The sequence below is a fragment of the Flavitalea sp. genome (genome assembly GCF_035489435.1).
Lineage (GTDB): Bacteria > Bacteroidota > Bacteroidia > Chitinophagales > Chitinophagaceae > DATHKG01.
The window spans coordinates 1-56,099 of record NZ_DATHKG010000057.1 but is presented as its reverse complement, the minus strand read 5'-3'; the positions used below and the strand labels follow the sequence as shown (position 1 = coordinate 56,099).

Annotated in this window: 51 protein-coding genes, 1 tRNA gene and 1 pseudogene; 23 read left to right on the top strand and 30 right to left on the bottom strand. The window is 41.0% G+C overall.

Annotated elements, in window-relative coordinates:
• Both VK664_RS09090 and VK664_RS09085 read left to right on the top strand, forming a co-directional pair.
• Positions 1-576: glycosyltransferase family 4 protein (locus VK664_RS09090; RefSeq protein ID WP_461398328.1), on the top strand; the 576-nt coding region annotated here is incomplete at its 5' end.
• Entirely contained in the window at positions 569-1,774 is a 1,206-nt protein-coding gene (locus VK664_RS09085) for a glycosyltransferase family 4 protein (protein WP_461398327.1), read from the top strand. The genes VK664_RS09090 and VK664_RS09085, both read left to right, overlap by 8 nt.
• A gap of 497 nt (positions 1,775-2,271) precedes the next feature.
• Here the strand turns inward: VK664_RS09085 and VK664_RS09080 are convergent, their stop codons facing one another.
• Complete coding sequence (locus tag VK664_RS09080; protein ID WP_461398326.1) at positions 2,272-3,324, bottom strand: glycosyltransferase family 2 protein; 1,053 nt, start codon at positions 3,322-3,324, stop codon at positions 2,272-2,274.
• Between the two features lie 105 nt (positions 3,325-3,429).
• Between VK664_RS09080 and VK664_RS09075 the strand changes: the two genes are divergently transcribed.
• A complete protein-coding gene (locus tag VK664_RS09075; RefSeq protein WP_461398325.1) occupies positions 3,430-4,191 on the top strand; it encodes an FkbM family methyltransferase in 762 nt (253 codons plus the stop codon).
• 128 nt (positions 4,192-4,319) lie between these two features.
• Here the strand turns inward: VK664_RS09075 and VK664_RS09070 are convergent, their stop codons facing one another.
• A complete protein-coding gene (locus VK664_RS09070; protein WP_461398324.1) occupies positions 4,320-4,973 on the bottom strand; it encodes a CmcI family methyltransferase in 654 nt (217 codons plus the stop codon).
• 87 nt (positions 4,974-5,060) lie between these two features.
• Here VK664_RS09070 and VK664_RS09065 point away from each other — a divergent pair, with 87 nt between their 5' ends.
• Both VK664_RS09065 and VK664_RS09060 read left to right on the top strand, forming a co-directional pair.
• Positions 5,061-5,891 carry a methyltransferase domain-containing protein gene (locus tag VK664_RS09065; RefSeq protein WP_461398323.1) on the top strand — a complete coding sequence of 277 codons (831 nt, stop codon included), beginning with the start codon at positions 5,061-5,063 and terminating at the stop codon, positions 5,889-5,891.
• Positions 5,888-6,751: a glycosyltransferase gene (locus tag VK664_RS09060; protein ID WP_461398322.1), complete on the top strand. Its 864-nt coding sequence runs from the start codon at positions 5,888-5,890 to the stop codon at positions 6,749-6,751. Before VK664_RS09065 ends, VK664_RS09060 begins: the two co-directional genes overlap by 4 nt.
• Before the next feature lie 151 nt (positions 6,752-6,902).
• On the opposite strand, the gene VK664_RS09055 is transcribed toward VK664_RS09060, so the two are convergent.
• Both VK664_RS09055 and VK664_RS09050 read right to left on the bottom strand, forming a co-directional pair.
• Positions 6,903-7,700, bottom strand: coding sequence for a LamG domain-containing protein (locus VK664_RS09055; RefSeq protein ID WP_461398321.1), 798 nt, complete (start codon positions 7,698-7,700; stop codon positions 6,903-6,905).
• 198 nt (positions 7,701-7,898) lie between these two features.
• The gene (locus tag VK664_RS09050; protein ID WP_461398320.1) at positions 7,899-8,636 is read right to left on the bottom strand and encodes a menaquinone biosynthetic enzyme MqnA/MqnD family protein; all 738 of its coding nucleotides are present in this window, start codon (positions 8,634-8,636) and stop codon (positions 7,899-7,901) included.
• Positions 8,637-8,693: 57 nt separating this feature from the next.
• Between VK664_RS09050 and purB the strand changes: the two genes are divergently transcribed.
• Positions 8,694-10,037, top strand: a complete 1,344-nt coding sequence (gene purB / locus VK664_RS09045; protein WP_461398319.1) for an adenylosuccinate lyase — start codon at positions 8,694-8,696, stop codon at positions 10,035-10,037.
• 108 nt (positions 10,038-10,145) lie between these two features.
• On the opposite strand, the gene VK664_RS09040 is transcribed toward purB, so the two are convergent.
• Both VK664_RS09040 and VK664_RS09035 read right to left on the bottom strand, forming a co-directional pair.
• Positions 10,146-11,165, bottom strand: coding sequence for a GNAT family N-acetyltransferase (locus tag VK664_RS09040; protein ID WP_461398318.1), 1,020 nt, complete (start codon positions 11,163-11,165; stop codon positions 10,146-10,148).
• A gap of 80 nt (positions 11,166-11,245) precedes the next feature.
• On the bottom strand, positions 11,246-12,847 hold the full coding sequence (locus tag VK664_RS09035) for a peptide chain release factor 3 (protein WP_461398317.1): 1,602 nt from the start codon (positions 12,845-12,847) through the stop codon (positions 11,246-11,248).
• Positions 12,848-13,074: 227 nt separating this feature from the next.
• Here VK664_RS09035 and VK664_RS09030 point away from each other — a divergent pair, with 227 nt between their 5' ends.
• A complete protein-coding gene (locus VK664_RS09030) occupies positions 13,075-14,046 on the top strand; it encodes a YitT family protein (RefSeq protein WP_461398316.1) in 972 nt (323 codons plus the stop codon).
• 44 nt (positions 14,047-14,090) lie between these two features.
• Here the strand turns inward: VK664_RS09030 and VK664_RS09025 are convergent, their stop codons facing one another.
• Positions 14,091-14,960 (bottom strand): aldose 1-epimerase family protein, encoded by an 870-nt coding sequence (locus VK664_RS09025; protein WP_461398315.1) that lies wholly within the window; start codon positions 14,958-14,960, stop codon positions 14,091-14,093.
• A 103-nt stretch (positions 14,961-15,063) separates the two neighbouring features.
• On the opposite strand from VK664_RS09025, the gene VK664_RS09020 reads away from it, so the two are divergent.
• From VK664_RS09020 to VK664_RS09010, 3 genes are all read left to right on the top strand, one after another.
• Positions 15,064-16,314 carry an ABC transporter permease gene (locus VK664_RS09020; protein WP_461398314.1) on the top strand — a complete coding sequence of 417 codons (1,251 nt, stop codon included), beginning with the start codon at positions 15,064-15,066 and terminating at the stop codon, positions 16,312-16,314.
• Between the two features lie 219 nt (positions 16,315-16,533).
• A complete protein-coding gene (tsaD, locus tag VK664_RS09015) occupies positions 16,534-17,547 on the top strand; it encodes a tRNA (adenosine(37)-N6)-threonylcarbamoyltransferase complex transferase subunit TsaD (protein WP_461398313.1) in 1,014 nt (337 codons plus the stop codon).
• 149 nt (positions 17,548-17,696) lie between these two features.
• Positions 17,697-18,479, top strand: a complete 783-nt coding sequence (locus VK664_RS09010) for a tRNA1(Val) (adenine(37)-N6)-methyltransferase (protein WP_461398312.1) — start codon at positions 17,697-17,699, stop codon at positions 18,477-18,479.
• 173 nt (positions 18,480-18,652) lie between these two features.
• Here the strand turns inward: VK664_RS09010 and VK664_RS09005 are convergent, their stop codons facing one another.
• Positions 18,653-19,855 (bottom strand): NAD(P)-dependent oxidoreductase, encoded by a 1,203-nt coding sequence (locus VK664_RS09005; protein ID WP_461398311.1) that lies wholly within the window; start codon positions 19,853-19,855, stop codon positions 18,653-18,655.
• 176 nt (positions 19,856-20,031) lie between these two features.
• Here VK664_RS09005 and VK664_RS09000 point away from each other — a divergent pair, with 176 nt between their 5' ends.
• On the top strand, positions 20,032-20,754 hold the full coding sequence (locus VK664_RS09000) for a DUF3108 domain-containing protein (RefSeq protein WP_461398310.1): 723 nt from the start codon (positions 20,032-20,034) through the stop codon (positions 20,752-20,754).
• A gap of 45 nt (positions 20,755-20,799) precedes the next feature.
• Here VK664_RS09000 and VK664_RS08995 read toward each other — a convergent pair whose 3' ends face one another.
• From VK664_RS08995 to VK664_RS08970, 6 genes are all read right to left on the bottom strand, one after another.
• Entirely contained in the window at positions 20,800-21,288 is a 489-nt protein-coding gene (locus tag VK664_RS08995; protein WP_461398309.1) for a hypothetical protein, read from the bottom strand.
• Between the two features lie 130 nt (positions 21,289-21,418).
• Positions 21,419-22,879 (bottom strand): Fic family protein, encoded by a 1,461-nt coding sequence (locus VK664_RS08990; RefSeq protein WP_461398308.1) that lies wholly within the window; start codon positions 22,877-22,879, stop codon positions 21,419-21,421.
• A gap of 92 nt (positions 22,880-22,971) precedes the next feature.
• Positions 22,972-23,610, bottom strand: coding sequence for an NUMOD1 domain-containing DNA-binding protein (locus VK664_RS08985; RefSeq protein WP_461398307.1), 639 nt, complete (start codon positions 23,608-23,610; stop codon positions 22,972-22,974).
• Positions 23,611-23,618: 8 nt separating this feature from the next.
• Entirely contained in the window at positions 23,619-23,897 is a 279-nt protein-coding gene (locus tag VK664_RS08980; RefSeq protein ID WP_461398306.1) for an NUMOD4 domain-containing protein, read from the bottom strand.
• A gap of 296 nt (positions 23,898-24,193) precedes the next feature.
• On the bottom strand, positions 24,194-24,595 hold the full coding sequence (locus VK664_RS08975; RefSeq protein WP_461398305.1) for a DUF1801 domain-containing protein: 402 nt from the start codon (positions 24,593-24,595) through the stop codon (positions 24,194-24,196).
• Between the two features lie 615 nt (positions 24,596-25,210).
• Positions 25,211-26,188, bottom strand: a complete 978-nt coding sequence (locus tag VK664_RS08970; protein ID WP_461398304.1) for a GlxA family transcriptional regulator — start codon at positions 26,186-26,188, stop codon at positions 25,211-25,213.
• A gap of 193 nt (positions 26,189-26,381) precedes the next feature.
• Here VK664_RS08970 and VK664_RS08965 point away from each other — a divergent pair.
• The 7 genes and pseudogenes from VK664_RS08965 to VK664_RS08935 form a co-directional block, all read left to right on the top strand.
• Positions 26,382-26,765, top strand: a pseudogene (locus VK664_RS08965) (SRPBCC family protein); the annotation flags it as partial.
• Positions 26,766-26,799: 34 nt separating this feature from the next.
• Positions 26,800-27,396, top strand: a complete 597-nt coding sequence (locus VK664_RS08960) for a dihydrofolate reductase family protein (protein ID WP_461398303.1) — start codon at positions 26,800-26,802, stop codon at positions 27,394-27,396.
• A 28-nt stretch (positions 27,397-27,424) separates the two neighbouring features.
• Positions 27,425-27,691, top strand: a complete 267-nt coding sequence (locus tag VK664_RS08955) for an SRPBCC domain-containing protein (RefSeq protein WP_461398329.1) — start codon at positions 27,425-27,427, stop codon at positions 27,689-27,691.
• 89 nt (positions 27,692-27,780) lie between these two features.
• The gene (locus tag VK664_RS08950) at positions 27,781-28,281 is read left to right on the top strand and encodes a nuclear transport factor 2 family protein (RefSeq protein ID WP_461398302.1); all 501 of its coding nucleotides are present in this window, start codon (positions 27,781-27,783) and stop codon (positions 28,279-28,281) included.
• 151 nt (positions 28,282-28,432) lie between these two features.
• Positions 28,433-28,900: a VOC family protein gene (locus VK664_RS08945; protein WP_461398301.1), complete on the top strand. Its 468-nt coding sequence runs from the start codon at positions 28,433-28,435 to the stop codon at positions 28,898-28,900.
• A 21-nt stretch (positions 28,901-28,921) separates the two neighbouring features.
• Complete coding sequence (locus VK664_RS08940) at positions 28,922-29,359, top strand: VOC family protein (RefSeq protein WP_461398300.1); 438 nt, start codon at positions 28,922-28,924, stop codon at positions 29,357-29,359.
• A gap of 118 nt (positions 29,360-29,477) precedes the next feature.
• Positions 29,478-29,627 (top strand): hypothetical protein, encoded by a 150-nt coding sequence (locus VK664_RS08935; protein WP_461398299.1) that lies wholly within the window; start codon positions 29,478-29,480, stop codon positions 29,625-29,627.
• Positions 29,628-29,815: 188 nt separating this feature from the next.
• Here VK664_RS08935 and VK664_RS08930 read toward each other — a convergent pair.
• Both VK664_RS08930 and VK664_RS08925 read right to left on the bottom strand, forming a co-directional pair.
• Positions 29,816-29,902, bottom strand: a tRNA-Leu gene (locus VK664_RS08930).
• Positions 29,903-30,379: 477 nt separating this feature from the next.
• Entirely contained in the window at positions 30,380-31,003 is a 624-nt protein-coding gene (locus VK664_RS08925; protein WP_461398298.1) for a class I SAM-dependent methyltransferase, read from the bottom strand.
• 173 nt (positions 31,004-31,176) lie between these two features.
• Here VK664_RS08925 and VK664_RS08920 point away from each other — a divergent pair, with 173 nt between their 5' ends.
• The gene (locus VK664_RS08920) at positions 31,177-33,549 is read left to right on the top strand and encodes an ABC transporter permease (protein ID WP_461398297.1); all 2,373 of its coding nucleotides are present in this window, start codon (positions 31,177-31,179) and stop codon (positions 33,547-33,549) included.
• A 441-nt stretch (positions 33,550-33,990) separates the two neighbouring features.
• Here VK664_RS08920 and VK664_RS08915 read toward each other — a convergent pair whose 3' ends face one another.
• Positions 33,991-34,947 (bottom strand): GlxA family transcriptional regulator, encoded by a 957-nt coding sequence (locus tag VK664_RS08915; RefSeq protein WP_461398296.1) that lies wholly within the window; start codon positions 34,945-34,947, stop codon positions 33,991-33,993.
• A 504-nt stretch (positions 34,948-35,451) separates the two neighbouring features.
• On the bottom strand, positions 35,452-35,844 hold the full coding sequence (locus VK664_RS08910; protein ID WP_461398295.1) for a hypothetical protein: 393 nt from the start codon (positions 35,842-35,844) through the stop codon (positions 35,452-35,454).
• Between VK664_RS08910 and VK664_RS08905 the strand changes: the two genes are divergently transcribed.
• On the top strand, positions 35,822-36,325 hold the full coding sequence (locus VK664_RS08905) for a YciE/YciF ferroxidase family protein (RefSeq protein WP_461398294.1): 504 nt from the start codon (positions 35,822-35,824) through the stop codon (positions 36,323-36,325). The two genes, VK664_RS08910 and VK664_RS08905, sit on opposite strands and share 23 nt — an antisense overlap.
• Positions 36,326-36,398: 73 nt before the next feature.
• Here the strand turns inward: VK664_RS08905 and ligD are convergent, their stop codons facing one another.
• Positions 36,399-38,456 (bottom strand): DNA ligase D, encoded by a 2,058-nt coding sequence (gene ligD / locus VK664_RS08900; RefSeq protein WP_461398293.1) that lies wholly within the window; start codon positions 38,454-38,456, stop codon positions 36,399-36,401.
• Positions 38,457-38,742: 286 nt separating this feature from the next.
• Here ligD and VK664_RS08895 point away from each other — a divergent pair, with 286 nt between their 5' ends.
• Positions 38,743-40,056: an ATP-binding protein gene (locus VK664_RS08895; RefSeq protein WP_461398292.1), complete on the top strand. Its 1,314-nt coding sequence runs from the start codon at positions 38,743-38,745 to the stop codon at positions 40,054-40,056.
• A 309-nt stretch (positions 40,057-40,365) separates the two neighbouring features.
• Here VK664_RS08895 and VK664_RS08890 read toward each other — a convergent pair whose 3' ends face one another.
• The 3 genes from VK664_RS08890 to VK664_RS08880 all read right to left on the bottom strand — a co-directional run bounded on the left by VK664_RS08890 (position 40,366) and on the right by VK664_RS08880 (position 41,951).
• Positions 40,366-40,836: a PA2169 family four-helix-bundle protein gene (locus VK664_RS08890; protein ID WP_461398291.1), complete on the bottom strand. Its 471-nt coding sequence runs from the start codon at positions 40,834-40,836 to the stop codon at positions 40,366-40,368.
• Between the two features lie 59 nt (positions 40,837-40,895).
• Positions 40,896-41,348 (bottom strand): hypothetical protein, encoded by a 453-nt coding sequence (locus tag VK664_RS08885; RefSeq protein WP_461398290.1) that lies wholly within the window; start codon positions 41,346-41,348, stop codon positions 40,896-40,898.
• Between the two features lie 96 nt (positions 41,349-41,444).
• Positions 41,445-41,951, bottom strand: coding sequence for a hypothetical protein (locus VK664_RS08880; RefSeq protein WP_461398289.1), 507 nt, complete (start codon positions 41,949-41,951; stop codon positions 41,445-41,447).
• A 127-nt stretch (positions 41,952-42,078) separates the two neighbouring features.
• Here VK664_RS08880 and VK664_RS08875 point away from each other — a divergent pair, with 127 nt between their 5' ends.
• Positions 42,079-43,056 (top strand): glycoside hydrolase family 43 protein, encoded by a 978-nt coding sequence (locus VK664_RS08875; protein ID WP_461398288.1) that lies wholly within the window; start codon positions 42,079-42,081, stop codon positions 43,054-43,056.
• Between the two features lie 220 nt (positions 43,057-43,276).
• Here VK664_RS08875 and VK664_RS08870 read toward each other — a convergent pair whose 3' ends face one another.
• The 7 genes from VK664_RS08870 to VK664_RS08840 all read right to left on the bottom strand — a co-directional run bounded on the left by VK664_RS08870 (position 43,277) and on the right by VK664_RS08840 (position 54,934).
• Entirely contained in the window at positions 43,277-44,479 is a 1,203-nt protein-coding gene (locus VK664_RS08870; RefSeq protein WP_461398287.1) for a dienelactone hydrolase family protein, read from the bottom strand.
• 180 nt (positions 44,480-44,659) lie between these two features.
• Positions 44,660-46,189: a RagB/SusD family nutrient uptake outer membrane protein gene (locus VK664_RS08865; protein WP_461398286.1), complete on the bottom strand. Its 1,530-nt coding sequence runs from the start codon at positions 46,187-46,189 to the stop codon at positions 44,660-44,662.
• Positions 46,190-46,207: 18 nt separating this feature from the next.
• The gene (locus VK664_RS08860) at positions 46,208-49,348 is read right to left on the bottom strand and encodes a SusC/RagA family TonB-linked outer membrane protein (RefSeq protein WP_461398285.1); all 3,141 of its coding nucleotides are present in this window, start codon (positions 49,346-49,348) and stop codon (positions 46,208-46,210) included.
• Positions 49,349-49,706: 358 nt separating this feature from the next.
• Positions 49,707-50,873 (bottom strand): FecR family protein, encoded by a 1,167-nt coding sequence (locus VK664_RS08855; RefSeq protein ID WP_461398284.1) that lies wholly within the window; start codon positions 50,871-50,873, stop codon positions 49,707-49,709.
• Positions 50,874-50,927: 54 nt separating this feature from the next.
• Positions 50,928-51,536, bottom strand: coding sequence for an RNA polymerase sigma-70 factor (locus tag VK664_RS08850; protein ID WP_461398283.1), 609 nt, complete (start codon positions 51,534-51,536; stop codon positions 50,928-50,930).
• A gap of 92 nt (positions 51,537-51,628) precedes the next feature.
• A complete protein-coding gene (locus tag VK664_RS08845) occupies positions 51,629-52,549 on the bottom strand; it encodes a sugar phosphate isomerase/epimerase family protein (RefSeq protein ID WP_461398282.1) in 921 nt (306 codons plus the stop codon).
• A 312-nt stretch (positions 52,550-52,861) separates the two neighbouring features.
• Positions 52,862-54,934 (bottom strand): penicillin acylase family protein, encoded by a 2,073-nt coding sequence (locus tag VK664_RS08840; protein ID WP_461398281.1) that lies wholly within the window; start codon positions 54,932-54,934, stop codon positions 52,862-52,864.
• 180 nt (positions 54,935-55,114) lie between these two features.
• Between VK664_RS08840 and VK664_RS08835 the strand changes: the two genes are divergently transcribed.
• Complete coding sequence (locus VK664_RS08835) at positions 55,115-55,435, top strand: hypothetical protein (protein WP_461398280.1); 321 nt, start codon at positions 55,115-55,117, stop codon at positions 55,433-55,435.
• 373 nt (positions 55,436-55,808) lie between these two features.
• Here the strand turns inward: VK664_RS08835 and VK664_RS08830 are convergent.
• Positions 55,809-56,099 (bottom strand): alpha-L-fucosidase C-terminal domain-containing protein (locus VK664_RS08830; RefSeq protein ID WP_461398279.1); only part of this gene is annotated, 291 nt, incomplete at its 5' end.

Sequence of the window (56,099 nt, the reverse complement as noted above, 5' to 3'; positions counted from 1 at the left end):
GTCAGGACCTTACATGGGATAGCAGGGAATGAAAAAATCCTTTTGTTTAATGGCGCGCTGTATCATCATACAAACTATGATGCCCTGAAAATTATCCTGGATATCATCAACCCTCAGTTGCTGGCACAAGGTTTAAACTACAAAATCCTGGTCTGTGGCAAGGGTTTACCCGATTTCTTTAATGGCCTGAAAGATTATTCAGATAAAAATATCATCTATACTGGTTTCGTGGATGATATTTCAATCTACTTTAAAGCAGCTGATGTATTTCTTAATCCGATTATCAGCGGCGGGGGTGTTAAAACAAAAGCCATTGAGGCAATTGCCATGGATTGTACCGTGATTTCCACTGAAATTGGTGCACTGGGTTTGATTCGTGAAGTATGCGGCAATAAATTACAAATAGTTCCCGACGAGGATTGGCCAAATTTCAGCCGGCTTGTTATAGCAGCGCTCAGCAATACACTCAACAATAATGACCATACACCCCAGGCTTTTTTTGATTACTATTATTGGGGAAGCATAGCAAAAAAAGTGGCACAAATAGTTGAACAATCGATGATCGTTGATGCATAATTTAACCAAGATAAAAATTTTCCGTTGCCTGTTATGGATCACTTACCCGGTGGCCGTTCTCTTTATATATCCATTTGTCTTTTTCAGAAAAAAACATACCAGCCATCTTTTCTTTTTCTTTGACCGCTATGCTATCGGCGGCGCACAGCGGATTCACCTCGACATCCTTAAAAGCGTCGAGGATGTTCCGAAGATGGTTTTTTTCACGCGTAAGTCACCTAATGATGGTTTGAAAGATGCGTTTTATTCTGTGCCAGCTACCAAAAACTTCGATATACATACCTGGTGCGATTACTTGCTATTCAGGCTTTTTTCAGTGCATTATTATTCGTTTTACCTGAATCTCCATAAACGTGTTCATGTACTGAGCTCGAACAGCACTTTTTTTTACGACATGCTGCCCTTCCTTGGAGAACATGTACATAAAACGGAATTGTTACATAATTTTTCCTATGGCAAAAATGGTATGGAATTTTTTGGTTTGGCGAATTACCGTCTTCTTGATTCAAGGATCGTCTATGATAGTTTTACCCTGGGCAATATCCGTAATCAGTATGCTGAGTATAAAGTGCCGGAAGCTTATAACGAAAAAATACTCTTTATCCAGCCCGGGGTGGTAGTGCCGAATGAGTTACCGGTTAAATCAAGTCCACCTTTACATATCCTTTATGCCGGCCGTGGCGGTCCTCAAAAAAGGGTATGGCTACTGAACAGGATTGCAAGAAAATTTATCAGCGAAGGTTCGCCAGTGAAATTCCATTTTGCAGGTCCCCTAAGCGGGGAGATTGATCAGGACATTTCTGCAGCAAGTCAAGTATATGGTGAAGTAAGAACAAAAGACGAAATGAACCGGCTTTACAGCTTAGCTCATATTATTATACTCACTTCAGCCTATGAAGGTTTTCCGATGGTGATAAAAGAAGGAATGGCTTACGGATGCGTGCCCTTGGTAACTGCCCTTGAAGGGAATAAAATGCATTTAAAAAACGGATACAACTCGATTCTGATTGATGAATTTGAAAATGAAGAAGCCGTGGTTAAGCAAGCTATCATACAGATTAACGGCCTGCTCGCCGATGAGGCGAGATTGAAACAATTGTCGAAGACGGCATATGAATATGCAGCTAAGCATTTTGACAGGCAGCAGTTTCTTATGGCTTACCGGGAGTTTTTAATGCATACGCCGATACAGAAGTGAAGGATGCTTTATGATGCAACAGTTTTTGGTCGCTTCTTCGCTCCGTTGGGATCGGGATTGTGCCTTTTTGCGGCTGTGTCCCGTGGTTAATACCTTTGCTCATGCTGGGAGTGGTTCTTGTCTCCGATCGGCTTTTTTGCCCTGATCAGCTTTGTTAGGGTTTCTTCAAGTGCTAATTGCAGTATCGCCCTGATCGGCTTCAGTAACTCCGACCACGGTACGAAGGCCGCGCAAAGGCACAATCCCGCTCCCAACTCACTCATCCACTTTGAGAGATATGCGACCAGTCATTACAAATTTTAATTAACCTTTATAGCAGTGCTTTACTTCTTCTTTTAATGCTATACGTTACCGCTGCCCTTTTAACTTAATTTATTACCGCTAAATTTATTGCAATGCGTTAGTGCTTCCATTATTGCTATACGTTAGCTTTCCTACAATTATTATATGTTAGCACTTCCATCATTGCGCTTGGTTACTGCCCTGAGTTGTTCAAATTAGTTTCTAAAACTATTCGTTAATTTATTGTGGGTGTAACTTGCAAACATCAGTGTTTTAGAGGCAGGTCCAAACTTCAAAATGGAGTAATGGAATTTTTGTTGGAATTTGATCAGGTTTATTATGGCCACGGGAATTTTGCCAGTGTAACCAGCCTCTTTTATTTCATTCAGATCCCGGATTTTAAGATTGCGAATTAGTCGCCACCATGCATCGTAGACAAGCAGGTTCTTTAGTTGTTGAATGCCGGTTTTTTCAAGGATTCTGAAATGTTCCGGTATCTCCACTTCTCTTACTAAGGAACTGGACCTTGTAACCTGTTGCTCGTTAATGCCTATGTTAACAAGGGGCTTGTCAATATACACAGCAACACGGTTATCGAGATACCGCATATAAAAATCCATATCGACCAGCCATTTGAAGTTTTTATCGTAGAAATATTTCTGATCATTGCGGTGAATAACGACACTTGGAGGACCAATTATATTTTTGGATAAAAGGGTGACGGGATTTTGTTGCAATTGCTTTATGCGAAATAATGCTGGTTCGATCATCTCGTTTTTTCCATTGTTATTTCGCGAAATATGGATATGCATTGGAATGCCCGTTATTTCATCAGCAGTTGCTTCTTTAGTCAAATCAGGATTTTCCCCATCATTTAATTTCACATTATAGTAGGCTGTAAAGAAAAAATCGATATTGGGGTTTTGGTTGATAGCATCGACATAATCCTGCAGACTTGAATCGGAAGCCAGCCAATCATCATCATGAATCAATTTTATCCACTGCCCTTTTGCCTGCCTCATCGCCTCATTCCAGTTTTCGGGGGTGCCCAAGGCGGGGGTGTTTTTGAAGTAATGCAAATTTAGCCGGCTGCGATAGCCGGTAACAAGATTGCTTACAGACTCATCCGGGCTGTCATCCGTAATTATGACTTCAAAATCTGTAAATGTCTGGGCTAATAGAGAAGTCAACAACCGCTCGACATAGTCCCTATGCTTGTAGGCCGGAATACATATTGAAATAAAGGGATGAGGACTTCCAATTGACATACAGGGCAAGTTAACTAATATGTTAATGCTTACAGGCCTGGCTTACCGGGCTTGCCATTTTTTATTCTTCTACTGAGGGCATACCTTTGATGAAATTAAATACTATTGAGAGCTTTCGGACTGCAAATCATTAAACTGATTAGCCTGATAAGATACTACCAGCTAAAAAACGGTTTAAAAATATTTTTCGACTTTTTATTTTCCGGTGGGCCGGTAATCAAGATCAGCAGTTCTGTATTTAAAAATGATATCTGGTTAAGAAAAGATCAATCTGACCCCTATATTTTTGACCAGGTCTTTACCGAACAGCAATACGAATTTCCCCATAAGGATCCAAATGCAGTTGAATGGATCATTGACGCTGGTGCAAATATTGGTTTGGCTGCAATTTACTTCTCTCAAAAATTCCCTAAGGCCCGGATCTTATCCATCGAACCGGATCTCAATAATTTCCAGTTGTTAAAGAAAAACACAGTGGGCTACCCCAACGTGGTTCATATACATGGAGCTTTGTGGCACAATACTGAAAAACTAAAAATTTTCAATACTGATGAAAAAAGTGCTGGTTATGTTATGGGACCGGCAGGGGAAGTCAATGATGGTTATGTTCAGGCCCATACTGTTGCAGGTTTGATTTCACAGTACCAGATTCAACGCCTTTCCATACTTAAGATAGACATCGAAGGCTCCGAAAAGGAGGTATTTGAATTTGGAAGTGAGGCATGGCTGCCGGTAACCGATTGTATCATTACTGAATTGCATGATAACCTGAAACCCGGCACCTCACAAGTCTTTTTCAGGGAGATGGGAAAATATAATTGGGTCACTTTTTTAAAAGGCGAAAACATTATCTGTTTCAAACCCTAAGGTTTGCCCGGAAGGTTCCTGGATAATATTAAAATTATATCTCGAAGTGCCAGCAGGCATCTGATAAAAAGTTAAAAGCATGGAAGGGCATCCTATATTCCTAAAAAGTAGACCCTAAGTATACTCGCTTAACGCTTTCTAAGATAACCTGTAGGATTAAACGTCATCATGAATTTCTCACGAGACTTGTCTATCACGAATTCGTTGTTATGTTTAAGGAATCTTTCGATCGATTCGTAAGGTCCGGGCCCATGGTGCTTGTGAACAGGATGTCCATGTACGTTTGAGTCTTCTACGATCATATAACTGCCCTGGGTTACGAACTCATGGTAGATTTTCATCTCCTGGTACACATGACTGTCGGAATGGTCCGAATCAAGAATCACCAATACTTTTTCGCCGGGCTTTATTGAATCACGGACTTTTTTCACTACAGCATCATCAATGGTGGAACCCAAAAGATATTCAACCCTTGGATGCTGGGGTCGATTATCATAAGCTTCAATATCTATTGTCAGGATCCTTCCATTACCGATGATGTCCAGGAGGGCAGCCATAAAAGAAGCGCTCCCACCCCTGTTTGTACCGCATTCAATAATCAGATCAGGTTTGAGCTCATGAAATATTTCCTGGTAAATCCACATATCGAGGGGGCATTTGAGTATTTTTGTGCCCATCCAATATGTATTATCCCAGGTTTGAGAATTATTATGATAATAAAGTTTATGGAACGCGTTAATGATCCACTTGCCCAATGCTGATCCCGGATTGCTTAAATTCATATACCTTTTTGATAATTGTCTTAATTCATACTTACTTGTTCGATATACCGTTACACGATATTTATAAAAGTAATGTAAACTTGTGAAATGCTTAAAAAATTAGAATCACTATTCAGAGTATACTTTCCAAAACGAATGAAAGATCGCCACGAGTATATGGCGTATTTTAAAGGTCTTAAAGGTCTGGAGGTGGGTGGACCAAGCCGGGTACTTTCTTCAAAAGGATTCTTGCCAATTTACAATGTCATCAGCAGCCTGGATGGATGTAATTTTAGCACAAATACAGTTTGGGAAGGAAGTATATCAGAAGGTCAGACATTCAGATATGATAAAAATAAAGTAGGCAGACAGTTCATTGCGGAAGCCACTGACCTGTCTGTGATCGGTTCTGAAACTTATGATTTTGTACTTTCCTGTCACAGCCTTGAACATATTGCTAATCCTATCAAAGCGATTTTGGAATGGAAAAGGGTTACCAGGAATGGTGGTTACATATTATTTGTATTACCTCACAAGGATAGAACTTTTGACAGGAAAAGACCGTTGACTACTCTTGAACATATGATAGATGATTACGAGCAGGGCAAAGGTGAAGAAGACAATACTCATTTCGAAGATGCGATTAATCTGCATGATGTTTCTATGGATCCCGGACTAAAAGACCCCGGGCTTCTTGCTGAAAGAACCGCTAACAATTTCGAGAACAGATGCGTTCATCACCATATTTTTAATACGCCCCTGCTACTGAAGCTTGTTGATTATAACGGTTTGAAAATATTGAAAGCATCACTTTTTACACCCTTCAACATCATCGTATTAGCCCAAAAATTAAAAGACGGTAATATAGATAACAGCGCTTTTCTTGATCGGGAAAATCCATTATTTAACAACAGCCGGTTTCCCTCCGACAGGTTATGATTGCAACTCAAATAGCAGCGGTGGTTGTGATGTATCATCCGGAAATCAGTTTTCTGAAGAACATTGCGACATATGCGGACCAGGTAACGCGCCTTTTTATTATTGACAATTCTGAATTTCCGGATGAAGATTTTTACAAATCATTCAGATCAGATCCAAAGGTTGTTATTATCTCAGACAAGATTAATCATGGAATTGCGAAAGCACTGAATATTGCCGGTGAAAAAGCAAAACAAGAAGGATTTGACTGGTTATTAACCATGGATCAGGATTCATCATTCGACCCAGGTGTTTTATCTGCTTATTTCCAGGCTGCGGATGCTTATCCTGCGAAAGAAGCCGTCGCGGTCTTTGGTCTTCCTTATGACAAAGAGTTTCTTTCCTCCCGCCCTGCCGATGAATTCTATGTTGAAGTGAATTCCCTGATTACCTCCGGATGTTTATTAAACCTGCAGTTATTTGAAAAACTGGAAGGCTTCAATGAAAAACTGTTTATCGATGAGGTAGACCATGACTACTGTTACAGGGCGATTTTATCAGGTTATAAAGTGGTGGTTATAAAAGCAGGCCTGATGCGACATACACTTGGGCGATCACTTGAATTGACAAATAAGAGAAATTTAAGTTCGGGCCTAAAGACTCTTCACAACCCTATCCGAATATATTATATTGTAAGAAACGGGTTGTATGTATCGGGCAAATTCAAAAATGAGTTCCCGAAAGAGTCGGCTAAAAGACGGAAAATAATTTATGTTACAGTTAAGAACAATCTGCTCTATGGCGATCAAAAACTGGCTGTATTAAAATATGCTATCCTGGGACTATGGCACAACGTAATAAAACGATACGGTAGGTTTTAACAGCAGTAATATAGTGGTGAGTTGTGAGTGGCATCAAGAGAATTATGAATTATGAGTTATGAGTTATGAAACCCGGATGCCCAAGGCTATACAACCCGATAGGGTTTGAATTCGCATAACCCGGGGTTAAAACCCGGGTTATGCGTGGTGATTAATTAAAAGTTTTTGATAACTCCATGATTTCGCAATCGGTCAGGCCCCTGTTATAAACCCTGACTTCATCAATTTTTCCGTCGATAGATGTAATATCGCCTTTCCACCATCCGCCGATGATGAACTGGGCGGTGGTACACTTTTTAAGCGTTTTGAAGTCCCGGTTAATGGTTGCTTTTAGAGTCCCGTCAACATAAATCCTTTGAACTCCATTTACAAAACTTGTGATAAGGTGGTACCACTGACCGGCAACCAGTGACTGAGATGAAGTACAATAAATTGAAGGATCATAGATATGCGCTTTTGAACAGGCATCAGCAGCATTTCCGACCGCGAATTCCCACTTATTGATTCCATCCAGGCTTTGTCCTACACCCCAGGCGAGTGAAGTTGTATTCTCAAAATTTACACGCGAAACAATTGAATGCCTGCGATCAACCGACCTCGCCATAACGAACAAAGAGATGGTGACACTGTCTGTAGTTAATTTACCATTGTCCTGCACCATGATATAATCATTTACCCCATCAAATCCTGCGGCGGTATTTGGACGTCCAAGGAACCCGGTAGTAAGAAAAGCGCCATTTACAGCTGTTCCGTGAAGGCTGTTTCCGCTTTCATCATTGAGGTTACCATTGAAAGGATAATAAGCAAGTAATCCCCTGGTTAAATCAGTTAAACAGGTAGGTTTAGTTGGAGGTATCGAATCTTTGCATTCTTCCTTGTCACAGGTAGGACATTCCTTCTGGCAGGAAGCGAAGGAAATTAATAAAAACAAGGCTGCAGGAAATCGCATAAAAAAATAGGTTAAGGTTTGGGAATTTAATGCGGGTAAAAGTAATTTTTTTCAAGTGTATTCAATATAAATCCAAACCGTTTCCAAAATTTTAATTTGATATTTCCCAGATTTGGAACCAAATGCTAACTAACAGGATTAGGGTAAAAGGTGCTATTAGGCAATTTGCAATATTTTTTCTTAGACATCAGGTTACAATTATTTCACGATAGCATCCAGGAAAGAGGCAAGTCCCACGCGTTTCTGATCAGTCAGCATATAACTGATATTATGGTTATAATATTTCAAAAGATCATAGTAATCATAAACCTGTTCAGCAACGACCTCATCAATTTTTGTTAATCCAAACCTGTTGGCTTCATTAAATGCGACAACAAAGCCGGGATCGAGTTTTTTTGCGCTTACCCAGGCAGCAAAAACAAAGGGAAGACCGGTATGATCTTTCCATGCAGCACCCAGGTCATAGATATATTTATTTTTATGTCTCTGTTCCAGTGCCCGGTCACCAATAACCAGGCCAGCAGTATTACCCTTAATCAGCGGACGATAATCGTTTTGGGTAGGCACGATAGCAGGATTGAGTTTCCAGTATTCCTTCAATAAAAGTTTTGCAAGTGCTACCGAGGTCCGGCTTTGATAGTCCATCAGCACTGTATCTGCTTCTTCAAGCGGAACATCACTGAATATACAAACCGAAGCAACTTCTCCTTCTGTCCCTATACAATAATCAGTATTAATATAAAATTCTTTCAAAGCAGGAATCACCGCCACCGGCACAAGTCCCAGATCTATTTCACCACTGATAAGCTGTTGAGCCAGCATTGCCGGGTAGTTGCCTGTAAATATGATATCATTCATCACCGGTGAATTTTCAATACCATAAACAAGGGGCCGGGTATTGAGATAATTCACGATTCCAACTTTTATCTTCTCCAATTCATCTAATTTTGCCCGCAAAGTTACGCACTGATAACTTGTATTCAATTATAATTCATGGAACTTAACGCACTCACAGCCATCTCACCTATTGATGGCAGATATCGTAAACAACTGCATCACCTGGATGAATATTTTTCCGAGTTCGCGCTCATGAAATACCGGGTATTGGTTGAAGTCGAGTACTTTCTTTTTTTATCATCAAAAAAGTTCTTTCCGTTGCCCGCTGCTGTTAAAACTGCTATCCGTGCGATCGCCGATGACTTCAGCCTGGAAGATGCACAGAAAATAAAGGATACAGAAGCCATAACCAATCACGATGTAAAAGCTGTCGAATATTTTCTTAAGGAAAAACTGGAAGAGCTCAAGGCCGGCGCATCAAAAGAATGGGTGCATTTCGGGCTTACATCGCAGGACATAAATAACACGGCTATTCCTTTGTCATGGAAACATGCAGTGGAATTTGAATACCTGCCATTTCTTTTAAATCTTAACCGGCAAATTGAACTGCTCGCACGAGGCTGGAAAGATATTTCTATGCTGGCGAGAACACATGGACAAGCCGCGAGTCCTACCAAACTTGGAAAGGAACTGATGGTATTTGTTGAAAGACTCGCAAACCAGGTAGAACTTTTCATACAGATTCCTGTGTCGGCAAAGTTTGGCGGCGCTACCGGAAATTTTAATGCACATGCTGTAGCATTTCCGGCGAAAGATTGGGTTAAACTCGGAAACGAGTTTGTCACTGAAACGCTGGCATTGGAAAGGCAACAATTCACAACCCAGATTGAACATTACGATAACCTGGCTGCATCATTTGATGCGATGAAAAGGATCAATACCATTCTTATTGATTTGTGCCGTGATCTTTGGACCTATATCTCGATGGACTATTTCAAACAAAAAACAAAAAAAGGAGAAGTGGGTTCATCTGCCATGCCACACAAGGTGAATCCCATTGACTTTGAAAACGCTGAAGGAAACCTGGGCATTGCGAATGCGTTGCTCGAGCACCTTTCTGCAAAACTCCCTGTTAGCCGCCTTCAAAGGGATCTTACAGATTCAACCGTGTTACGCAATATCGGTGTTCCATTTGCACACACTATACTTGCCTTTAAATCGATCGAAAAAGGATTAGGAAAACTGGTGTTAAATGAAGAAAAGATCTATGCTGATCTCGAAAATACCTGGGCAGTAGTGGCAGAAGCAATTCAAACGGTCTTAAGAAGAGAAAATTACCCGGCTCCCTACGAAGCCCTGAAAGACTTAACCCGCGGTAAAGGCGGCATCAATAAACAATCACTACATAAATTCATTGATGGCCTGTCAATTTCTTCAGCAGTCAAAAAAGAGCTGAAAAAAATCTCACCACACAACTACACAGGCGTAAACCCGATGTAAAGAGAGATATGAATTATGAGTTATGAATTATGAAACCTTAATACAGTTACTTCGTAACTCATCACTCACTCATAACTCATCACTCACTCATAACTCATCACTCATAATTCATAACTGGTAACACCAGACTATTCTCGTCCCATGTTTGCTATTTCTAACGAAGCCTGCTTTCTCAAGCACGCGTATGGATGGGCTGTTGTCTACCTCGGTTTCCGCTTTCATTGATTTGATACCGGGATAATTTCGGGCCCAGGAGACCATGCCTGATACGGCCTCGGTCATATATCCCTGGCCACGCGATAATGGAAATGTGCCATAGCCAATTTCTATTTCACCGCGTTCATCGGGGATACCCTTGAAACCTAGTTCAGCCACCAGGCGATTGTGCGTTTTATCGATCACAATCCAGAGTGTATAGAAATAATAGTCCTTTTCAGTGGCCTCGCGCATAGCCGGCACAGTTATCTGGTCGATCATTTCCCGGAGATCCTGAGAAAGCACCCGGTCGCCTGTTTTAAGTCCCAATTCCTCTTCCAGGCGATTATTTGCAGCAATATAAAGGTGCAACTGGCGATTGTCGAGCGCAGCAATCAGTAAACGATCTGTTTCAACCACGGCCCGGTTTAAGATTTCAAAAATGCAAAGTTCCTTTCCATCCTGTTGAAAGTTTTCCAGCCGGGTAAATCCCGATTTGCTCAAAACACTCATAGAACCATAGTTGGACTTCTCGGTTACCGCTGTAAGTTTTGAAACAAGCATTTTTCGAAAAGCATACTGAACCCCGGTATGGGTAAGTTCGGTGGCATATCCTTTTCCCCAGTCATCTCTCAACAAAGCATATCCCACCTGCCAGTAACTGGTATTTTCAAGAGGAATAATAGCAAAAGTTCCCACAAACCGATCCCCGTTTTTTTCATGTACCGCCCATCGCCCGGTCATGGGATTTTTCGCATAGGCATCGATGTTCTGAAGCAGAAAATGGCGGGACTCATCCCTGTCCTTAACTTTCCTGATATACAGCATCACATCCTGATCGCTGTTCAAACGAAAAAAATTGTCTTCGTCCGCTTCAGTAAACCGCCTGACGTAAAGACGACTAGTGCTAAAGATTATGTCAGGTAAGTTCAACAGAGTTATGAATTATGAGTTATGAATTATGAAAGTAGTTATGAAATGAGTTATGAAATAAAGGTTTCATAATTCATAACTCATAATTCATAATTCTCTTTATGTATTTCGCTGGTAAAATGAAATTCGATATTCGGGTTGTTGTTTCTTTCGGTATTCAGGAACCATTCACTTTGGGCCAGGTAAACCTGGTGACCATCTTTATCGGTTGCGATGTTTCCTGATTTGAATTTTGTGAACTCTTCTACCTTTTTGGGATCCTTTGAAGTAATCCAGCAGGCTTTGTAGAATGGGACAGAATTGAATTGTACCGAAGCCCCGTATTCCTGTAAGAGGCGGTATTGGATAACTTCGAACTGAAGTTCACCAACGCACCCGATAATCTTTTTGTTACCACCGAACTGGGTGAATAACTGGGCCACACCTTCGTCAGTTAGCTGTAAAAGTCCCTTCTCCAACTGCTTGGTTTTCATAGGATCTTTGTTGATTACCTCTTTAAAAATTTCAGGTGAGAAGGAAGGAATTCCAGTAAAATAAAAATCTTCGCCTTCGGTCAGCGTATCACCGATTTTAAAGCTCCCGGTATCAAACAGTCCTACCACGTCACCGGGGTATGCTTCTTCGATAATGTCTTTGTCACGGGCCATAAATGAGTAGGGGTTACTAAATCTAACGTCTTTATCCAGGCGAACATGATGAAAGTATTTGTTACGTTCAAATTTTCCGGAGCAAACACGCATAAACGCGATCCGGTCACGATGCTTCGGATCAAGATTCGCGTGAATTTTAAAGATGAACCCCGACATTTTTTCTTCTACCGGGCAAACTTCCCGTGCAGAAGTGGGGCGGCAACGCGGAACCGGCGCAATACGAATAAAAGTGTCCAGCATTTCTTTAACCCCGAAGTTATTTACAGCAGATCCAAAAAACACCGGGGCAACCTTACCTTCCAGGTAGTTCTGAACATTCAGATCACCATGAACTGCATCAACAAGCTCCACATCCTCACGAAGCGCGGCGGCATCCCTTTCACCTAATTTCGCATCAAGAGTTGATTCTGATAAGTCACTGATATTCACCACATCTTCATCGGATGCCTTAGTATTTGCTGTAAATAGAACCAGGTTTTTATCATGAAGGTTATACACTCCTTTAAACTCCTTTCCGCTATTGATTGGCCAGGTCATCGGATGAAGTTGAAGATTCAATTCCTTTTCAATTTCCTCCAGCAGATCGAAACGGTTTTTGCCATCACGGTCCATCTTGTTTATAAAAACGATTACCGGTGTGTCGCGCATCCGGCAAACTTCCATCAATCTCCGGGTCTGCGCTTCTACCCCATTTACGCTGTCAATTACCAGAATTACACTATCCACCGCCGTTAGTGTCCGGTAAGTATCTTCCGCGAAATCCTTGTGACCGGGTGTATCCAACAAGTTGATCAATATGCCGCGGTATTCAAAACTCATTACTGAAGTTGCAACCGAGATACCCCTTTGTCTTTCAATTTCCATGAAATCACTGGTGGCGTGTTTCTTAATCTTATTGCTTTTTACAGCGCCTGCCACCTGGATAGCACCTCCAAAAAGAAGGAATTTTTCCGTGAGCGTAGTTTTACCGGCATCGGGGTGAGAGATGATAGCAAACGTGCGGCGCTTATTGATTTCGTTGATATATTTCATCCGTTAATATTAATTTTTTTTGCCGGATGCCTTAAAGGCAAGGCAGGTGGTGGAACGCCCGGTTGAACATTTCGTTAGCGTTACAATTAAATGGCGTTTCATAATTAAAAATAGCGGCTAAGCCTTTGATAATCTTCAGCACTGGCCGTTTTCAGCGCGCAAAGGTAGCATTTCTTTTTTCGGTTTTGTGAGCGAAATATTCGTAAATTTCAGCATACCTATAGCTTATGATTTTTCCTTTTGTGTCACCCCCGAAAAAAACGCTGGAGGCTTCCGATCATCAGTTGCATGATCATCCCAGCAATTACCGGGCGGCTAAAGAGGTATACCTGCACAGGAAAAGCAATCGCCAGACAGTTAAAAGTATTTCCCTGATTATTATAGGTATTTTGCTCGCAGGGTTTGGACTCAAAAGTTTCCTGCTTCCAAGTAAGTTTATTGACGGCGGTGCTACCGGGATTTCACTGTTATTAAGCGGCGTAACACCATATCCCCTGCCTGTTTATATCGTAATTGTAAACCTGCCATTTATCCTGCTGGGCTATAAACAGATTGGAAAAACATTTGCGATCAAAACCATCTGTGCAATTTTCGGGCTGGCAGTTTGTCTTGCCCTGGTCGAGTATCCAACAGTTACAACAGACAAATTACTGGTAGCCGTGTTTGGCGGTTTTTTCCTGGGAGCAGGTATAGGGCTGGCTGTAAGGGGCGGTTGCGTACTTGACGGATCTGAAGTACTGGCAATTTACCTGAGCCGGAAATCGGGTTCGACCATCGGTGATATAATCCTCGTTATTAATATTGTGATTTTTGCCTCGGCGGCTTATTACCTGGGTTTGAATAACGCTATGTATTCTATGCTCACTTATATGTCAGCTTCCAAAACGGTGGATTTTTTGATCGAAGGATTGGAAGAATACACCGGTGTAACCATCATCTCACCAAAAAACGAAGAAATTGCCAGGATGATCACTACAAAACTTGGGCGGGGTGTAACAGTTTATAACGGTTCAGGTGGTTACGGTAAACGTGGATATATCCGTAGTGATCAGCAGATACTGTTTACCGTTATCACAAGGCTTGAAATTTCGCGAATCAAAGCTGAAATTGAATTGATAGATTCTTTTGCTTTTGTAGTGATGCACAGCATTAAAGACACCAAAGGAGGCATGATTAAAAAACGCCCGTTAAAAGAATAATGATTCAGAATGGAACAATGATTGTCCGGGGAGAAAGATGATCCTCAGAAAAACTTTGCGGTCCAGGTCCTCACGAACTTTTCACCCGGGGCAAGTTTGTTTATTCCTTCTTTATGTTCGAGCAACTGGTCGGAATTAACCGGATCGGCAATACCGCACCAGGGTTCAATACAAACAAAGTCTCCTCCTTTTGCAGCCCATAATCCCATATACGGAAAGCCCGCGTAGCTGAACTCCAGCCCATGTGGCGTTTTTTCTGATTTCAGGCTCAGAACGGAAGATTTTAATGATTTAAAAACGATGGCATCACTCGCGAAAAGATTTTTAGAAAGCGGGAGCCGGTCATTTGCGGTTAACAAAGGCAAGGGTGACGAATCGATCAGTCCATCTTTCGTGATGGGCCAGCGGTTGGCAGTTTCGACTTTCTCAAACTGAAGATAATAGTCTTCATAAATTGTTCCGGGCGAAAGTGGAACCTTAAATGCAGGATGTGCGCCAATGGAAAAGTAAATCGGTTGTTTCGCCGGATTCTGCACCTCGTAGCTTACGGCGACAGTATTTTGAAGCAAAGCATATTTTATCCGTAGTCTGAACTCAAATGGATAAACTGCCATCGTCTCTTCATCGCCGGACAAACTGAAAACACATTCATCCTGTTGATGATCTTCCAGGCTGAAAATTCGCTCCCTTGCGAAACCATGTCGTGGTAATGAATAATCCTTGTTATTAAACCTGTATAAATTCTCCTTCAATGTTCCTATGATCGGAAACAATACCGGTGAGTATTTACCCCAGATGGCAGGGTCACCTTCCCACATATATTCCAACTGTGTTTCTTTATTAAATATGCTTGTAAGTTCTGCTCCTTTCGGGTTGATGGTAACCCTGAGATTTTCATTTTCAATCGTAATCATATACGGGAATTTCAACTGCAATATAATCGATAAAGGCTCCACCGTTCCTCACAAACTTGCCTCAAAACCTGCAAGTGTCTGAAAAGCTGATTATATTTGATTTATGCGTCGTTTTGTTGCAATCATCTGGTCCAGCCTGAAAATGGCTTTACAGGAATTCAGGTCAAATAAACTGAGGACCTTTCTTTCCTTATTTGGGGTCACAATAGGGATTTTTTGTATCATCAGCGTGCTTTCTACAGTGAACAGCCTTGAGATGAAAGTGCAGAGTGATCTGAAGGCACTCGGTAATAATACTATCTATATCGATAAATGGGTTTATGTCGGAGGCGATGATTATCCCTGGTGGAAGTATGTGAAGCGGCCCTATCCGAAATATGAGGAAATGCTCGCGTTGAAAGATAAAGTGCCGAGTGCGGCAAATATTGCTTTCGTCACAGATTTAAATTCAACCATTGAGTATGAGCAGTCTCAGCTGACCGGTGTAACATATTATGGATACTCAGAAGATTTTCCGAACATCCAGAAGGTTGAAATTATCCAGGGCCGCGCTTTATTGCAATCCGATTTTGATCAGAATGTCAATGCGATCGTTGTGGGTCATGAAGTAGCTGAAAAACTTTTTGGCAAAGCTGAAAGTGCCGTAGGCAAACAAGTTACTTTGAAAGGAGGAAGAGGCGCAACTATCGTGGGCCTGATAAAAAAGCAAGGTAAAAGTATGATCGGTGGCTGGGAATTTGACAACAGCATTCACATGGTTCGCGGTCAGCTAAAACAGTTAAACCCTGAAGAATGGTCGAATCCAAAAATAATGGTCCAGGCCAAACCCGGTGTTTCCACTGCGATGGTGATTGATGAATTGGAAGGAGCCATGCGCTCGCTGAGAAAACTTAAACCAACCCAGGAAGATGATTTTGCTTTGAATGATATGAATGCCTTCACTTCCTTTACCGACACTATATTTGGAAATATTAACAAGGGTGGCTGGTCAATAGCTGCCTTATCCCTGATCGTAGGTATGTTTGGTGTGGCGAATATCATGTTTGTGACAGTGCGGGAAAGAACCAGCCAGATTGGCCTCAAAAAAGCAATCGGAGCGAAACGTTCCACCATATTAACTGAATTTCTCCTTGAGTCCGCTTTCCTTTGTATACTCGGCGGTCTTATTGGTTTGATACTGGTTTTTATTCTTACCAAAATCGCAAGTTCCATGATCGGGTTCCCCTTGTTCATTTCTGCTGATATCATGCTACTGGCAATCGGGATCTGTATTTTGGTAGGAGTACTTGCGGGAATCATACCTGCCTCTATTGCGTCTAAGATGAACCCGGTGGTTGCGATTCGAAGCAATTAGTTATTTCAAATAATAAAAATAGTAATATCAAATATTACAAATAGTAATATCAACTATTACAAATAGTTATTATCAAATAATACAAATAGTTATTATCAAATAATAATTCCCGGCAAATAAATAAGATGATCATCCGCATAATTAACAACCCGACCATGTTGCCCTTAACATGTTGCCCTTAATATGATGTAACTTTGCAGCCGGGTAAAATGTAAACTGGTGAGTCAAAAATCTATCTCAATTCTTGCTATTGAATCATCTTGTGATGAAACAGCTGCAGCTATCTGTCGTGATGGAATTATTCTTTCAAACATCATAGCAAACCAAACTGTGCATGAAGCTTTTGGAGGTGTTGTTCCAGAACTTGCTTCGCGTGCCCATTTACAAAATATAGTTCCGGTTGTTGACACTGCAATTGAATCAGCTGGCATACCATTGAAGGATATCGATGCCATCGCGTTTACAAATGCACCAGGGCTTATCGGTTCTTTGCTGGTTGGCGCCCAGTTTGCCAAATCATTGGCAGTATCATTGGATAAACCATTGATCGCAGTGCATCATATGCAGGCCCATGTGCTTGCAAACCTGCTGGGTGATCCACCACCATCTTTTCCTTTTCTTTGCCTGACTGTCAGTGGCGGTCATACGCAGATTATTTTATGTACATCTCCCGACAACCTCATTGTGCTTGGTGAAACAAGGGATGATGCTGCCGGCGAAGCATTTGATAAATCAGCAAAGATTCTTGGTCTGCCTTATCCCGGTGGTCCGTTGATTGATAAATATGCCCGCGAAGGGAATCCAAATAAATACAAATTTCCCGAACCAAAGATTGATGGACTGGATTTCAGTTTCAGTGGATTAAAAACATCGATCTTATATTTTTTGCAGGACAATCTGAAACAGGACCAAAAATTTATTGAAAAAAACCTGGCTGATATCTGCGCGTCCATTCAACATCGCATCGTGACTATATTATTAAATAAGCTGGAAAAGGCTGCATTACAAACCGGCATAACGCAACTATGCATTGCAGGTGGTGTTTCGGCCAACAGTGGACTGCGGGCGGGTTTAACGGCCCTCGGCGAAAAACACAAATGGCAAACATTTATTCCTAAGTTTGAATATTGTACTGACAACGCCGCAATGATTGCCGTAACAGCGTACCACAAATATCTTGCAGGACAAACTAACCCGTTGAATGTGCAAGTCAGCGCCAGGGCCCAGTGGTGAGTGGCTTCAAGAAAATTATGAATTATGAGTTATGAATTATGAAACCAGTTATGAGTGAATTATGAATTCATAACTCCATAATTCATAATTACTTTCATAATTCATAACTCATAATTCAAAATTCTCTTAAAATAACTAATAATCATAGCTTGTCTAACGCCTATTTCCAGTTTAAACAATTTCGTATAGATCAGGAAGATTGCGCCATGAAGGTTTGTACCGACGCATGTATACTTGGGGCCTGGTATGCTTCTAAATTATTATTAAGGGATGGTAGTGCTATATCTGATTTTGCAGGTGTAAAAAACATACTTGATATCGGAAGCGGAACAGGTTTATTGATGATGATGCTGGCACAGAACACAAAGGCGGACATACATGGAATAGAAATAGAATCTGGGTGTTTTCAACAGATGGAAAAAAATATCAATCAGAATGATTGGTCTTCCAGGATAACAGGATACCAGGGAGATGCCAGGAACTATTTGTTCCCCATACAATATGATTTCATCATAAGCAATCCACCATTTTACGAAAACGACTTATCGCCGGAAAAAGAAAGCAAACAACTGGCTATGCATAGCAAGGCTTTAAACCTGGAAGAACTTGTTGCGGTGGTTGTGAAAAATCTTATGACCTCTGGTACTGCTGGCATCATGCTACCTTTTCACCGTTCTTCTGCATTTGAGATACTTGCAGCAAAAAAAGGATTGTTTAAGTCAGAAGAATTAAAAGTCAGGCAAACTCCCAAACACAACTGGTTCAGATCAATCACCAGTTATTCATATAGTCTCTCAGCTGATAGTCAGTTAGCTGATGTTAGGGTGACTGAACTTACGATCAAAGATGCCGCTGGAAATTATACGGATGAATTCAGGCATTTGTTAGGTCCATATTATCTTCAATTACCGGATCAGGAAGTACCTTCATAAGCACACAGATGCTCATTGGTGAGTTTGAATGGATCACTGTTGAATTGATTACACTTTCGTCAATCGACTCCTGTATCTACACTTACCACTTCCACCCTACCTACAACTCACTCATAACTTTACCACTCACCACTCATAACTCATAACTCATAACTCCATTTCCCGCTCACCACTCAGGAAACGCCTGCATAATCACTCAGGTATTCATAATGAGGCATAAGATTCCCCTTCTCAATCATGGTAGCACGTGTAATAATTTCTGATCCATTGCCTACAATGTCCTCGAGTACATATTTTATCAGTTGCTCCCCGAAATAACGACTTGCATCTCTTGGAAGTTCATTTGGCAAGTTTCCAACGGCCATGATATCTACTGAATCTTTCAGATATGGCGCTGTTTTTTCTAATGTTTTGCGGTCAACGCCATAAACAGGATCTTCAATAGTTTGGTCCCCGAGATTGATGGGAACTGAACCGTTTGCATCATCAGTGATGTCGGCAATCGTTTTTATGATAAATGCTTCATCGGATATATCAGCTTTATTAAACAACCTGGGCACTGTTTTATCCCAGTAAATTCCATTCAGCAGAATATCGGTTTGTTCTGCATAAGGCAGGAAAACGCAATCAAACTTTTCCGGTTGGAGATGAAATGCTTCCCGGTCATAAGTGCCTGTTATCCTGTCTTTATAAAGATCGCCCCCTTTCAGTTGAGTATAAACCGGGTAAGCAAAACGCCTTTTAAGATACATATCTGGTTCCACTTCATGTATGCCCAGCAGGTTCATGATTTCCAGGATACCATGTGCTACCCTGCCTGACCCTGTTACTGCAATCTTTACATTTGGCAGTCGAAGGCCGAAATAAGTATGAATCAGTTCCCGGAAATTTCTTTGCTTATACACCCGGTCTATATGATACAAACCGGTGCGCTGACCATAAGCCATCATACCATTGTGAGCACCTACTATACCGGCAAAAAAACCAAAACCGATGATGCGCTGACCATCTTCATGTTCAAGGCATTCGTAATCGATCAGCGTTATTTTTTTGTTGATTACTGTTCTGAACAGCTGCTGATTATAGTCTTGTTTCTTTTTGGTGTGAGAAAAAAACATGTAAGTTTTTCCCGGGATAAGCTCGTCGGCAGGCACTTCTTTAATCCCCATCAGGATATCGCAATCATCAACATTATCTTTTACTGTTACTCCTGCCATTTCATACTCCTTATCTGAGAAGCAACGCCCCGCTGAAGACTGGACAATGATCCTTACATCTGCCGAGTTCTTTTGTATCCATTTACACTGGGCGGGGATCAATGCGACCCGGTTATCTGCCGGTATTTTTCCTTCCCTGATAAGTCCGATTGTTATCATAGCATATGAACGGTTTCTACAAAGTTGTGGTTTGGGCACCTGACTGCCAAATCGTATTGAAGCTCAATCTACAATTCATCCGGCATATTAAGCAGTCCACACTATTAGGGATAAACAAACGATAAAACTCAAATTACATTTGCGCTGGCTCTTGTCGTTCTTTTCAATTGATAAAAATGAAACAGTTTCTCATCCTTTTGATATTCCTGGTGCCGGCCATGGCATTTTCACAAATGTTGCTGAAACCAGGCAATCCATGTATTGAATACAAACGGATCTCTGATGAAACGTCGAATATGATCTGGTATCTGATGCAGGATACAACGAAAATCGAAATCGGGAGGATTACAAGCGATATTCAAACAGACAGCCTGAACCTTACGGTGATCACTACGGTAAGGATGCGCCAGGCACCTACCGCATGGATTGATAGTACAATTGCCGATCGTAATTCTTTGAAGCCGGTTTATCATTCTTCCTACAACACTCAACGTGATATGATCATTCGTTTTGACAGTCTTATTACAGGGTATTATGCCGACAAGGAAAAAAGATCAACCATATCAATCAGCGATAGTCCGTCAATGGATTATTTCGACAGCAATCTTTATCCTACATTGATACGTTGGCTACCATTGAAAACAGGTTTTACAAAAGATCTGTCAATCTATGATTTCAATCCCAATGGTAAAACCGGGGTAATGAAGGTGTCTGTGATTGCGGTAAGGCAGTGTGAATATATTTACCAGGATAAGGAGATAAAGAAAGTATACCTGGTTACAGTGAAAGATGAGATTAGCAGTGGCACTACCACATATTTTATAGATATCGAAACAAGAAAGCTTTGGAAGATGGTAATTGCTTCCGGTGAACGTAAGATGGTGATGGAAGCGGTCTAGAAAATTCTTAATTCAAATCAGGTTTCCAGGTCCTGAATTAGTGCCTCATTTAAGTTTTCTTTGTGCTGCCAATGCATTTATTAACCGGCTATCGTTACGCTGATCCGGAACAGGATTTGCCGGATTTATGTTGAGGATATACATCCTGATTTTATTCCGGGAACTATTATCCATTGATATTTCGTCACCGCATGTTGAACTGGAGTAAATTGGTTTGTGAACACAATAATAGATAACTTCCTTATCTACGGTTATTGCCAACGCCTCATTATCTATCAAACTGTTTGTTTTTTTACTCGCTTCGTCGCTGATTAAAAACTCAAATTCTTTTTTATTATAAGACCTGATGGCATCGTTGGTGATAAATGGAGTGTCAGCCAGTTCCGCCCTTGACCTATCTATTTTACAGGGACCGGGACCTCTTGTCGTTTTGAATCGATAGATTTCGACGAGCTTACCGGCATCGGAACCGGATTTACCACAGGAAACAGCAAACACCGATATCAGAAAGAGGAAAGCAACAGAGGTTTTCATCGTATTTTTTCGGGTGACAATCAAGCCGGATTGAACGTTGTATCCCGGATCTAAAAAACACGGTTCGTGTAGTGCCCGCGAATGCATATAATGATAGTTCAACTTGTTGGTTTGCTTTGGCAGCTTGTATCTAAGCCTTATCATAAACAAGCATCACATCAAAATCAAACTTCCCCATTGCACCAATCAGTTCAATGGTAACCTGAATAGGATAGTCCTTTTTGTAAGGCACTTTTTCCCACATATCTGCCGGAATATTTATGGGTTGACTCAATATGATAGTAGGTCTGAAATGATACAGGCTTGGATTTATCAAAATCGGAGGCGCTACGACTTTTAAGGCAGTGCCGCTTACACAGGTAACCTGGATATATAAACCATTTTTAGTAAGTTGACTGCCCCATTCATTAGGATCAGACCATTCAAACAAAGGTGTTAGTAGTATGCTTTTGATTTGTATTGATGAACTTTGATTCGTCAATACAAATTCTTTTCTACTTTCGTCGTTTGTTAACCTGATAATCAAGTCTTTTTTTATTGTAGCTGTACCTTCTATGCTATAATTGGTGGCAGCACCAGCACCATGAATTGCCAGCAATTTATTTTTAACCATATCAGCAAGTATTCTTTTTACCGTTGGCAATGGAATATTTAATTTTTCTGCAATTTCTCCGGATTTAGAACCCGGATGATTTTCAGTGAATGAATATATTTTCTTCTCTCTCAGTGTTAACTTTCCGCTTTTTGTTTGTACTTCAAGCTTTGCCATTAATTGACTTTGTATATTTTTTAGGCAATTTAAAAAAAACATTACCCAGGGGTGAACATCTTCGCCTGGCCTTTGCCGTTGGCACTGCATTAAAATTTTATAGTATTCGGATTTGCGGCTTTCAATTTCATGTTCAAAACTTATATATTGAACCCAGGAATATCCATGTTTGAGTAACAGTAACGTTCCCAATAAACGGCTTACACGGCCATTACCATCCTGAAATGGATGAATGCTCAGGAAATCATAAACAAATACAGCAGCTTTTATCAAGGGCAATGTTTCTGTATCTTTTTTATACCATGCTATCAATTTTGCCATAGCATCTTCAGTGGCAAATCCGGGATCTGTTGTTTTAAAAATTACATATTTTGAACCGCCGGGATTTTCTGCTTCTACAACATTGCTATGCTGTTTATAATTGCCTTTATGCCAGCCATCCTTTTCACTATGCTTCATCAATTTATTATGCAGGTGCTTCAGGTTATTCTCTGTAATATCTATTTCCCCGAAAGACTCTGCTATCAGTTCCAATGTTTCAAAATAACCCGCTACTTCCTGCTGATCCCTTTCCCCCAATTTCGATTTCTCAAGATTATTTATCAGCACTTCCACTTCATCATCAGTCATCTTAGAACCCTCAATTCGGGTTGAGGCTCCAACACTGCCGACAGTGGCGATAGATTTCAACTGTTTCAGCGTTTGCCTCTCTCTTTTCTCTATCGTTGTCCATGAGGCATCAAACCGGTCAATTTGGCTGATTTCTTTGGTTAATTGCATCCAGTTTGGGACAAAATTAAAGTTGTAGATTGAATTTGACATACGAATGATACGTTTCGATACGGTAATATACGATTACAACTCGAATTTCTAAAAGAAATATTGATTCGATTTGATACGATTATATACGATAATTATTGGCAGAAGGTTGTACCGGGACCCACACCCTCCTGCCAGTAAAATCCACCAGCACTAGACCTTATTTTCTGCATTACCCTGGATATTTCAGTATGCTTTATCCCTGTAGCTTTTGCCGCATCATTTATTGTGGGATAAGTAGCGACACGGCCACCGCTCAGTTTATATTGGGTTACTTTTTTGCCGAATGTTTTTTTATTTTCTTTTCGCCGTTTGGCAATTGTATCGAGCATTGGCTTAATATCAATTTCAGTGGCTTTCCCAAAACGCCAGAGAAATCCACCGGCTGAATATTCAATGCCTCTTGCCCGGTTACTGATATGACTATGGCTGATCCCTGTTTTCTCAGCAGCAACAGCAATGCTTGGATAGGTTTTAATTTTCTTACCGCTCATGGTGTATTGTGTCACCTGTTTGTTATTGGCTAACTTTGAATTCACAATACCAAGTTTCCTTGCTTCCAGATCAACTACAAGCGGTTCCCTACGATTCAAATCGAATATACGTTGTTGCTTCTCAGCAAGAGAAGCCTTGATTAAATTAGAAGATGAAATATTTAAACCATTTCCATCTTTGGTAAGTATCACTGCAGATTCATCTTTAAGTTTTATTGGCTTATTAAAACAGTGGTACACCAGCCTCGCTAAAGAGAAATTATATTTTTGTTTGTATAAAGTAATTGTAGTTCGCAGGAAATAATATTGTCCATCATAAACCCGTTTGGAATTTTCATCAGCACAGGCTTAATTATTTTTTCCGGCTTTATGTATACCCTTCCATCACTGTATTCAAGTTCATTTTCAAGTCTTTTTATTCGCCCGAAATTTGAAACCTTAAAATACATTTCAAGACCAGGTATATCTTTCCAGCGCTCCCCCTTTATATTATTCAGTTCAGTATTTTGATATGGATAATTTTTCATTTAAATTTCAAGATAATAAATGTAGTCCAAGCAGACAATAGATCGGCATGAGAGACTATTGGTCCGACACACCCTGGGAAAATGCCATTGAAGGAGCAGAAAGTCGCATGTTTCGCCTTTTTGAGAAAAAAAAGAACTTTGAAACTTTAACTCATAAAATGACTTTACACTGGTTTAAAAATACCATTCATAGTCGCGTTGAAAGGGCATGTTCAAATTCTGAATTCTTTGCTGGACGGGGATGTCGGAAAAATTCGAGCGGAAGGTTCTACCTTTTAATTTTTCTGCTCGAAAAATCACCGCTTAGCTGGAAAAACTTTTTTGAAAGTGCCGTCTAATTTGATCGCTTCTCTTAAGAGTTTTTTTATGGGCTTTTCATCAATCTGCTCGGGGGTTTGGTATATTTTATAAAAGATTTGCTTGTTCGTACCATGAGACAGAAAGCGATCGCGGTCATTTAGTTTATTCCCATACCAGAAACCTAAAAGAACTCCTTTTTTGATACCTCCCCTCGGAACAGTGGAAGGCCAAATAATGCATCTTCCTTTGTTGCCATAAAAAAATGGAACATTGTATGATATTTTCTCCCGGCAATATTCCGGAAGTGTTTCAATAATTATCTGTCGCAGCACATCGACAATTATTTTTTCGTCTTCAGGAAGTATAGTAAACAGATCGACGAGGTTTCTGATTTTCATTGAAGGTTCAAATTGAGTTTTTCAAATTTAGTCGTTTAACTTTATTCAACCAGTAACCTAACAGCAAACAAACATGGGCAGTTTGGAACATCAGGCTCCGTCTGGGCAATTTTTTTACTCGAAGTAGAAAGCGGGAAAAAGCGATCAGAAGCGGACGAATAATTTTTTTGTCAATTATGCTCGGTTGTACTTGCACCGATTTTCAGTCAGTATCAGTCTGCCATTTTTGTCAAAAGTGAATGTGCTGTGAGTAAGGCTTTACGAAGATTTGAAGCCTCAAGAAAAGCCTTTTTTTCAAAGACATTTCTCCCGATAAGTTGGTCTGTCTATTTACTGTCAACAATAGTGGGAGAATGCGGTAGAAACTGGTAAAAGTTGGATATTGACAGAAATAAAAAAAGTCTGTAAATCAATGACTTACAGACTTTTCTTGTGCACCGGGGTATATTTAGTCTATTGATAAGTTCTGTTGCAACAACTTTTTGCCTGTAACTGCAGGCGTTGACGAGTTTAAATATTTAGTTCTATGGTAGAAAACCAAAGATGGCTGGAAAATGTGTAGAGATTCGTTTAGGAGTAATCTGATTCAGAAATAGAAGATATTCAATCATCGAATTAGGCAACCGCCATCTTATTATACTTATTCCTGTATTCGATTGGTGTAAGCCCGGTTATTTTTTTAAACATAGCCCTGAATGCTTTGGTATCGGTATAACCCACAGCAAACATCACTTCATTAATATTTTTCCGGCTGTTTTCAAACTGGCGCTTGGCGGCTTCAATTTTTACCCGGTGTATATATTCCTGTACTGAGTTATTGGTAGCTTGCTTAAACCTGCGTTCAAAACTTCTTCTGCCCACTGCAACCATATCGGCCAATTCATCAACAGTTATTTTTTCCTGTATGTTCTTCTCTATAAATTCCTGTGCTTTTTTAATGGCTGCATCTGGATGATTCTTTTGTCCGTTGAACACGGCAAAAGCATTTTGGCTATCCCTGTCTATATCTATTGCAAAGTATTTAGATGCGAGAATAGCCGTTTCCCTGTTGGTATATTTTTCTAATAAATGTAATAGTAACATCCAGTAAGAATGTGCACCGCCACTCGAATAGATGCGGTGTTCTTCTGTAATAACACTTCCGTCTATCACTTCCACCTGGGGAAATAGTTGCCGGAACTCATTTTGAAAACCCCAGTGAGTTGAACATTTTTTACCGTTCAATAATCCGGTTGATGCTAATAAAAAAGCGCCTACACAAAGTGATGCCACTTCTGCCCCTTTTTTGTATTGCTCATTAATCCAGGGTATCAATACTTTGTTTTTTGATATAGCGGTTTGCATATCGCCAAACAATGCAGGTATTAAAACAAGGTCGGCCTTTTTTATATCTTTCAATTGCTTATCGGTGTGTACCGAGAACATTCCATCATTCAGTTTCACTTCTTTCTTGGCCCCTACTAATTGTACATTAAACAACGGTTTCTTCCCTGATGCAACTAAAAATTGATTGGCAGCAGTGAAAAGATACTGTGGGTCGGCAATGGCCTGCATTACTGACGATTCAGGAACAAGGATGCTTACATTTTTCATATAGCTAAGGTAATAATTATTCCTGTCGCAAAACACCCCTTTATAGTCATATTAGTACAGCAGTTTTTTCATTTTTGCTTGCCATCTTTGTTTTGTCAAATAATTATTAACTATAAAATTTTAAAACATGTCAACTAATAGAGTACAACAACACAGAGTATTAACTACAGCACCAGAATAAGTATTCAGAGCTTTTACTGAACCCGATGCTATGGCTTTCTGGCTGCCGCCCTCTGGTTTTGTTGCCAAAGTTCACAGCATGGATGTGAAGGAAGGTGGAAGTTATAAAATGTCGTTTATCAATTTTATTACCGGAACTGGTCATTCATTTGCTGGCGAATATTTGGAAATAAAACCTAATGAACTTTTGAAATATACCGACAGGTTTGACGACCCTAACCTCCCTGGAGAAATGATAACCACCATACAGTTGAAAGCAGTATCATGCGGAACAGAACTTATTGCCACACGGGAAGGCATACCTGCTGCAATACCAACAGAGATGTGTTATTTGGGTTGGCAGGAATCGTTAGATAAATTAAAAAGATTAGTAGAGCCGAATATACCGGATGCATAATCAAATTATTATAAAATTCAAAAAAATAAATAATATGCGAAAAATTATCATAACAACGAATATTACCCTGGATGGCGTAATGCAAGGCATGGGTAATCCTAATGAAGATAAATCAGGTGCTTTCAAATACGGCGGTTGGGCTGTACCACATTCTGACCAAGTCAGTGATTTGGTGGTGCAAAAAGATATGAAAGAAACAGTAGACTATCTTTTGGGCAGAAAAACGTTTGAAATTTTTACCACTTATTGGCTTGACCATGCAGCGATTTGGCCTGGCATTCATGATGGCACTAAATACATTTTGTCCGGAACCATGAAAAAGTCAGATTGGGAAAACACGGTATTTCTTCAAAATTTAAAAGATATTAATAAACTAAAAAGCACTGAAGGTTCTGATATTCAGGTTTGGGGTAGTGGTGAGCTCATTCACCTTCTACTTGAGAATGGTTTAGTAGATGAACTTCACCTCAGGATTTTTCCTGTGATTCTTGGTGAAGGAAAAAAGTTATTCAATGATGGCATCATTGCAAAAGCTTTTACATTAATAGAAAGTACCGTTACATCGAAAGGAGTCATTATTGCTAATTATAAACTAGCTGGAGAAGTAGAGACCGGTTCATTTGGATATTGACAATTCTACTTGACATACCTGGAACAGCATATTTCAAAAAATTGAACCTCAAAAAAGCATTACAGAATTAAGGGCATTTAGCGATGAGAAGGGAGCAGTTGGCACAGATACTCCGCCCACCTTATGCACCACTGTTTTTAGCGAAACAAATGGTAAAACACTTGTAACGGTTACTGCCAAATATAGAAGTCCTGAAATATTTGAATTTATGGCACATGACCATAAAGAAGGTCTTGCATCATGTTATGAGAAATTAGATAAAACATTAGCCACCATTAAGAAACAGAGAAAATGACAGGTGAAGAAGATTATAGTGGCGGATTCAGAAAGTTCGATCAGTGAACAAAGAAATTTACCTCTTAGTAATTTAACCTTATAAACATAATGAAAAAAGTAACAAGCTTATTGATTCTGTGTCTGATTGGTGCTTCGCTTAAGGCGCAACAAGACCAACAGGAATCCTTAAAGTATCATTCATTAGAAATTAAAAATAAGAAAACCATGAATACACTTACTGACAAAACAGAAGTAATCATGAAGCAATTCAACGATGCTTTTCAAAAAAATGATCCATCCTTATTAAAAGATATTATTTCTCCATCGTGCATAATGGAAAGCATACAAGGTCCAGATGGCGCCCGATATGAAGGATATGATGCATGTTTTGATTTTTGGAAAACGTTAGCCAGCGATTCAAAAACTCACTTTGACATCGAAGAGGTATTTACTTTTGGAGATAGAGCTACGATTCGTTGGCGTTATTCCTGGGGCAGTGGTAAAGATAACGCTGTACGAGGCGTTACTCTTATGAGAGTTCTAGACGGAAAAATTATTGAAGCGCTGGGTTATGCTAAAACAGTAACAACTACGGGCTTGGATAATTAGAAACTAAAGTGGAATCGAAGCAATTAGTCATTAACTCAAATGTTTGATTTTACTGTTTTCTATAGCAGTAAAATAAAACAAAATAGCTAAGCCAGATTTGTCTTTCAAAAAAAGAGAAAATACCAATTAACCATTATAAATTTCATTTACAATGGCAAAGCAAAAAATAACCCCCTGTTTGTGGATTGAAAAAGATGCTAAAAAAGCAGCGCAATACTATCTATCCATTTTTGAAAACGGCAAACTAAAATCATACAAAGCCTATAAAAATTCAGGCACTCCCAGTGGCGATTTTGATATGGCAACTATGAATTTATTGGGAATGGATTTTCAGATACTGGCTGCCGGACCGCTGTTCAAATTCAACGAAGCTGTGTCGTTTGTTGTTACTTGTAAAGACCAGGCAGAGGTGGATTACTATTGGAAGGCCCTCATCGCTAAAGGCGGCAGCGAAGGCCCCTGCGGCTGGCTGAAAGATAAGTACGGACTTTCCTGGCAGATAGTGCCGGAGCAGTATTTCAAACTAGAATCGCACAAAAACAAGGCGAAGCAGGAATACGCATTCAAGGCATTAATGAAAATGAAAAAAATAATCATTTCCAATTTGGAAGAAGAATAATTGAAGGTTTAAAACACGATAATGAAAAGCATTCATTCCTATCTCACATTCAATGGCAACTGTCGGCAAGCAATGGCCTTTTATCAAAAATGCCTCGGTGGAAAATTGACTTTTCAAACTATTGGCGAATCTCCAATGTCTGAAAAGATGCCTAAGAAAATGAAAGATTGCATTTTACATGCTACACTTTCAAATGGAACTCTTTTATTAATGGCTTCGGATATAGTTTCTGAAAATGGATTGAATAAGGGTAATGCAGTTTCACTCACATTAAACTGCGGGAGTGAAAAAGAAATAAGAAGCTGCTATAAAAAACTTTCAACAGGCGGGCTGGCAACTCATCCATTGGAAGATACTTTTTGGGGTGCATTGTTTGGCGGGCTTACAGATAAATTCGGAAATCACTGGTTACTTAATTTCAACAAAAAAGTTTTAACTAGTAAAAAAGAAAAATCATGAAAACAACAATTAAACAAATTGCCGAAGATTTTTCGAAGCATAACTTTCAAAAATTGTTTTCACCAAAACACTTCACGAAGCAACTTGGAATAACAGCATTTACCAGATGATAAACACCTTGAGAAAATTAGGAGTAGAACGACAGGCAATTGAACAGCCGTTGGATTTAGCAGTACCCGAAAATAAATTGATGCTTGCATTTTATCTGGCCGCACCAGAAGTAGAAAATGACCGCAGGGCATTGAATGTTTTGCTGGGTACTCTATGAAAAGGCAGATAATAAAGCCAAAAGAGAAATCATTGGTTCGATATATCCCGAAAAACTCGTTTTTGACGGATTCCATTATCGAACCGCCAGGCTGAATGAAGCCGTCGAGCTAATATACAGTCTGGGTAAGGGTTGTAGTGAAAATAAAAATGGACAAACCGAGTCAAATTTCGATTTGTCCACTTTTTTGGTGCCCAGAACAGGAATCGAACCTGCACTACCTTTCGATAACAAGATTTTGAGTCTAGCGCGTCTACCAATTCCGCCATCTGGGCTCAAATTGCATCAACCTCTTGATGCTCTGAAAGGGATGCAATATTACAACTTCGCAATCTTTCAACCAAACGCGAAATCAAATAATTATAGTACTGGCAGCTTTAATGACTGGCAGCTTTAGCGGCAACAACTTTTTTTGGGAAATATCCAACGCCTGATAAACTTCAATATTCTAACTGCCATAATGCTGAGTATTTAATCCTATGATCCGGCCTACCGATTACCTCAGTCACGCTTTTCTCAATTACGCTGGTCACTTTCACGCTGGTCCCAATTATGTAGCCTATTTCACTCCATACTCAATCACAGTACTCTCAGTGGCAAAGATAACTGGTGTTTCCCTCAGCCCGAAATCCGGGAAATGGAAATATCCGTTAAAGCTGTTATTGAATTATTAAACCGCTAAACTTTGCTGATTTAATCCGCCGCTACACCTGATGCTAATTTGGTCAGACATTAAACCTGTTACTGAATTATCACTTCCGGAGGATAAAAAACAAACCTGAATAATAATCGTCTTTTTGATCTTCGATCTTAAAGAGTTTCAGGACGGCAAAATATGGCAGGATCAGGGCGAACAAAAGATAACGAAATGCCTTATTTTTTACTGCATAAACCTTCCGGCGCAGTATGTCCCAGATCACGGTGAACCCATTTCCCAGCCGCTGGGACTGGATCTTAGAGAAATTGGCAAACTCCGAAATAAAGGTACTTTCTGTTAACCTTATCCTGTCCTTAATATCCCGGTATATAAAAGGCGTACTGATAAATGCCGTTCCGCCGGGCTTTAATAAACGATGGATTTCCTTGATTGCCCTGGTATAGTGATCAAGATAAAGAAACACTTCTATACAAATAATGCTGTCAAAAGAATTGTCATCGAAGGGAAGCCCCTCCTGGATATCCCCATAAAGTACCCCCAGTTCTTCATTCGCACTAAGATCCACAGCGGTAACAGAAGCGTTAAACAAATGATTATATCGGGGCCGCATTGCTCCCACGTCAAGCATTTTCCCTGTAATGAGATGCTTATTTGCGCTGAGAGCCTTCTCAACCAGGCAACGGTGATAGGTTTTAAACCTGTAATCTTTCAGGGACATAAAATGTTGATTGTATCATAATTTATGCTAATATCAGATGAATTACAAAAGAATTTTTTAGAATTTACGGTTAAACCGTTCGTGGAGTTTTAGATAATCTGCCAAAAAATTATTGTAACATTTGATAAACCCGGACGTCTCTAGTGAAATAATCAATCCCCAAATTTCATCATATGATCAGAAACTTTTTCAAGATCGCGTTCCGTAATATGGCTAAAAGTAAAACCTATAGTTTTATAAATATCCTGGGACTTGCGGTTGGTTTGGCTGTATCAATGTTAATCGGACTCTGGATCTATGATGAATTATCGTTCAATAAATATCATCCCAACTACGAAAAAATTGCCCAGCTTTATACTACCCAGACCTTCAATAAGGAAACCGGTACCCATAGGGCCATTGCCATACCGATCGCAGGTGAGCTCCGCACAAAATATCCTGCAGATTTTAAATACGTAGCACTGGGGTCCTGGAACTTTTCGCATGTGCTTGCAGTCGGAGATAAAAAGATCAGCCAGGAAGGCATGTGGGCAGAGGAAGATTTTCCAAAAATTTTTGCAGTAAAGATGTTGAAAGGAAGTATTTCAGCATTAAAAGATCCAACATCCATACTTCTCACAAACACAATTGCAAAAACATTATTCGGAAAAGAAGATCCCATTAATAAAACGATCAGGTTGGATAACCAGACCGATGTAAAAGTGGCGGGGATTTATGAAGACTTCCCCCATAACTCATCTTTGTATACAACGAAATATTTATTGTCATGGAAGAAATATGGAGAAAACGAAGAATGGATAAAGCGGGCCCAAACACAATGGAACAATCATTCGTTTCAATTATTTGTCTTGTTAAATGACAATATCGATTTTGGTAAAACAACCGCTAAAATACGTTTGATTCCAAAGGCTCATGTTGAAGAAGGTAAAGAAGAGATCCTGCTTCATCCAATGAAAAAATGGCACCTGCACAGCGAATTTAAAAACGGAAAGATCGTAGGCGGAAGAATAGAATTTGTATGGTTGTTTGGGATCATAGGCATTTTTGTAATGCTGCTTGCCTGCATCAACTTTATGAATCTGTCTACCGCAAGAAGCGAGAAAAGAGCGAAGGAAGTTGGTATTCGAAAAACCATAGGTTCTTTGCGCAGCCAGCTTATCAGCCAGTTCTTAAGTGAATCGGTATTCGTTTCATTGATATCTTATGTGCTTGCCATTATACTTGTGCTCTGCCTTTTGTCTTTCTTTAATAGTCTTGCCTCTAAAGAAATGCGCTTCCCCTGGGCCAAACCGGGCTTCTGGGCAATCACGCTTTTTTTCACAGTTATTACAGGTTTGATCGCAGGAAGTTACCCGGCATTTTATTTATCCGGCTTCAGACCAGTCAAGGTGTTGAAAGGAACTTTTCGCGCCGGCAGGTTTGCAGCGTTGCCAAGAAAAGTACTTGTCGTTATACAATTCACCGTTTCGATTGCATTAATCATCGGCACGATTATCGTTTTCCGGCAGATACAACATGCAAAAAGCCGGCCTGTAGGTTACACGCGTGAAGGCACACTCACCGTCATGATCGGCACTCCTGAGCTTGGTAAAAATCTTCAGAATATAGAACAGGAATTGATCACTGCCGGTGCAATCAGCAGCATGGCGGTATCATCCAGCCCTTCTACGGGTGTTTGGTCAAACCAGATCGGTTTTGAATGGAAAGGAAAGGATCCGACAGATGTTCCGCTTTTTGGTATTGTGGCAGTCAGTCATGATTTCGGAAAAACACTTCGATGGGAAATAAAAGAAGGAAGAGATTTTTCAAGAAGTTTTCCAACTGATACAGGTGCATTTGTTTTGAATGAAGCTGCTGTAAAACTGACCGGCCTTAAAAAGCCTGTAGGTGAAATAATAAGATGGAACGATGTGGATCGCAGGGTTGTCGGAGTAGTCAAAGACATGATAATGGAATCTCCTTACAGTCCTGTTAAACCAACTATATTTTTCCTCGATTATAACTGGAGAAGTGTTATTACGCTACGCATCAACCCGGCACTCTCTGTAAAAAATGCACTTTCCAAAATAGAACCGGTGTTTAAGAAGTTTAACCCCGGTGCTCCCTTCGAATATAGATTTACTGATGAAGATTATGCTGAAAAATTTTCTGATGAAGAACGAATTGGCAATCTCGCGACCTTCTTCGCCATACTCGCGATCTTTATTTCATGTCTCGGATTGTTCGGTCTTGCTTCATTTGTTGCAGAACAGAAAACCAAGGAAATCGGAATCCGGAAAGTGCTGGGTGCATCGGTATCAAATGTGTGGCGGATGCTTTCAAAAGATTTTGTAGTGCTGGTGCTTATCTCCTGCGCTATTGCAGTTCCACTTGCCTGGTATTTTCTTTATGGATGGCTGGAACGATACGAATACCGCACTCAGATATCATGGTGGGTGTTTATCATTGCAGTGACCGGTAGCATGATGATTACTTTGCTTACTATCAGTTTCCAGGCGATTAAGGCCGGGCTGGCGAATCCGGTGAAAAGTCTTCGTTCCGAATAATCGTTCCTTCGGCTGTTTGGTTCATCCTGGCTTTTTTTGCTTGCGCAGGCATCCAGGTTTCCGGGCTGTTTTCCCTGTCTTAACAAGAGTGTTTATGCCGGGGGATACGATTGGCCCTGATCGGCTGATGGGGCCTTGATTGGCTTTGTTTACCATTCTTCCAGCGATAGAGGCTGTCTTCCCCTGATCGGCTTCAGTAACTCCGAGCAGGGAAAGAAGGCCCGTCAACCTGGATGCCTGCGCAAACAAAAAAAGCAGCGATTCCCAAAAACCTCATCCACTGGGCGCTGCAAAGAGTTACGATTGATATAGTAGATATAAAATCTCTCCTACTTGATTTAGATGAGAAGATTTAGATGAGAAGACTTAGATGAGAAGTATTGTAGTATGCCATGAGACCACAGTTAAGGTTTTTTTTAAATGGTCCGGATGACCCTCCCTTCAATTAAACTTTTCGCGGTAGGCTTTGGGAGACAGGCCCACGTTTTTTTTGAATAGTTGCCTGAAGGATTTGAGATCATTGTACCCGGTTTCAAGCATCACTTCCAGGATTGACCGGCGGGATTGTTCGAGAAGTTTTTTGGCTGCTTCGATTCTCGTTTTTTGGAGATATTCTATGGGAGTAATACCGGTTGCCAGTTTGAACCGGCGTACGAGATTACGGCGGCTGGCCGGAACTTCAAATAGTAATTGCTCGATCGTGTTGCTCGTATTGAATGACTTGCTGATCTTTTGCTGAACCATTGTTACAAGTTCATCTCCGTGATTACTTAATGGCAGAAAAGTACTGAAATATGATTGCTGTTCGCGATCCATGTCGATCGCGAAATACTTGGCTGCCCTGATGGCTATATCACGACCGCAATAATTTTCAACCAGCTTCAACATCAAATGAAAACTACTGGTTGCACCGCCACTGGTGTAAACATTGTCTTCTTCTGTGACCACAGATCTTGGCTGCATGATTACGTCGGGGAAAGCCTGTACAAAAGCATTTACAGCCTGGATATGGGTGGTCGCGGGACGATGGTTTAAAAGTCCCGTTGCAGCCAGCAGGAATGCACCTGTACAGAAACTCGCAATCGCTGCTCCTTCTTTATACTGTCCCTGTAACCATTGTATAGCCTCGCTGTTGGCCATTACTGCAGTCTTGGGATCTACGTTCCCAAATGCAGGTAAAAGGATCAGATCCTGTTTTTCTGCAGCTATGATGGGCCTGGTAAGATAACCCGTATAATGTACGGGTTCGTTGTCCATTGTGTGAAACAAACTGATCTCAAAGAAAGCAGCGCCCGATTCTTCCTTCATATAAATGTTTACCGTTTCAAACATATCCAGCATCGCGGCGATACTCAATAAACGGTGATTCCTGGACAACAAAATTGCAAGCTTCTTCATACTAAAGGTTTCGAACTCCAATATAACGGTTTTGTCTCAATTGCCCCCTTTTTTTGAGCAGAGCATCAAATCTGGAGTTGTTCTCTGCCTTAATTCATACTGGTTATTCATTGCATTAGCCTGGCGGGATCAAGACGAGCACAATGTCGATTTAATTTTTGTATTGCATTATATGAGCTGACTTTTTTCGAGCTTAAAAATATAGAGTTAACGTGATTTTGAGTTTTACTGTTTTTGAGCGCATATAAGTTTTAAGCGCATTCTTTTTTGAATTACCATATTTCTAAGTTACCCGTTTTCTGAGTTACACCTTTTTTGCCTTACCCTTTTTTTGACCAATGGCATCTTTGATGCTAACAGCTTTTTGAGTAATCATATTTTTAAGTTCCTGCTTTTTCGAATTACTATTTTCGAATTACAGTTTTTTCGGGATACCAGGTATTTGATAAACATAACTTTGACTTAACAACCAATATAGTTAAGCTGTTTTGAGCTAACATATTTTTATGTTAAGGTGTTTGCTGCATAAGTGACCTGCCGCTCTGAAAAGCTTACTGCAAAAGGGCTATAGCGAGGGTTGGATCTAACTGAAAGCATACTATTTCGCATATACATAATTGCTACCATTTCATTTATGCTCTTGTCTTTATCTGAATTATATATATCAATAAGCGGGATATTCGAATGAGTGGCACGAGTTTTTAATACGTTTATTTTTATTAACTCTTTAAAAAACTTATTCATGGCAACTAAGAAAAAAGCCGCACCAAAAAAGAGTGCATCGAGGAAAGCTGCTCCCGAAAAAAGCGCACCAAAAAAAGCCGCTAAGAAATCATCAAAAAAATCAGCTCCCAAAAAGAGGTCAAATAAATCAATGGATGACTCTTCCGCACTCATGGAACTTTTTGTTGACGGACTGAAAGACATCTACTGGGCAGAAAATCATCTGGTCAAGAACCTGCCAAAAATGCTAAAGGCGGCTGGTGCACCGGAACTAAAAGCAGCTATAACTGATCATATCGAAGTAACTAAGCAACAAGCCGGCAGACTGGAAAAAGTATTTGGCCTGCTCGAGAAAAAAGCCCAGGCCAAGAAATGTGAAGCAATGGAAGGTTTGGTGAAAGAAGGTAACAGTATTATCGAAGAAACAGATAAAGGGACTGCCACCCGCGATGTAGGTATCATCCTTGCCGCACAGAAGATCGAACATTATGAAATTGCCACCTATGGCGGGCTTGCTCAACTTGCCAAGACTCTTGGGCTGGAGGAAGTAAAAAATCTTCTTGGTCAAACCCTGGATGAAGAAAAAGAAGCCGATGAGTTGCTTACCCAGGTCGCAGAATATAATATCAATGTAAATGCTTCGCAGGAAGACTAGACTCAATACGACTTTAATATCGGCGGCCAGGAGATGATATCTACCTGGCCGCTTTATTTTGATATAGGGCTCCTCACTCGTGCTTAAGTAATCCTTCGAGTTGTTTGATGATCTTATTCATATCAATTCCTTTTCCAAGTACCGGTTTAAACAGGTCACCATTAATTTTAAGCCGATCCATCGCGTTTATAATAGTGAAATCCTGAATACGCATGCCTTTTTTGACTTCTTCCCAATACAGCGGCATAGATACCGGTGCAAAGGGCTTCGGCCTCACTGAATATGGGGCCGCAAGTGTTGCCTGTGGCCGGTTTTGCAGGAAATCCAGGTATATGCGTCCCCTTCGGTTTGCAGTCAACCTCTCGATACTGGTGAATTCCGGAAGTCGCTCATGTACCAGTCTTACAATCATACGTGCAAATTCTTTCGAGTGTTCATAATCATATTTAGCACCGAGCGGAATATAAATGTGTAACCCGGTTGAGCCCGATGTTTTTGGGTAAGATGGCACTTTGAGTGCTTCCAGTATTTCGTGTGTTACATTGGCCGCTTCAATCACCTGGTTGAAATCATTTTTGTCCGGATCGAGATCAATAATACACCAGTCAGGGTTGTCGGGCGACTGTATACGGCTGCTCCAGGGATTCATCTCGATTGTGCCCAATGATGCCATATATAAAAGACTTGCTTCGTTGGAACAAACAAGAAACTCTTTATCGCGGTTGTCAGCTTCACTATGATATGGAAAGGTTTGGATCCAGTCGGGAACCTTCCCCCTAACATCTTTTTGATAGAAGCTTTTGCCCGCGATTCCATTAGGATGCCTGTTCAATGACTGAGGTCTATCCTTTAAATATGGCAACATCAACGGTGCTACCTGGTAATAATAATTGAGCAGATCGCGTTTCGTGTACCCCTGTTCCGGCCAATAAACCTTACTTAGATTTGTGAATGTAACGAGTTGTCCATTCAACTTTTTTACCTGTCGTTCTTCAGACGGATTGAGCAATGTACCCCTGTCCTTTTTTACACCGGCACTGAAAAGACGTTCGTCGCCCAATACTTCTTTGATTGTCTTAGGTTTTTCAAGTACTACATCCTTTGCTTTTTTATCTTCGCGCATGCCTTCAAAAGACGGATGACGCATCACGCCGTCAGTTGTCATCTCACGATAAGAAACTTCCGCGATCAGTTCAGGTTTCAGCCAGGTAGCTGTAGCTTTAGGTGGATCCGGCCTGAAACGGGAAGGTTTGTTTATATCCGGGACTGCTTCAAAAGACGGTGATTTTCGGATCAGTGGTTTAAACTTCTTCATCATGTCCTTTTGCATTTTCAGCGTAAACCCGGTACCGATTTTTCCTGTGTATTGCAGCCTTCCATTTTTCATAACCCCTACTAACAACGAACTAAAAAGTTTGGACGATCCTTCATTACTTGTATATCCGCCAATAATTACTTCCTGCCTGGTGGAAGTTTTGATCTTGACCCAATTCGGGGTTCTTGCTCCGGGGATATATTCACTGTCTGCTTTTTTCGCAATGATACCTTCAATATTCATCTCCTTCGCCATTTCAAAAAACGCTGTGCCGGTAGCATTAAAATCAACACTGATAAAAATGGTTTCGTTTTCTGCTGGCAAAAGTTTTGTCAGCATCCCGCGCCTTTCGACCAATGGTTTTTCCATTAGTGACTCACCGTTCAGCCACAAAACATCAAATACATAAAACCGCAGATCACCATCGGCTTCGCTTCGCCAGTTTTGAAGATTCCCAAAACTTGCATGACCCTTATTGTCTGCCACTATTACTTCCCCATCGAGTACCGCCTTTATGCCGAGTTTCGTCAATGCTTTGTGAACGGGATAAAACTTTTCATTGAATGATTTGTCATTTCTTGACCTTAGTTCAACATTCTTTTTATCTATATAAGCAATCGCCCGATAGCCATCCCATTTGACTTCATAGATCCAACCTGGCTTATCAAAGGGTTTATCAATCAATGTTGCTAACATGGGACTTAAATGCTGCGGCATTTCCGCTTTGATATTGCCTGCAATTTTGCGCTTTCCGGCTGATCTGGCCGGTGATGATTTGCTTTTTGTTTTAATGGCGGAGCCGGATTTGACTGGCATGGTAATTTATGTTGAATATAAACAACCATGCAAATCAAGCACCAACAACTCAGGCACGAAAACCCCAGCGATTAAGGAGCTATAAGCCAGCACTGGTTGCCCATTGTCAAAGAAAATAAATTCCACGAATAGGTTCATTAAGCTAAATGAAAAGCATGATTTAATAAAGTATATAAAGAGTTGCACTTAGATTTAGAATAATCACAGGAGATGATAAGTTGGTGGCATGATTTGAGTAGTACTGACCTAATACTTTGACTTAATATTTCAGGATGAAAGCCTACCTATGTCTGACAAAAGTGAAGAAATCATACAACAGGGTAAACTATACAGGGAAATGTTTGAAGCATTGCCTGTGGCCGTGACTTTGACCGATCATGAAGGTTTAATGAAGTATGGAAATAAAGCTTTTTTTTGTTTGACCGGCCAGGATCCCAGTCAGATCATTGGTAAATCCATCTATAGTTTGTTTGATAAACGTGTGGTCAATACGGATCACGATGATGAATTGACTGTGCCGCTCCCCGCCGGATGGGTTGAATCGGGTGCATGGCATAAACCGGACCCATTACTGCAGGTGATTGACAATACCGGGCAAACCGGTGTCGCGTTAACTGAGTTGAGGTTGAGACTTAATGATAACGATTATCCTTTAAGGGTAGAGGTGACAAAATTGTCTGAATTTGTTTGTTTTACTTTTACATTAACCTGCGATAGTTGCCCGCCAGGCAGCAACCGTTTTAACCTGGAAACCTCGCCCAAGGTTTTGCAAAATGAAGCGCTGGAGGAAAAACTTGCGGAGTTGGGTCAGCATAACCGGGATCTTTCAAGATCCAACCAGGATTTATCACAATACGCCTATGCAGCAAGTCATGACCTCCAGGAACCGTTAAGAAAAATCAGGATATACAGCGACATCCTGATTGGTAGTCCTCAACTCAGCGGAAAAGAAAAATTCATTGCCAATAAGATCAATTTGGCTTCTGAAAGGATGAGTCATCTTATAAGTGACCTGCTTAATTACTCAAAATTACTAAAATCGGATGCGGTGGTTGAAAAAGTCAATCTCCAGGAAATCATGAAGGAAGTAATGATTGATTTCGAAATAAAAATCCAGGAGAAAAACGCCATTGTGAATATCCCTGAATTGCCCGGGATTCCAGGTGTGAAATTGCAGGTGAATCAATTGTTTTATAATCTTCTTGGCAATGCGCTAAAATTTACGGTTCCTGGCCGGCAACCGGTATTAGAAATAGTGGTTAACCAAATAGATAATTCAGAAGTCAGACAATTTATAGCCAAACCTCAGACTGATATCCCCTACCTGCATATTAAGTTTACGGATAACGGGATTGGATTTGAGTCAAAAGATTCTGAACGGATTTTCGAAGTTTTTAAACGGTTATACCCCAGGGAAGTTTACGAAGGCGCAGGAATAGGCCTTGCTTTATGTCGTCGTATTGTGCAAAACCATGGCGGATTCCTTTATGCGACGTCTAAACCGGGAATAGGTTCCACCTTCAATATTATTCTCCCGACCCTTCAACCGGATATTAAGGCAAAAAAAAAGGGCCAGAATAAAGATTCAGCCCCGTTATAATCCAATATCCTATGAAAAACCTGATGCAATAATAATTACAAGGGGGCTTTGCACAAAAGACCCTTGAGTGAATGACCTGAAATTTGTGTAATTGGCAGTAAAAAGATTGTAAATGACAACGGGTTAAGCTTTTTCATTCATTAATTTTTTTTGCATTGTAACGCAAACTATCAGCAATATAGATAAGGGTAACTGCGCCGACTATTCCTGTAATAATTGCTACGATCATCAGACTTTTCATATAAAATATTTTTAGTTGTAAATGTAGATTGAACTATGCGTCCTGGTTCGTTAAAGCTTTTCATCGCATCAACCTCTGACGGGCCGGCTTAGATCCCTGAGACTTTTGATGCTGTCGTGAGAATGAAGCAATTCGTCTAACTGATCCGAAATCATTTCTCTTAGATATCCAGATAATTCCTCACATTGGATTGCGGTCCGGTAAGCCTCGAGTGTAGAATCTTCATTTATTTCACAGTTCTGAAGAATCTGGTATTTTTTTTTCCCGGCCAATGTGTTTCTTACATTCATCCATGCCCTGTAGAACTTACCTTCAAGACTGGTTCCGCGCTCTGCTTCTCCACCCAGTATATCCACTTCCCGCGAGAGTACCCGGTTGTTTTTTTTGGATTCATCAATCATTTTCATAAACAACGGAGACAGCACCTGGTCCCCGATCTTCAAATCTCTCAACGACAGTTTGTACGCCTGAATCCGATCGTTGTTAATTTCAATCAGGTCATTCAGGATTTCTATGGTTTCCACAGAGATGGTGGTCATAAGCATATATTAATGCTTTGTCATATAAAAATCTTATGCCATTGAAATTTGGTCCGGTATTAAGCCATTTGGTCTTTCAAAACCTTAATCTGGTGATGGGATTCCCTGATACGCGACTGGTGTTCGATGAGAAGATCACGCAGGTAAGCAGCAACATCTTCTGTCCGGAGAGAAAAATCGTATCCGAGGAGGACCGCAGACTCGCAAACATCAGTATGATCAAGGATATTCAGGCGACTCCCTTCACCGAAATTGTTCATGTTTTCAAGGGCAACCTGGTATACCTTGCCCCGCTTCAGCGTCGAAAGTTCGATTGATTCGCCCATGGCCTGCAACTCGGTCGCTAAGGTTATTTTATTTTGGTGACTCTCCCCTATTATCCTCGCAAATAGAAAGCGCAGTTCGCTATCTTCAGGCGATAATGCGGCGATCAGTCGCTCGTAACGCGAGATACGCTCATTGTTTACTTGTATCAGGTCATTTAAAACCTCGGCGGCAGTTTGCTCTTTCATGGTTAGGTGCGGGTAGGCGAAAGCCATTATATAAATATAATTCTTTTTCTTATTCAGCACTAAGGGTTTCTAACCCGGAGGCAAAACCGATTTAAGTCAATTGGATGTTTTTGTAGCGACAGAATCGGCAGGTATTGCCAGGTTAAGTTTTGTTTCTTTTACTACTGAATTAAAATGCGTGGTCGCAATGGCAATGTTTTTTTTGATAGAATCGTATTGCGATCTGAATTCAAGTATTAGCGGCGCAGAACGCCATTTTGGAGTTTCACCTAACTGGACGAAAATTTGCTGAATGCCCCCATCGATTTTTTTCTGATAGTTTACAAAACTTAAAATGTCTTTCCGGGTGGTGACCGGTTTGCGAAAGTCCAGGCTAACTACCGGTTGCCGCTCCAGGAGGTCAGGTACTTTGTTCGTACGGATTTGCGGATCTACCGAAACATTAGAAATCAGTTCCATCGCCAGATCGCCCATTTGTTGGTACCTGAGCTCCAGGGTATCGTAGGCCCGTATAACCGGTTCGATCGGGACAATATCCGGTTCATCAGAACAATGAGTACAAAAGATTGCAGTAGCAATGAGAGCGAATAAACGAAGATTCATAACAGTTCTTGGGGAATGAGGCTTTAACTTGCTAAAGATCACACATTTTAGCAGATCTTTCTATATTTGAATCTCATATTAAACTGAAGATCGCGGAATAGTTAACCCTATCCGCTATATTAAACCCATGAAGCGTACTATTATTTTTCTCGCAATTATCTCCGCAGGTTTCAGCGCAGCGGCTCAGTCAGCACCAGGTCCGGTTAAGAATGGTAATCCTGTTTTTCCCGGATGGTATGCGGATCCTGAAGGCATCATCTTCGATAAAACAGTTTGGATCTACCCTACTTTTTCGGCACGTTATGAAAAACAGGTTTTTTTCGATGCCTTTTCTTCAAAAGACATGGTGACCTGGAAAAAACACGAACATATTCTTGATACCGCAAATGTAAAATGGGCAAAAAAAGCCGTCTGGGCTCCATCGATTATCAGAAAAGACAAAAAGTACTTTTTATTCTTCGGTGCAAATGATATTCAGAGCGACAATGAATATGGAGGAATCGGATTGGCGGTTTCCGATAAACCGGAAGGACCGTTCAAAGATTACCTGGGCAAACCATTGATAGACAAATTTCATAATGGTGCCCAGCCAATAGATCAGTTTGTATTTCGTGATAAAGATGGTAAGCATTACCTGATTTATGGTGGTTGGAGACATTGCAATATTGCGCAGCTTAAGGATGACTTCACGGGTTTTATTCCTTTTGAGGATGGAACAACTTTCCGGGAAATTACACCGGAGAAATATGTTGAAGGTCCGTTCATGTTTATCCGCAAAGGAAAATATTATTTTATGTGGTCAGAAGGTGGGTGGACCGGCCCTGATTATAGCGTGGCCTATGCTGTGGCGGATTCGCCGATGGGACCATGGAAAAGGGTTGGAAAAATTCTCCAGCAAAATCCCGAAATAGCGACCGGAGCAGGGCATCACTCTATTATAGGTGACCCCGCAAAAGATGAATGGTTTATTGTTTATCACCGCCGGCCACTGAATGAAAAAGACCGAAACAGCCGCGAAACCTGTATCGACCGGATGTACTTTGATGAGAACGGGATGATTAAACCTGTTGTTATAACCAGGGAAGGCGTGGGAAGAAAGTTATGAGTGATGAGTGATGAGTGAGTTATTAGTGAGTAGAAATCATGAGCGAGGGTTTTGTCTACGGAGGGTTTGTAAATGAACTGTGACAGAATATAGTTTTAATGGTATTTAAAAGAAGCGGTGTTGGCTCTTTACAAAAAGCAAGGCACCGCCTCTTTTTTACAATTACTTGTTTCTTTTTTAATTACTTGTTTCACTGGAATCGTGTTCTATTGATCTAAGTTTACTTCGCCTGCTTTTTAAAATGATAGTTTGCAAATTTTATAAAGTTATTCCAGTCAAAAGCGGTCATATTGTGCACTCCTTCGTGGTTATGATAACCTGTTTGAGTTTCAATAATCGCTTCATCAATCATTGGTGGATTTGCCGGAAAATTTGTTCTGATGCCGTACAACTGATAAACCGGCGCGGCGCTTTTTAGGGAAAGGAAAGTGCCGGCAGGATCCGCCCAAAGATCCTTAGTAGCATTGGTAACATAAAGAGGTCTTGGAGCAATCAAAGCAAGCAGCATGTGTTGGTCCACAGGCAAAGCCTCCTCATTGTCATTATACTTTTTATAGTTAGTGGTGAACCAATATGGGAAACTTGTGTTGATGCGGGCGATTGTTTCACCAAACTTGCGGCGTGCAATAGCTGCACCGGAATTACCCGAACAATTCGATACACAGAGGGCAAAACGTTTATCTTGAGCTGCCGCCCACAAAGATGCTTTACCTCCGCGTGAATGTCCCACTATCCCTACCCTTTTTGCATCGATTTGTTTATCTGTTTCAAGATAATCCATAACACGGCTTGCACCCCAGGCCCATGCCCCGATTGCACGCATACCATTGGCCGCGCTTAACTGTTCCGGGTATAAGCGCAGCAACCCGTTGGCAAAACTGTCTTTATTATCCGGTGCCAGATCACTTACATGAAAGGCAGCTATTGCATAACCGCTGTCAATAACCATTTCTGCGGGCCAGAATTCACTTTTAACTGCCCGTGTGGGGTCGGTGTTTTCTTTAGGACGATTGTTAATCAGTAAAAAGGCAGGCACCTTTTTGCCAATACGATTTGGCACAAACAAAACCAGGTTGATCTTTACAGATTTGTTATTGTCGGACACTTCAATAACAACTTCTTTCAATGTTGCCTTACCATCCATCGCTTTGTTATTCATACTGACTACCGAATACTTTATTTGGTCGTACGATTTTGGCATCTGCCCATACACGTTATCTTCGAACTGTTTAATAATCTCAGGTCTCCTTGTTTTTTCCCAGGTGTTTTTTTCATTAACTATTTTATTGCCGGTCGTTTTCAGCAGTTCAGGTAATTGATATTGCGGCACTTTAGATTCATCGTAGTTCGGTATAAAGTTGGCTTGTGCGTGAACGGTTGTGTTAAGAACCATTAAGATGATAACGATAACAATATTCTTCATAATGATTATTTGATGTTGCTTTTCAGTATTATTTGATAATTATTTGATGATTATTTGATGTTGCTTTTCAGTATTATTTTATGATTATTTGATGATAAAATTTACTGATCACCAGGTGATGATCTTGCTGATCACCAGGTGACGATGTTTTTATTGATAATCTGAAACCTATCATTCAGATTATTTAAAAGGGGGATACCCCGGGTTTTGCACTAAAGATTTGTTTACATCCCAGGCACCCTGTGGAATAGGTATTAGTATCGGTTGTTGTTTCAGCCATGGTTTTGTATCAACCTGGATTTTATCATAGTCAACCCGGTTTGCTTTAATGAAATCCATAAAACGTCCTCTGTGGTTAAGATCCGAAAAAGCCCCTGCTGGCTCCCACACAAACTCCATGCGTCTTTCATAAAAGATCGCATCGAGCACTTTGTCTTTTGCAAGCGCCAGGGATAAATCTTCCAGTCCTGCACGCTTCCGCAACAGGTTAACCTGCTTCATGGCATCTGAAGAGCGGTTCATTTCGTTAAGAGCCTCAGCATAATTCAACAACACTTCAGCATAGCGCAATATCGGCGCATTGATACCTGAACCAACCAAAGAAGCTTCCTGCCAATACTTGGTTACTATATAGCCGGTTTTTGTGTAAGAATTTGGAAACGTGAGCGGCATCACAAACCCGGTCATTTCCTGGTGGGCTTCACCAGGTCCGATGATCACGCCCCAATAACGTTTGTCTTTTATCCGGCCGGTAAGATCACGCTCAAAAGCGTTAATCCAGGCAGTTTGCGGCACAAAATTACTATTTGCTCCCCGGCCTATATACTGTGCAGGTGCACCCCTTGGACCGGACCTAGTATCAAGCGCGCCGCCTTCACTACCATTATTAACGGAACTATACTGTGTGGCAAACACAATTTCTTTATTGTGTTCATTGGCTTTTAAGAAGACGCTCCTGAAATCAGGAAGTAGATCATATGCCTTCAAAGCAACTATCTGTTCACTCGCGGTTAATGCTGCATCCCATTTTTGTTGCCAGAGATAGGCTTTAACAAGAAACGCGAGTGCTGCGCCTTTGGTTGCCCTTCCCAAATCAGCCGTGCCCGGCCAGGTTACGGGCAGAACCGCCGCAGCATCGTTAAGATCGGTTTCGATTTGCTTCCATACTTCAGCTGCAGTTGCACGTGGTACGTCAAGCTTTGAAGAAGCATTCAATTCTGTGGTCACCAGAGAAACGCCACCGAAATAATTCACAAGTTTATAATAATAAATGCCACGTAAATATTTGGCCTGTGCAATGATGCTTGCCTTTGCCTGTGCGGCCAGGTTCTCCATTTCGCCTACCCGGTCGATCACTACATTTGCCCGGCTTATGCCCTGATATAGCCCTGCATACAGCTGGGTGGTATAAGTATTATCAGCAGGCAGACTCAACATTTCCAACTGTACCCTTGGTGTATTCTGATCCTGTTCGTACAAGTCGCCGCTCATTGTCCAGTCCATGTTGGCCGCGTCGATTAGATTGCCAAAGGTTGCTTCCGGTTGCAGTTGTGCGTACACTCCAATCAGGGCTGATTGTGCATCAGATTCTGTTTTAAAAAAGTTTGCATTGGTAAGAACATCGGTTGGCTGCAAATCAAGATATTTTTTGCCGCAGGAAGCAATGAATATCACTAACAATACAGGGATATATCTGGTTACTAATTTCATGTGTTTCTGATTGATTGATTAAAAATTGAGGCTGATTCCACCGCTGTAAGTGCGGGGTTGCGGATAAATACCAGTATCAATGCCAGAGTTCATAGGATTGGTACTTCCAATTTCCGGATCAAATCCCTTATAACTTGTAAAGGTCACCAGGTTTTGTGCATTAACATAAACCCTGACACTTTTGAAGGCGTTGCCGGTAACTCTCCGCAATACATCAAATGGAATATTATAGCCGATCACCAGATTACGTAGTCTTAAGAAATCTCCATCTTCAACAAAGAATGAAGAAGCGTTTGAATAGTTACCGTTGGCGTCAGTATACTTCAAACCCGGCTGATCATTAACGCCACTTCCGGGTGTCCAGTGATTCAAAATGTCCTTAACACCATTGATAATTCCATTCCCGTTGAAATATTTCATTTGGTAGTTGGTAACCTTGTTTGCCCGGTATATCTGGCTTCCCGAAACACCCTGGAACATGACATTCAGATCAAAACCCTTATATGAAAAATCAGCGTTGAGACCATAAGTAAAATCCGGCCAGGGTTTGCCTATTTTCACTTTGTCAGCATCTGTCAAAACACCATCGCTGTTTACATCGTGGTAGATAAAATCACCTGCAATAGCATTAGGCTGTAGTTTTTTGTTTATGTCGGCATCAACCTGGTAAACCCCATCAACAACGTATCCGCGAAAGTAACCGATAGGCTCCCCTTCTTTGGTATAAGTCATGGTCATACTTGAACCTGGAAGTGTGGGACCGACAATCGGTTGTCCTACGCCAAGACTTGTCACTTTATTAGAGAGTGTTGCAATATTACCACTCAGGTTGAAACGGAACCCGTTAATCGATGTGCGATATCCAAGTAAAAATTCCCATCCTTTGTTCTCCACCCTTCCACCGTTTACTGTTGGTGAATTCTGAAAGCCGGCTTCCAGTGAAACTGGCAAGCTTATCAACATCCCGACGGTAGTCTTTTTATAATAGTCAGCTGTGAGGTAAAGTTTGTCTTCAAAAAAAGAAACATCTGCACCGATATCAATTTGTTCGGTAGTTTCCCATTTCAGATCAGGATTACCTGGTCTTACTATGGTTGAACCTATAGCAATTGTTTGATTACCGGGACCGAGAGTGTAATTGTCAACTGCGGTTCCGCTTCGGATGGTACTGAGATAACCAAAAGCCGGGATATTATCGTTTCCTACACGTCCCCAGCTTCCGCGAAATTTGAAATCGCTGATTATATGTCTCAGCGGTGCCATGAAGGACTCTTCTGATATGCGCCATCCCGCCGATACTGCCGGGAAATAACCCCATTTGTTATTCGGTCCGAAGTTGGATGAACCGTCTCTGCGAAGGCTCGCAGAAAGAAGGTACATACCGTTGAGTGAATAATCGATTCGTCCGAAATAAGAAGCCAGCGTTGAATTACTGTTCGATCCGCTTGTATTTCTCAGGCTAACATCACTGGCATTGATTACCTGTAACTCCTCACTCAGATAATCGTTACCAGTTGCAGAGATCCAATTATATCTAAACTTCTGGGAAGTTTGCCCGATAACGGCGCTGAGGGAATGACCGCCAAATTTTTTTGAATAGGAAAGGGTATTATCAAGTAACCAGTTAAAACGATTATCGTAATTCTCAGAAAGCGTAGCGCGCGGAACTATATAAAACCCACGCTGCAGTTTTCCCTGCCATGAACTGGTACGTGTGAAATTACCGTCTATACCAAGACTGCTTCTGAATTTAAGTCCTGAGATAATTTCAAGTTCGCCGAATACATTACCATAGATCCTGCTATTGTTTAACTTATTATCGATGGTATTTGCTCTTAATATTGGATTATCTCCATCTTTGGTATAATAAAGACCATCGCCGAAATAATTAGAATCACGGTTCAATGTGGGGAAAAATTGCTGAGCAAGGTTAAAAATTCCGCCCTGCATTGCATCGCTGTTCTGACCTTTGGATTCCGTACTTGCGAATGCCAGTGATCCGCCAAAGTTGAGCCGGCTTCCCACTTTGAGGTCAATGGTAGCTCTCCCGGTATAACGTTTATACCAGGTTTCAATCATCGTTCCCATCTGGTCGTTATACCCGAGCGACAGCCTGGCCTTCAGACTTTTGGTGCCTCCGGAAACGCTGAAATCATAATTCTGGAATGGCGCATCGTGAAAAACTTCATCAATCATATTGCTTCCTTCGCCTAATGATTTTGGATTGGCCCACTGAGGATTTGGCGTCAATCCGGAATTCACATAAAGTTCATTTGCCATGGTTGCGAATTCTTCGGCATTCAGAAACGCAGGTTTTTGCCAAAGTTGAGCGAAGCCTGTCGATGCATTCAGTGTAACAGTACCGCCGCCTTCTTTTCCACGTTTCGTAGTAACAAGAATAACGCCGTTTGCACCACGTGATCCATAGATTGCAGCCGAAGCAGCATCTTTTAATACGTCAACTGATTCGATATCATTCGGATTGATGATTGACAGTGGGTCTATGTTATAAGAACTCCCAGGAACACTCATGCCGTCACCCCCCATCAGCACACCATCAACTACATATAATGGCTGATTGTTACCCGTAGTACCTACACCTCTTATACGTACTGAACTGGCTCCACCTGGCGCGCCGCTTGTCTGGCTAATAAATACTCCAGGCACTTTACCCTGCATGGCTGCTGTGAAGTTGCTTGAAGGTACTTTTTGAAGTTCGCCGCCACTCACTGATGAAACAGATCCGGTTAGATCGCGTTTTCGTTTAGTGCCATATCCAACAACCACTACCTGGTCAAGCGAGGCATTTGCTGATTCAACCATTTTGACAGCCAATGAAAGTGTGATGCCGGGCTGAATGGTATAACCCGAAAAAGTCTGGCCATCATACCCGATAGAAGAAAAACTGAAACTGTAAGGCCCTCCGGGAGCAATGTTTGAAAAGGTAAACATACCAATGCTATCGGTAGAAGTACCGGTAGTAAAGTTATCCTTTGTGTTCCGGATCACTACGCTTACACCGGCAAGAGGGCTGCCAGTGCTGTTTTGAACCTTTCCTTTTACAAGGCTGGTTGTCTGTGCTTTTAGCGTTGCGGGGCTGACGAAGAGAATAGACAGGGCAATAAGAGCCATGCCTGATCTAAAAACCTTAAATCTCATTTAGCTGATTTTAGTCTGGTTAAAAAACTACATGAAGTTTATTTCATGCAAAAACAATAGGTATGTTTAGGGCTGTTGCCGGTAATATCGGCTTACGACAATACTGTTGAATCCGATAAGATAAAAGTTCTTCATATTTAAAATTAAGAAGTAGTTGTTCTGACTGGTATGCGGGAAACATTGGCCGAATGCCAAATATAATGTTCAACCCAGTCATGATAATATTCAACCCAGTCATGAGCTGGAGCGAACTACAAATGCATGAACCTTAATTGCATCATGACTATCAAAATATTGCTACTAATCAGAACCTTAACCTGGTATATTTTTTATTACAATCATCTTAAATATCAAGTCGCTACTTTTCTATAATAAAACTGCTTTCGCGTTTAGTTACTTTCAGATCATTGATTTCCGCAATCTCTCTTAATATTTTTTCCAACGAATCGGCATTATTAAATCTGCCAATAAAATACAGATTGCTAATATCAGCTTTCGAAAAACTGATTTTTACATTGTATAGTTTTTCCAACCTTGCAAAAACCTGCGGCAGCGACTGATTATTGAACATATACCAGGAGCCTTCACCTGTTCTCGGAATTGAAGGATCATCGAACGGTAATTGTTGAATCGGAGCGGTTGTTGTCTGCTTTTTTTCACTGATTTTTCGCACGGAAGCCGTAATTCCACCCTTTCTATAAACCAGTTCTTCACCAGGCGACAAATAGTAAGCTTTTTGCATCTTTTTAGCTGCGGTATTAGTGGATTGAATTACCACTTTCCCTTCGAACAGTTGTATCGTGATGTTTTCCGAAGCTTTATAACTGGCTACAGAAAACCTGGTTCCAAGGGCTGTAGTGCTCAGTTGATCGCTATAGACAATAAATGCTTTTGAAGTATCTTTTGTCACCGCAAATTCAGCTTTTCCTACCAGGGTAAATTCTCTTTTGTTATTAATAAATGGTTCCTGAAATTCCAGTGCACTGTTATTCGACAATAATACTGTCGATCCATCAGGCAGAGCCAATTGCTTTGTTTGGCCTGAAGTATTTTCTTCATGTCGCAGAACACTTGCCAACACATCCAAAGTGGCCGGCTTATCCCTGGTAAGATCACCGGTATTGCGTATTCCATTGCCTTCCCAAAAATAAGCTACGACTATTATGCCGATCAAAGAAGCTGCAACCACGGATGCTACCAGTATCCTGTACAAAGAACTTTTTCGCCCATTTACTTCATCTTCTTTCTTGTCTGACCCGTCAACTTTAGGGCCTGCATAAAAATCAACAGCAGCAGGCTCCTGCTTAATCTTCGCACGAAGCAATAACCATCCGGCGTCTACATCTGTTCCGGCGATTATTTCCCTGGCTGAAACCAGGATCCATGCACTTTGAAGTTGCTCAAAATATGCACGATTTTCGCTATTATCATTTATCCAATTAATTATAGTCTTGTCTTCTTCTGTTGTTGTTTCATCTGATAAAAAGCGAATAATTAATTCGTCGAATTGAGATTCATTTTGCATGGCCTTGTTATTATTAAGACGATCAACCAATTCTTTACCCTTACACGGATAATTTTATTTTTTTAGCTGCAGTAGTATAGCAATAAACGCAATGTATAAAACCCGATATTTTGAAAGCTTATTCCTCATCCTTGCTAAAGCACGGCTCATTTGCGTCTCCACCGTTTTTACAGAAATATTCAAAGCTTCAGCAACAACAGCGTATTTCATTCCTTCAACCTTACACAGTGTAAATATTGTACGCATTTGTTCGGGGAGTTCAGACATGGCAGCATCGATCGCGATATTCAATTCTTTGAAATCGAGATTTTCATAGCTATCATTTATGATTCCTGGTTCTCCCACAGCTAACAAGTGCTTTTCCTTTCTTGTCTTTACTTTCTGATGTTTAATGATATCGAGGCTGCTGTTAGCTACTGTTTTATACAAATAAGATTTTGCTGCGTTTGATGAAGACAGGTTGCCACGCGACTCCCAGAACTTCAGAAAAGCCGATTGCACGGTATCCCTCGCCACCTCGGCAGGTAATCCAAATTTTATTTCACAATAAGCACAAAGGGGCGCAAAGTTCTGCCGGAACAGGTCTTCGAAACCTGCCTCGTCTATGGTGACAGCAGCTGTATAAGGAACATTGTCCAAGATCGTTACTAAATCAGAGCCCATTAAAATCATTTTCTTCTACCCCATTGAGTGAGGTGCATCATCATCCCGATTTCTGGAGACAGCAACCGAAAGATATAAAATAAAAAAGGTGTTTAGACATACGACATTGCTGCTTTTACGGCATTCAGGAATACCGGGACTTTTTGGAAGGGGTCACCGGCACCAAGGGTTTCTATGGGAAGATAGCCGCGATATGAAGATGAGTTGATTATCTTGAATAGCCTGTTAAGATCAGTTGCCTGTTCCTGGCCTTTGATAAACATTTTTTCTTTTATCTGCCAGTTTACAGCGTATGGTATCGATTTCACAATGTCATTAAAAGGATCGTCACCCCGGTAACTTCCTATGTCGAGCACCAGCCCAAGCCAGGGCGAATTGACGGCTTTCAAAATTTCAATAGCTTCATCTGAGATCCTGATAAAATCATGATGGTTTTGAATAGCCAGGACGACCCCGTATGACTTTGCCTTTTCAAGACATTGTTGAATATGTTCAACAACCATTTGGGTATATTTTGGCCGCAGCTCCTTGCTTGGATACTGTAATCCTGTAAATATTCGTAGAACCGGAGCGCCTAGTTTTGCTGCCACTTCTATCCAAGCCTTCACCGTGTCAACATGCAACAGCCTTAGCTTCGGATCCTCGTTGGTAAAATCATTCCTGACACCTGTTCCACTTATAGCAATACCATGCGCAAGAGCTTTCCGTTTAAAACTGAAGATTGTCTCATCTGTTGGAATAACAGGATAACCCTTGAAATAATATCCGGTCATATCAATAGCATCAAAACCCTGTTCAGCACAAAACTGAAGTAGTTCCTCGGGTTTCAGGCTTCCCTTCATCAGGGGATCGTTGAATGAGTACGCATTGAGACTCGTTTTCAGGCCACGGGATAATAAACCTGGGGTGTCAGTGGACTGAGCTTTGGCGTTTGCAAAAGCAATAGCTGGCTGCCCAAAAACAGGAACGGCCGTAGCTGCCAGCAATTGTTGCAGAAATTTTGATCGTTTCATATGCAATTCGTTTACCTGCCCTATCAAGACAATATGGCACAGGTATTTTTACCTGAAATTTACGGTATAAAAACCCTGTTCAACCAATTAAATACAGCGTATTATTGTATCGGTTTTTCATAGGATATTGGATTTAAACCGGGGTTGAATTTCTATTCAGACCCCTTTTTTATTTTACAAAAAGCCGCAATTCAACTGCCTATTTATGAAAACCATTTTCACATAGCATTTTCACATATTTAAGTTATTAGCCCGTTCCAGGATTGTTGACCTCCCAGGTTACAGATCAGTATTGTAATTTCTTTACGCCGGTCAGTATGGTAATTTCTTTACGCCGGCAGATTTTGATGGGTGATAGATTGATTTTGCATGGCTCAAAACGGTTGCCTTATCAAGTGTCATAGGTTTCAGCTGCTGTTTCTGAAACATCTCCATCTGGTCTTTATAATGTGGCGAGCCTGGTTTTGATGAAGCTCCGAATGTGTTGATCGATTCAATAATTGGCAAACCGTTTTTTGGATAACGCACAAAACAGATATAAGCATCACCCGAAATAACCCGTCTTAAGCCATGTTTATATGGAACACTGTATTCTGCAGTGAGCACATCGGGTAATCCCCAGGATGGCCTGGCATCATCACCACGTACAAGTTTTTGAAGGTCGCCCAGCGTTATATCAGTTCGCTTGAAATATTTAATCATATAATCATGCACATACTGAAATGTTTGTACAGCTTCCGCTTTTGTAATATCTCTTGAATCTGTACCCAGCAACTTCTTTGACAGGAAATCATAGATCAGCAAAAATACCGCAGCGCCCTTGCTGTCGGTTACTGCCTTATGGTCCCAGCTCTGCAAAGTTTCGACGATTGACCGGAGTTTCGGATAGTCCGTCGCCTTTAGATAAATCAGGCTGTCCAGTCCATAAGGAAATTCCAGCGTCTCCGGTAATTGCTGATCGTATTTTATTCTTTTGAGCGTTTCATAATCGATCTTGTCTATGCCATTCATCAACTCTCCTACCCTGATGCTTCGATTGTTATTGAAGGTTTCAAAACCATCTTTTCTATCAAAAGTATTTCCGTTAAGGTTGAATTGTTTTTCTGTAGCGAGAAAAGGTGAATGATTAGTATTGAATAACCATCCGGATCCCGGATTAAGATACTGTGGCAAAGCTTTAACAGGTTTAAATTCTGTCCACAATGTTTTGGAAGTATTACCGGGCAAAGTTGTTTTCCAGTTATAGGCGTTATCCGGATTTCTTACCGGCATCTTTCCGTTGCTGATATAAAAAATGGTGTCGTAACGGTCAGCATACATGATATTAAACATCGGCAAGCTGGTCATACTAAGCGCCTTGTAGAACTCCGAAAAGTTCTTCGCTTTGTTCATGCGAAACCATTGTTCAAGGCCTTTGCAATCCATGTTAGCGGGAAGCCTCATGGAGAATACACCTTTGTCAGTTTTAACGGTAGCCCCGTATTTACTCCAGTAAACTTTCCGGCCTACTTTGACGGGAACACCTTTAACCTCCAGGCTAATCTTTTTTTCCTCCAGCGTCAACCATTCGTTGTCAAATTTGTATTGATTTTTATTTGCCGGATTCATCTGGAGCTGAAACACATCAATTTTGTCCTGGTAGTTTACTGTATGTGCCCAGCCCAGGTTTTCATTGGTGCCATGAAATATCAGGCATCCTCCCGGAAACAATCCCCCGAGCATATTCCAGCCTTCTTCACTGTTAAGATGAGCCTCATAAAATGCTGTAGGTCCTTCAATCGGCTGATGCGCATTGATCGCAAGAAAAGCTTCGCCTGTAGTTGTTCTTTTTGGATGAAAAACAAATGCGTTTGATCCTTCCCCGCTTAAGCCCGGAAGTATTTTTATCTTGCCGCCAAGAATCTGTGGAAGCACCTTATCTACTCCACAAAATATACTGGTGGAAAAAACAACAGCAGTCAGGTATTCTTTTTCATTAAAAGGAAAGGCTTTTTTGTATTTGATTTCTTTGGGATGAGCTTTTGCATAGGCGTTGAGACCCTCTACATATCCTTTCATCACCGCAATAAAATCTGCACCCATAGTGCCCCATTGTTCATCTACCAGTTGACGGCATCTCAATAAGTTTACCACATAGTCAGCTTCTGCTCCTTTCTTCCCCATAGCTGTCCCGAGTTTTGCTTTACCCATAAGCACCACGAGCTGCAGGGTAGCAAAATCATCTTCAGCATGAGCCCAGGCAAGTCCATATGCAACCTCTGCGTCGGTGGGAGCAAAAATATGGGGAACACCGAAGCTGTCCCGGGCAATTTGAATACGTTCAGGATTTATTTGTGCCTGTGTTTCCAGACTGAAGAAAATAACGACTAAAACAATGAATTTCATCCGTGTAAAGTAGGTCAAAATGTGGTTCCCTGGTAATCCTGGAGCCGAATTCGGGGGTTGGCACGTTTTTTAACTAAATTTTCATAACCCGGGGCTTACTTCACACGTATTTAAAGCATCTAATAATAAAGAAAGCAGGTGTTAGAATTAGTGAGGCTTATACATACAAATTTTAAAGTCATGGAAGAACAATCAACGCAACAGGAGGTTTTGTTATTAACGGGAACCAGTTTTTCGTCAAGACAGCGCATTGAAAATGAAGGATCCGAAAGAAGTCGTAACCTGGATGAAACTGCCAAACTTGAAGAAGCATGTTGGAATGGTCTCCTACCGGCCATGTTACCTGAAATCTGTGGAGTTAGCGACAAGCCGGTATTTATCTGGAAAATCCGCGAAGGTGCTGCGTTTCTGGAAGTTGAAATAAGCGACATTCCGCGTGATTTGGATCCTTACTATTCCCTGGATCCATATGCATACGCAATGACCCGCAATTACAATTAACAGTCAGCTAATTAATCTGCCTATCAAATCGGCCTGTCAAATCGACCTATTGAATCGACCGATTAAAGTGACTTTGTTGAAGAAATATTGTTAACGCGACTTGTTAACGCAACTTATTAACGCAACTTATTAAGCAACTTATTAAGCAACTTATTAAGCAAACTAACAAAATCGAGTTGTTGTAACAAAATTTTAAGGCGATACTACATTCTCAAAGCTCTGACCGGGGCTTTTTTTATTTCCCGGGCTTAACCACCTGGGCCCCCGGATTTTAAATCGCTAATTATCTTTCAATTATGAGTGATGAAACCTTTCATAACTCACAACTCAACTCACCACTTACACACTCACCACTTACCACTCACCACTCATCTTACAAAGCTCCGGATATCCTGAACACCCAGGCGTCGTTCGAAAGGTTTTGAGCAGGGCCCACGGCCGGCATGATGATCGTTAGCTTATTGCCTGAATAAGAAAACTTAACCGGACCATTATAGCCTAACAATTTAACCGAAGCAGGCTTTTTAACTCCATCAACAATTAATGGTTTGTTTTCCGCAGCTACAACCATAGCAAATAAATCTTTGCCTTTGGTTGAATAAAATAAATTCGTTTCCTTTTTGATAGGTGGGGCTGCAGCCCAGGCGTGACTTCCATAGATAGC

Excerpts from the sequence above, each read along its gene's own strand:
- VK664_RS08940 (WP_461398300.1), top strand. The coding sequence starts at position 28,922 with ATGAAAAGCATTCATTCCTATCTCACATTCAATGGCAACTGTCGGCAA.
- VK664_RS09060 (WP_461398322.1), top strand. The coding sequence starts at position 5,888 with ATGATTGCAACTCAAATAGCAGCGGTGGTTGTGATGTATCATCCGGAA.
- VK664_RS08945 (WP_461398301.1), top strand. The coding sequence starts at position 28,433 with ATGGCAAAGCAAAAAATAACCCCCTGTTTGTGGATTGAAAAAGATGCT.
- VK664_RS09030 (WP_461398316.1), top strand. The coding sequence starts at position 13,075 with ATGATTTTTCCTTTTGTGTCACCCCCGAAAAAAACGCTGGAGGCTTCC.
- VK664_RS08895 (WP_461398292.1), top strand. The coding sequence starts at position 38,743 with ATGTCTGACAAAAGTGAAGAAATCATACAACAGGGTAAACTATACAGG.
- VK664_RS08850 (WP_461398283.1), bottom strand. The coding sequence starts at position 51,536 with ATGGGCTCTGATTTAGTAACGATCTTGGACAATGTTCCTTATACAGCT.
- VK664_RS08915 (WP_461398296.1), bottom strand. The coding sequence starts at position 34,947 with ATGAAGAAGCTTGCAATTTTGTTGTCCAGGAATCACCGTTTATTGAGT.
- VK664_RS09070 (WP_461398324.1), bottom strand. The coding sequence starts at position 4,973 with ATGAATTTAAGCAATCCGGGATCAGCATTGGGCAAGTGGATCATTAAC.
- VK664_RS08885 (WP_461398290.1), bottom strand. The coding sequence starts at position 41,348 with ATGAAAGAGCAAACTGCCGCCGAGGTTTTAAATGACCTGATACAAGTA.
- VK664_RS09025 (WP_461398315.1), bottom strand. The coding sequence starts at position 14,960 with ATGATTACGATTGAAAATGAAAATCTCAGGGTTACCATCAACCCGAAA.
- VK664_RS09035 (WP_461398317.1), bottom strand. The coding sequence starts at position 12,847 with ATGAAATATATCAACGAAATCAATAAGCGCCGCACGTTTGCTATCATC.
- VK664_RS09005 (WP_461398311.1), bottom strand. The coding sequence starts at position 19,855 with ATGATAACAATCGGACTTATCAGGGAAGGAAAAATACCGGCAGATAAC.
- VK664_RS08860 (WP_461398285.1), bottom strand. The coding sequence starts at position 49,348 with ATGAGATTTAAGGTTTTTAGATCAGGCATGGCTCTTATTGCCCTGTCT.
- VK664_RS08975 (WP_461398305.1), bottom strand. The coding sequence starts at position 24,595 with ATGAAAATCAGAAACCTCGTCGATCTGTTTACTATACTTCCTGAAGAC.
- ligD (WP_461398293.1), bottom strand. The coding sequence starts at position 38,456 with ATGCCAGTCAAATCCGGCTCCGCCATTAAAACAAAAAGCAAATCATCA.
- VK664_RS08840 (WP_461398281.1), bottom strand. The coding sequence starts at position 54,934 with ATGAAATTCATTGTTTTAGTCGTTATTTTCTTCAGTCTGGAAACACAG.
- VK664_RS08875 (WP_461398288.1), top strand. The coding sequence starts at position 42,079 with ATGAAGCGTACTATTATTTTTCTCGCAATTATCTCCGCAGGTTTCAGC.
- VK664_RS08890 (WP_461398291.1), bottom strand. The coding sequence starts at position 40,836 with ATGACCACCATCTCTGTGGAAACCATAGAAATCCTGAATGACCTGATT.
- VK664_RS08950 (WP_461398302.1), top strand. The coding sequence starts at position 27,781 with ATGAAAAAAGTAACAAGCTTATTGATTCTGTGTCTGATTGGTGCTTCG.
- VK664_RS08970 (WP_461398304.1), bottom strand. The coding sequence starts at position 26,188 with ATGAAAAATGTAAGCATCCTTGTTCCTGAATCGTCAGTAATGCAGGCC.
- VK664_RS08910 (WP_461398295.1), bottom strand. The coding sequence starts at position 35,844 with ATGAGTGCGGAAGAGTCATCCATTGATTTATTTGACCTCTTTTTGGGA.
- VK664_RS09065 (WP_461398323.1), top strand. The coding sequence starts at position 5,061 with ATGCTTAAAAAATTAGAATCACTATTCAGAGTATACTTTCCAAAACGA.
- VK664_RS08995 (WP_461398309.1), bottom strand. The coding sequence starts at position 21,288 with ATGAAAACCTCTGTTGCTTTCCTCTTTCTGATATCGGTGTTTGCTGTT.
- VK664_RS08980 (WP_461398306.1), bottom strand. The coding sequence starts at position 23,897 with ATGAAAAATTATCCATATCAAAATACTGAACTGAATAATATAAAGGGG.
- VK664_RS08905 (WP_461398294.1), top strand. The coding sequence starts at position 35,822 with ATGGATGACTCTTCCGCACTCATGGAACTTTTTGTTGACGGACTGAAA.
- VK664_RS09085 (WP_461398327.1), top strand. The coding sequence starts at position 569 with ATGCATAATTTAACCAAGATAAAAATTTTCCGTTGCCTGTTATGGATC.
- VK664_RS08925 (WP_461398298.1), bottom strand. The coding sequence starts at position 31,003 with ATGTCCCTGAAAGATTACAGGTTTAAAACCTATCACCGTTGCCTGGTT.
- VK664_RS08880 (WP_461398289.1), bottom strand. The coding sequence starts at position 41,951 with ATGAATCTTCGTTTATTCGCTCTCATTGCTACTGCAATCTTTTGTACT.
- VK664_RS08845 (WP_461398282.1), bottom strand. The coding sequence starts at position 52,549 with ATGAAACGATCAAAATTTCTGCAACAATTGCTGGCAGCTACGGCCGTT.
- VK664_RS08990 (WP_461398308.1), bottom strand. The coding sequence starts at position 22,879 with ATGTCAAATTCAATCTACAACTTTAATTTTGTCCCAAACTGGATGCAA.
- VK664_RS08870 (WP_461398287.1), bottom strand. The coding sequence starts at position 44,479 with ATGAAGAATATTGTTATCGTTATCATCTTAATGGTTCTTAACACAACC.
- VK664_RS09020 (WP_461398314.1), top strand. The coding sequence starts at position 15,064 with ATGCGTCGTTTTGTTGCAATCATCTGGTCCAGCCTGAAAATGGCTTTA.
- VK664_RS09000 (WP_461398310.1), top strand. The coding sequence starts at position 20,032 with ATGAAACAGTTTCTCATCCTTTTGATATTCCTGGTGCCGGCCATGGCA.
- VK664_RS08960 (WP_461398303.1), top strand. The coding sequence starts at position 26,800 with ATGCGAAAAATTATCATAACAACGAATATTACCCTGGATGGCGTAATG.
- purB (WP_461398319.1), top strand. The coding sequence starts at position 8,694 with ATGGAACTTAACGCACTCACAGCCATCTCACCTATTGATGGCAGATAT.
- VK664_RS08835 (WP_461398280.1), top strand. The coding sequence starts at position 55,115 with ATGGAAGAACAATCAACGCAACAGGAGGTTTTGTTATTAACGGGAACC.
- VK664_RS08865 (WP_461398286.1), bottom strand. The coding sequence starts at position 46,189 with ATGAAATTAGTAACCAGATATATCCCTGTATTGTTAGTGATATTCATT.
- VK664_RS08920 (WP_461398297.1), top strand. The coding sequence starts at position 31,177 with ATGATCAGAAACTTTTTCAAGATCGCGTTCCGTAATATGGCTAAAAGT.
- VK664_RS08855 (WP_461398284.1), bottom strand. The coding sequence starts at position 50,873 with ATGCAAAATGAATCTCAATTCGACGAATTAATTATTCGCTTTTTATCA.
- VK664_RS09055 (WP_461398321.1), bottom strand. The coding sequence starts at position 7,700 with ATGCGATTTCCTGCAGCCTTGTTTTTATTAATTTCCTTCGCTTCCTGC.
- VK664_RS09080 (WP_461398326.1), bottom strand. The coding sequence starts at position 3,324 with ATGTCAATTGGAAGTCCTCATCCCTTTATTTCAATATGTATTCCGGCC.